This is a genomic window from Celeribacter ethanolicus (assembly GCF_002407265.1).
In the GTDB taxonomy this organism is placed as follows: domain Bacteria; phylum Pseudomonadota; class Alphaproteobacteria; order Rhodobacterales; family Rhodobacteraceae; genus Celeribacter; species Celeribacter ethanolicus.
The window spans coordinates 2,282,545-2,337,207 of record NZ_CP022196.1; the positions used below are offsets into that span (position 1 = coordinate 2,282,545).

Here is a 54,663-nt window from a genome sequence, read left to right on the forward strand (position 1 = left end):
TCAGACCCAGTTGCGCGGACGCATTCCCGACGACCGCAGCAAACAAGCGACCGAAGCGCTCGCGCGGGCCGAGTTCGGGTCTCATTCGGTCTACTCCGCCATGCGCATCGACGACACCCTGCCCTCCGGCTGGGCGATGCGCGCCATGGCGGTGATCGAAGCGCTTGGCGAGGTGACCCGCGGCTCGGCGATCATGAGCGAGGACATGGTTGAGATCCGGGGCGAGACCGGCAACGAAAACGCCAAAGCGGCCATCGCCGGCATCCTGTCCGACAAGCTGGGCGATGGCGCGAAATTCACCATCGACGTGACCTATGTGAAGAAACTCGATCCGGTGCTCGACCTGCCGACGCCCGAGGAATGCGTCGCCGAGGCCAACGCCATTGTCGCCAGTTCCAAGATCGTGTTCGATCCGGGGTCGGTCGAGTTGAATGTCGAAGCCAATGACACGCTCGACCGCATTGCCGAGGCGCTCAAGGATTGCGAGGAGGTCGAGATGGAAATCGGTGGCCATACCGACAGCCAGGGCGGTGAGACGATGAATCTAAACCTCTCGACACAGCGGGCCAATTCCGTGCTCGACGGGCTTTTGATGCGCCGGGTGGCCGGGGTGAGCTTCACCGCGAAAGGCTATGGCGAAAGCGAACCGATTGCCGACAACGGCACCGAGGAGGGCCGTGAGGAAAATCGTCGGATCGAATTCAAACTTCTGAACGCAGAGGCGCCGCAAACGGTACCATCGGAGGAGACGCAGGGGGAAAATGCGGACACCGATGACACGGCGGACACCGGTACGGATGGGACAGAGAACGGGGATACGGAATGAACGGAACCGAATTGATCATCGCCACGGCGATCGTGCTTTTCATCGCCTTTCTGATGGGATGGTTTGCGCATTGGCTTGTGCATCGGTTCGTGCGGGTGGGTCAGGGCGAGATGAACGATCTCGACACCATGGCGCAGCAGTTGCACGAGGCGGAGGAAGAACGCGATCAGGCGATTGCCTATTATCAGCATCGCGAGGCGGAGATGACGACGCAGACCAACCAGACCGAGGCGGAGCTGCGCGCGGCGATGGACGGTCTGCGGGAAGCGCGTCAGGAGGCAGAGGAACTTCGGGCCTATATCGAGCGGATGAACGCGGGCTGACCCCCCGCGTTTTTGCTGTCGGCAAAGCGTCGGATTTGCGTCGGACTTTTGTCGGGCACGTAACGCAGCCGCCAGAACGGCCTACCAGCGCTTGAGCGCGTCTTCGTCGGCCTCTTTCGCCGCGACCCAATCGGCCCCCTCGCGCGTCACTTCCTTTTTCCAGAACGGCGCGCGGGATTTCAGGTAGTCCATCAGGTATTCGGCGGCCTCGAACGCCTCGACCCGATGCCGGGCGGCGGTGGCGACCATCATGATCTGATCGCCGGGGCGCAACTGACCGTAGCGGTGGATGACGAGGCAGTCGGTGAGGGACCAGCGCGTCGCGGCCTCCTCAGCGATCTTGGAAATCGCTGCTTCGCACATGCCGGGGTAATGCTCGATCTCCATGTGATCGAGTGTGCCGGTGTCGTCGCGCACCAGCCCGGTGAAGCTGACCGTCGCGCCAGTGTTCGGGGCTTTGCCGAAGCCCTTGAGGACCTGAGCGAGTTCGAAATCTTCGGACTGGACGGAGATGCGCATGGTTTCGCTCCCACTCACCCGCCGGTCATCGGCGGGAAGAAGGCCACCTCGCGCACGCCTTCGAGAGGAGAGTCGAACTCCATCAGTTCCTGATCGAGAGCGACGCGCAAGGATTTGAGATCGGAGAAGGCAAGATCATAGCGCTCTTCGCGGGATTTCAATTCCTCGACCAAATCCATCACCGTCGCGGCGGAGGTTTCGACCGTCTCGCGCGGTTCGCCGATACGTTCGCGCACCCATGCGAAATAGAGCACCTCAATCTTCATGGTGATCTCGCAGGAAAGGCATGGCCTTGGTCAGGTAATCCCAGCCGGTGATCACGGTCAGAAGGCCCGCGATCCAGAAGATCACGATGCCGAGGGTGAAGAGCGGCGCAATCAGGGTCGCGCCATAGGCGAAGAGCACGGCGATGGCGACCATCTGCGCCGTGGTTTTCCACTTGGCGAGTTTCGTGACTTTCAAGGTCCCGGCAGTATCGCCCAGGAATTCCCGCAGGCCGGACACGAAGGTTTCGCGCAGCAAAATGAAGGCGGCGGGAATGACGATCAGCGCATTCGCCCCATGCAGCATGGTCAGAACGGCAATCGCCGTCACGACCATGGCCTTGTCGGCAATCGGGTCCAACATGGCGCCGAATTTCGACATCTGGTCCCATTTGCGCGCCAGATAGCCGTCGAGAAAATCGGTGATTGAGGCAGAGGCGAACAGGATCAGCGCGGCCCAATCGGCGACGGGGCGCGGCAGGATCAGAAAAACAAGCGCCACCCCCGGCGCGCAGAGCAGCCGGAAGACGGTGAGGATATTGGGCAGGTTCCATGTCATGGTTTTCTCCTTACTCTCTCACCCGTGCTCATGGAAGAAGTCGTAGACGGTCTGGGCCACTTTCTCGGAAATTCCGTCGACGGCCATCAGATCGTCGAGATGCGCGCCCTCCACCGCCTTGGCAGAGCCAAAATGCGCCAGAAGCGCACGTTTGCGGGTGGCGCCGATGCCGGGAATGTCGTCGAGCTTGGTCAAACCCATCGCTTTGGAGCGCTTCGCCCGGTGGGTGCCGATGACGAAGCGGTGGGCCTCGTCGCGCATGCGCTGGATGAAATACAGGACCGGATCGTTGCGCCGAAGCGCCATGACGCGGTGGCCGATGCGGTGGAATTCTTCCTTGCCCTGATCCCGGTCGATGCCCTTGGCGACGCCGATCATCGGAATGTCTGTGACCCCCTCTTTGACCATGATCTCATGCACGGCAGAGACCTGCCCCGCGCCGCCGTCGATCAACAGAAGATCGGGCCAGAGGCCTTTTGAGCGGTCGGGATCGTCTTTGAACAGACGCTTGAAACGACGGGTCAGCACCTCTTTCATCATGCCGAAATCGTCGCCGGGCGTGATGTCATCGCCGCGAATGTCGTATTTGCGGTAGTGGTTCTTCATGAAACCTTCCGGCCCCGCGACGATCATCGCGCCGACGGCATGGGCGCCCTGAATATGGGAGTTGTCGTAGACTTCGACCCGTTGCGGCACGCGCGGCAGATCGAAAGCCTCTTTGAGCCCTTCGAGAAGCTTTTCCTGCGCGGCGCCTTCGGACATTTTACGTCCAAGGCTCTCGCGCGCGTTGCGCAGGGCCGAGGCGACAAGCTCCTGTTTCTCACCGCGCTGCGGGACGAGGATTTCGATCTTCTTGCCCGCTTTTTCCGACAGCGCTTCGGCCATCAGATCCCGCTCTTCGATGTCATGTGACAGGATCAACTGACGCGGCGGATCGCGTTTCTCATAGAACTGGCCAATGAAGCTGGCGAGCACTTCCTCCGCCTCCGCGCCATTGGTTTTCGGGTAGAAATCCTTGTTGCCCCAGTTCTGATGCGCACGGATGAAGAAGACCTGCACACAGGCCTGCCCGCCCTCCATATGAAGCCCGATCACATCGCCCTCGCCCACGGTGCGCGGGTTGATCCCCTGCGCGGTCTGAACCTGTGTCAGGGCGCGGATGCGGTCGCGGAAGGCGGCGGCGCGTTCGAATTCCATCGCGTCGGAGGCCGTTTGCATCTCATGGGCAAGCTTTTCCTGAAGACCGGAGTGACGGCCCTGAAGGAAGCGTTCGGCCTCGTTCACCAGCTCGGCATAGTCCTCTTTCGAGATCTTGCCGACGCAGGGCGCGGTGCACCGTTTGATCTGATACTGAAGACAGGGGCGCGTACGGGACTCGAAATCCGGGTCGGAACAGGTGCGCAGCAGAAAGACCTTCTGCAACTGGTTCAGCGTGCGGTTCACAGCGGAGGCGGAAGCGAAGGGGCCAAAATAGGCGGCCTTGCGCTTGCGCGCACCGCGGTGCTTGGACAACTGCGGGAAATCGCTGTCCTTCGTCAACATGATGTTCGGGAAGCTCTTGTCGTCGCGCAGCAATACGTTGTAGCGCGGCTTGAGCTGTTTGATCAGGTTCTGTTCGAGCAGAAGCGCCTCGGTCTCTGTCCGGGTCGTGAGGAACATCATCTGCGAGGTCTCGGAGATCATCCGGGCGATGCGGGCGGAATGACCCGAGGGGCGGGCATAGTTCGACACACGGTTCTTGAGGTTCTTCGCCTTGCCGACGTAGAGCACGTTATGTTCGGGATCGAGCATGCGATACACGCCGGGCGAACCGTCGAGTTTCCTGACGTAATCGGCGATCACCTCATGGCCGCGCGGCACGTCCTTGTGGGACATGTCGGACGTCTGGTCGGTTTTTTCAGCGCCTGTCGCGTCACTCATCTGCCTGCCTCCGATTCCCCCTCTGGCTGCAATCTTATCGCGCCAAGGGCAAGAGCAAACTCATCCACCGTTTCTGTGGATAACCTTGCTTATAAGTTTTCGTGAACACGGATTTCCCCTTGGATTCATGCGCGTTCACCCGTTTGCACAAAAAATGACCTCGTTTTTAGCGCTTTGATTTCAAAGGATATTTTTCGACACACCCCGCAAACCCTTGATATTATTTACATTTTAGTAACGAAAATGAAACAAATCTGCGAGCCGTGCAAAACTTTTGCCTGGAAAGGCTAACGGGACTTACTCCCGCCCCCGGACATCCGCCGTTTCCCAAGCCAGATGCTGACCGCTGTCGGGACAAATGAGCTGCCCCGTCACCGCAGGAGCGGCGATCAGATAGGCCAGTGCGGCAGTGACGTCGGACGGGGCGACACCACGCGCCAAAAGGGTCGATTTCTGCTGCTCCGCAAAGTCCTCCGGGCTCTGGCGCGCGCCCTGAAGCGTCGGGCCGGGACCGATGCCATTGACGCGCACACGGGGCGCGAGAGCCTGAGCCGCGGTTTGCGTGAGCGTCCAGAGCGCGGATTTGGCGAGCGTGTAGGTCATGAACTGCGGCGTGAGCTTGCGGACCCTCTGGTCGATCATGTTGACCACAAGCGCCTGCGCGTGCGGGCGACCGTCGGGATCGCACACCGGATCGGGAGCCTGCGCGGCGAACTGTTGCGTTAACACGAAGGGCGCCCGCAGGTTGCTCCCGAAATGCCGGTCCCAGCTTTGCCGGGTGGCGGTCTCAACCGTGTCGTCTTCGAAAATCGAGGCGTTGTTGACGAGAAGCGTCAAAGGCCCGCCGAGCGCGTCCACGGCACGCGGCACGAGGGTCTCCACCTGCGCCTCATCGAGCAGATCGGCCTGCAACACGGAGGCCTTGCGCCCCATGGCGCGCAAGGTTTCAACCAGATCGGCGGCCTCGGCACGCGAGCGATGACAATGCACGGCCACGTCAAAGCCCATCTCCCCCAGATACAGGGCCATGGCACGGCCCAGCCGTTTCCCGGCCCCGGTCACAAGCGCCTTGCGCGACATCATAGGTCTTCCTCAGCCCAGAACAGCCAATACATAGAGCACATATAGGACGGAAAGGACGATCCCCCAAACCCGGGTGATGTCGATGCGTTTGAGCACGAACAGGCCGAGCAGGAGGGAAACTCCGAGCATCACCCAGATGTCGAAATCCATAAGGTCCTTGTCGACCGGAAGCTGGCCGACGAGGCTCGATACACCGATGATGCCGAGAAGGTTGAACATGTTGGAACCGATGACATTGCCGAAGGCGACATCGGCCTGTTTCCTGAGCGCGGCCATGACGGTGGTGGCGAGTTCCGGCAGGGAGGTGCCGAGGGCCACGAGGGTCAGGCCGATCACCTCGTCGGACACATTGAAAGCGCGGGCAATATTGGTGGAGGCATCGACGAGAATATCCGCCCCCAGAGGCAGACCGATGAGACCGACGAGCAGGAAACCGACGATCTTGATCCAGGGCATGTCGGGATCGGCGCCCTCGACCTCTTCGGCTGCAACTTCACGCTGGGCAACGCGGTGACAGCGGGCCTTGTAGATCGCATGGCCGATCATCGAGAACAGCGCCATGAGCAAAATCACCCCGGCGATCCAATCGAAACGTCCACGCAGAGCCAGAAGGATGAACAACACGGTCGCACCGATCATCTGGAGGTAAGAGGCGCGGGTGGAATTGTCGATCACATGCAGCGTCGAGATCAGTGCCGGAATCCCCAGCACCAACAACACGTTGGCGGTGTTCGACCCGATGACATTGCCGAGCGCCAGCCCCGGCGCGCCGTCGTAAATCGCCGACACGGACACCAACAACTCCGGCGCGGAGGTGCCGAAGGCCACGACGGTGAGCGAGACGATCAGCGCCGGAATACCCAGTCGCAGGGACAGGTTCACGGCGCCACGCACCAACATGTCGCCCGCAATCAGCAGGATGATCAGACCGGCAACCGCATAAATGAAATCCATCAGGATCTATCCTTTTCACAGGCGCACGGGCCTTTACCAATTCTGTAACGCCCGCATTTCGGACATTTCATATCGTTCAGCTTTTGCTGACCCGGAAAGCGCAGGCGGCCGAAAAGGGCGAGCACCATCATGAAGATCAGAAAGACGCTGATGATCTTGAAAACCATCTGTTCAGAGTCCGAATCTGGCCCAGAGGGCCTGTTCCTCGACCTGCGCGGTGAGACCGGAGGCGAGTTCGGTGCCGAAGCGGCGGAACAGTGGGCGTTTCGGGCCGAAAACCGCAAGTCTGACCTTGTCGCCATAGATCTTCTTCATGGTCGGCACGAGATGTCCGATGCCATCGGCAAGCCCGAGGTCGACGCCTTTCGCCCCGGTCCAAAAGGAGCCGTCGAAGAGTTCCGCCTCTTTCGACAGTCGCTCGGCACGGGATTCGGTGACATGAGCGATGAAGGCCTGATGGATCTCTTCCTGAAGCGACTTGATCCGGGCGACGTCCTCGGGATTTTCCGGACGGAACGGGTCCATCTGGCTCTTGGATTTCCCCGAGGTATAGACCCGCCGTTCGATACCGTATTTGCCAATAAGCTGATCAAAGCCGAAACCGGCGGAGATCACCCCGATGGACCCGACGATGGAGCTTGGATCGACGAAAATCTTGTCGGCGGCACAGGCCAGCCAATAGCCGCCCGAGGCCGCGACATCCTCGACAAACGCATAGACCGGAAGCTCTTTTTCCGCCGCCAGACGCATGATCCGCGCCGCGATCAGCGAGGATTGCACCGGCGAACCGCCCGGCGAATTGATCGACAGCGCGACGGCGGCGGGTTTGCCCTTGCGAAAGGCGCGCTCAATCGCGGGGGCGAGGCTTTGGTCGTTCAAACCGCCCTGACGGGTCATGATCGCGCCGTTCAGGCGGATGACATTGACCTTCGGCGGCGAGGCGAGGAAGGGGATGCTGAGGCTCATGCCTTGGGATGTAAAGTCAGCCCCCCGCACAAACAAGGGCGCGAGGCCTTGCCACGCGCCCTTTTTTTATCGGTCGGTCATTTGAAACCGGATTATTCGCCAGCGCAGGTTTTGAATGCCTCTGCCGCAGCGTCGATCAGATCGCCGTAAAATCCGACACCCGGCGTCAAGTCTACGCCCAGCGGGTCGATCACGGTCGTCTTTGCCTCGGTTCCGTCAAGCACGGTGGCCACGAGACCGGCGTTGAACTGCGGTTCAGAGAAGACGCAGGTGACGCCTTCGGATTTGATCTTGTCCTGAATTTCCTTGACGCGGGCCGGGCTCGGCGCGGTGGCGTCCGAAAGCGAGATGGAGCCGGTCGCCTGAAGACCGAAGCGGTTTTCAAAATACTGGAAGGAGTCGTGGAAGACGATGAAACGCAGATCGGAGAGCGGTGCCAGTTCGGCCTCAACGCGGGCGATCTGTGCGTCCAGCGCGGCCTGACCGGCGGCGGCATTGGCGGCATAGGTGCCGGCGTTTTCCGGGTCGAGTTCCGACAGCTCCTCGGCGATGACACCGAGCCAGAGGCGGGCGTTCATCGGGTCGAGCCAGGCATGGCCGTCGGAGCCGGAAAGATCGGCCTCGTCATGGTCGTGATCATGGACCTCTTCGTGGTCGTGTTCATAATCGTCGTGGTCATGCGCGTCATGTGTCTCTTCGGCGTGATCGTCGTGATCATCGTGGCCCGCCTCGTCATGATCGTGATCATGCTCGTCGTCGCCATGGACGTGGCGCTCAAAAGTCGCGCCTTCGCGCAGCGGCAGGATCGTGCTGCCTTCGGCAAGCGTCAGCGGCACGGAATGGGCGTCTTGCCCCACCTCGTCGATCATCTCATCGAGCCACGGTTCGATGCGCGGACCGGTCCAGAACACGATATCGGCGGCTTGCAGCGCCTTGGCCTCCGACGGGCGCAGGGAATAGCCGTGCGGCGAGCTGCCCTGAGGCATCAACTGGGTCGAGGAGCCGAGATCTCCCATGACCTGGGCCACGAGCGAATCGATCGGCGCCATGTCGGTGACGACATTCGGCACCTCGGCAAAGGCGGCCTGTGCGGCGGCGAAGTGTGCCCCGGCAAGGAGCGTGGCGGAGAGAAGGGAGGGACGAAGGGTCATTCTGGCCTCTGGTACATGTTATGTTATTACGTCTCGGGCTTGATATAACAGAGGTGATAACATATCAAGAGCCTCTGTCGCGAAACCAATCGCGCGACTCGTCATACCGGAGCGATGCCATGGACCCGAACCCGATCGGATTTCAGCACCACGATCACAGCCATTGCGTCGCGGACGCCGTCGCCGCGGCGGACCGGTCCTGTCGCGAGGCGGGGCTGCAACTGACGCCGGTGCGCAAACGGGCGCTGGAAATCCTGCTTGAGGAACACCGCGCGCTCGGGGCTTATGACGTGCTCGCCCGTCTGGCCGAGGACGGGTTCGGCAGCCAGCCGCCGGTGGCTTACCGCGCGCTCGATTTCCTCACGAAACACGGCTTCGTGCACAAGATCGAGAAGCTCAACGCCTTCATCGCCTGTGCCCACCCCGGCGAGTTGCACACGCCCGCCTTCCTGATCTGCACCACCTGTCAGGCAGTGGCGGAGGCCGAGACAGATCCGTCGCACAGCCTGCTGGCAAACATCGCCGAAACCACCGGCTTTCGCATTTCGCGGGCGGTTCTCGAAGCCGAGGGCACCTGCCCCAATTGTCTGGCGAGTGAAAAGCGATGAGCCTCATTGAGATCGACAATGTGACCCTGCATCTCGGCGGGCGTCTGGTACTGGACGACGTGTCGATGACGGTCGAACCGGGCGAGATCGTGACCATCGTGGGACCGAACGGCTCCGGCAAATCGACGCTGATGAAAGTGGTGATCGGTGCCTTGCAGCCGGACAGCGGTGCCGTCATCCGCAAACCCGGACTGCGCATCGGCTACGTGCCGCAAAAGCTGCATATCGACCCGACCCTGCCGCTCACCGTGCGGCGCTTCCTGTCGCTGCCGAAACGGGTGAGCAACGAAGCCGCCCATGCCGCGCTCGACGATGCCGGTGCGGGCCATCTTTGCATGCGGCAGATGACCGACCTGTCGGGCGGGCAGTTCCAGCGCGTGCTGCTGGCCCGTGCGCTTCTGTCCGAGCCGGATCTCCTGATCCTCGACGAGGCGACACAGGGGTTGGACCAGACCGGCTCCGCCGATTTCTACAGCCAGATCGAGCGGCTACGTCAGAACAAGGGCGTTGCGGTGCTGATGGTCAGCCACGAGTTGCATGTGGTGATGTCCACCTCGGATCGGGTGATCTGTCTCAATGGCCATGTCTGTTGCCATGGCGCGCCGGAGCATGTTGCCTCCGCGCCGGAATACCGCGCGCTGTTCGGCACCGGCACGCATGGCGCACTGGCGCTCTACCGGCACGACCACAGCCTTGATCATTGCGATCACGACCATGCGCAGGACCATGCGCATGCGCACACGCATGACCACGGTCAGAACCACAGCCAGAACCAACCGCAGGACAAGGTAACTTCCGCATGAGCCTTCTCGATGACTTTCTGGTCCGGGCGATCCTCGCCGGGATCGGACTTGTGCTGGCCGCAGCTCCCCTCGGCTGTTTTGTCGTCTGGCGGCGGATGGCCTATTTCGGCGATGCCACGGCGCATGCCGCTCTGTTGGGGGTGGCGCTGGCGCTGACGTTCAACGTGTCGATCTTCGCGGGCGTCCTTGTGATTGCTCTGTTGATGGCGTTCACCGTCTCGACCCTCTCGGGGCGCGGCTTTGCCATGGACACAATGCTGGGCGTGATGGCGCATAGCGCACTGGCTTTCGGGCTTGTCGCGGTCAGTTTCGTGCCCAATGTGCGCGTCGATCTCAACGCCTATCTGTTCGGCGACATTCTCGCCGTCGGGCGCAGCGATCTTGCGGTGATCTGGGGCGGCGCGGTGCTGGTCTCCGTTCTGCTGTACTGGCGCTGGTCGGCACTTTTGACCACGACGCTCAACCCCGATCTCGCCATGGCCTCGGGACTTTCGCCCCGGCGCGAACAGTTGATCCTGTCGCTGGCGCTGGCGATGGTCGTCGCGGTGGCGATCAAGGTGGTCGGCACGCTGCTGATTGCCGCGATGCTGTTGATTCCAGCGGCGAGTGCGCGGCCGTTTTCCCGCACGCCGGAGCGGATGGCGCTGATCGCCACGCTCATTGGTATGCTGGCGGTGTTGGGCGGCATTCAGGGCGCGTTCACCTTTGACACGCCGACCGGCCCGACCATCGTGACGGTTGCCGCACTGATCTTCGTGCTGGCCAATCTGGTGCGACTGCTGCGCTCTCAGGTCAAATAAGACCTGAGCGCCGCCTCGACACCCTCGCGACAGATCGTCGTCAGCCAGCGCTCGAAGGCCGCCGCGAACCGCACATCTTCGCCCAGATCGCCATAGATATGGCGCATGGACAGCCAGACCTTCGGCTCGTCTTTGGCCTGTGCGGCCAGAGCCCTCAGATCGGACCAGAACGGATCGTTGGGCGCAATCTCGGACCCGTCTTCGCGTGTTCCAAGGCAATAACGCGCCCAAAGCGCAGAGGTCAGCGCAAGCCCCTCCGGCGCGATCCCGCGCGCAAGACAGGCACGGATCGACGGCACGATGAACCCCGGCTGACGCGAGGAACCGTCAAAGGCGACGCGCCGTGTGGTATCGACGATCTTCGGATTGGAGAACCGCTTTTTGATCAGCGCGACATAGGTCTGCGGCGTGAACTCGGGCACAGGCGCGACATGGGGCATAATCTCTTCGCGCTCGACTTTTTCGAACAACTGGCCGATCAGAGGATGCTCCATACAGCCGGAAATCGTCACCACGGAGAGCAACTCCCCGACCGGGGCGATCACCTGATGCCCACCGTTGAGGATGCGAATTTTCATCGTCTCGTAAGAGTGCACATCCTTGGAAAACACCGCCCCCGCCTTGTCCCAGTCGGGACGACCTGCGCAGAACGCATCCTCGATCACCCATTGCCGAAAATTCTCATGCGTGACGGGCACAGCATCCTCGATGCCAAAGCTCTTCGCCAGTTCCAGCTCCTGCGGCCCCGTGGCCGGCACGATGCAATCGACCATGGCGTTGGGAAAACTACACTTGGCATTGATCCAATCCGCCAGATCGGGATCGGAAAGCCGCGCAAGCGACACAACGGTCTGGCGCAGCACCGCGCCATTGCCTTGCAAGTTGTCGCAAGACTGCCCCGTGAAAGGCCCCACCCCGCGATCCCGGCGCAGCTTCAACGCCGCGACCATGGCGCCAAAGGCCGTGCGCGGGCGCCAGGGGTTTTCGGCGTCATGGACAATATCCGGGTGCGTGGCGTCAAACCCTTTGGTCGCCGGGTCGATATAGTAGCCGCCCTCCGTGACGGTGAGCGCGACGATGCGAATGTCGGGCTGCGCCATGCGTTCGATCAGCGCGCCGTTGCCGTCTTCGACCGGAACATAGTCGATCATCGCGCCCACGACCTCCGCCGAAGACCCCGCGGGGTCCAGCTCGATCAGTGTGGTCAGATAATCCTGCGCCACAAATTTCTGACGCATCTCCTCATCATAGGGCCGCACACCCGCGCCGACGATGGCCCAATCCTGCGCCAATCCCATCTGCATCAACCGGTGCAGATACCAGGATTGATGCGCGCGGTGGAAATTGCCGAGACCGATATGAACGATGCCGGGCGTGAGCACGCTCCGGTCATACTCCGGGCGCTTGATCGTTTCGGGTAAGTCCCTGAGGGTTATGTTGGATAGTTTCATGATATGCCTCACCTCAGCTCATCCATTGCCCACCGTCGACGTTATCGGTCTGGTCTGCGATGTAATCGGCCTCACCGTTATGAGTGCCGTTTCCCCCGCAAGCCGTGTCATGCGATCCGCAGCCCCTCGGCGTCGAAACGATGAAGATTGGCCTCATTCGGCGTCAGCCAAACGGTGTCGCCATAGGACAGAGACACCTCGCCAGAGGCGCGCACTGTCAGAGGCGCCTCAAAACCGTTGACCGTGACGTGAAAGAAGGTGTCGGAGCCCAGATGTTCGGACACGCCAATCTCACCCTTCCACGCGCCGCCTTCGGTCGAAATCACAAGGTGTTCGGGACGGATGCCGATGGTGGTCGCGCCATGTTTGGCCGCCTCTGCCCCGGTGATCAGGTTCATTTTTGGCGAACCGATGAAGCCCGCGACGAAGACATTTCGGGGGCGATTATAGAGTTCAAGCGGAGAGCCGACCTGTTCGATATTGCCGGCACGCAGGACGACGATCTTGTCGGCCATGGTCATGGCTTCGACCTGATCGTGGGTGACGTAGACCATCGTGGTGGCGAGGCGTTTGTGCAGCTCGGAGATTTCCAATCGCATCCCCACCCGCAGCGCGGCGTCGAGGTTGGAAAGCGGTTCATCGAACAGAAACGCCGCCGGTTCACGCACGATGGCGCGGCCGATGGCGACGCGCTGACGCTGACCGCCCGAGAGTTGTCCCGGCTTGCGATCGAGGTAATCGGTGAGGTTGAGCGCCTTGGCCGCTCCCTCGATCCGGCGCTCCTGCTCGTCTTGCGGCAGACCCGCCATTTTCATCGGAAAAGCGATGTTCTTGCGCACGGACATATGGGGATAGAGCGCGTAAGACTGGAACACCATCGCCAGACCGCGTTTCGCGGGCGGCAGGTTGGTGGCGTCTTCGCGGTCGATGCGGATCTGACCGCCAGAGACATCTTCGAGCCCTGCGATCAGGCGCAACAATGTGGATTTCCCGCAGCCCGACGGGCCGACGAAGACCACGAATTCACCATCCTCGATGGTTAGGTCCAGGGGCGGAATGACTTCGATGTCGCCGAAGGCCTTGCGCACTTTATCAAGTGTGATGCGTCCCATGTCGAAGGTCCTTTTCTTATTTCACAGCATTATTTAACTGCGCCGAAGGTCAGGCCCCGGACGAGTTGTTTCTGGCTGAACCAGCCCATGATCAGGATCGGCGCGATGGCCATGGTGGAAGCGGCGGACAGTTTTGCGTAGAACAGGCCCTCGGGGCTTGAATAGCTGGCGATGAAGGCCGTCAGGGGAGCGGCTTTTGCAGCCGTCAGGTTGAGGGTCCAAAAGGCCTCATTCCACGCGAGAATGATGTTCAACAACACCGTCGAAGCCATGCCAGGGATCGCCATCGGCGTCAGCACATGGATGATTTCAGAGCGCAAACTGGCGCCATCCATCCGCGCGGCTTCGAGGATTTCACCGGGGATTTCCTTGAAATAGGTGTAAAGCATCCAGACGATGATCGGCAGGTTGATGAGCGTCAGAACGATCACCAGACCGATGCGCGTGTCCAAAAGACCAAGATCGCGGAACAACAGGTAGATCGGGACCAACACACCGACAGGCGGCAGCATCTTGGTCGAGAGCATCCACATCAAAACATCTTTAGTACGTTTGGCGGGGACGAAGGCCATCGACCATGCGGCGGGCACCGCGATGATCAGACCCAAAAGCGTCGAGCCGCCGGAGATGATCACCGAGTTCATGAAGTGCCGGAAATAATTCGAGCGCTCCTGCACCGTGGCGTAATTGTCCAGCGTCCAATGGAAATTGAACCAGACGGGCGGGTCGGCAATGGCGGCGGCCTCGGTCTTGAATGAGGTCAGTATGGTCCAGAGGATCGGGAAAAAGATCGCGATGCCGATGGCCCATGCGAAGACGGTGGTGATGAGTTTGCGCCGGGTCGAAACGGAACGTGCCATGAGTTCGTCTCCTTACGCGTCGAGGTTCTTGCCGATCATCCGCATCAGGAAGATCGCAACGATATTGGCGAGGATGATGGCGACGACGCCACCGGCGGAGCCACCGCCCACATCGAATTGCAGCAGAGATTGCATGTAGATGAGGTAGGTGAGGTTCGTGGACGCCGTGCCCGGACCGCCATTGGTGGTCACAAGGATCTCGGCAAAAACAGACAAGAGGAAAATCGTCTGGATCAGGATCACCACGGTGATCGCGCGGGCCAGATGCGGCAGCATGATGTACCAGAACCGCTTGATCCACGGCGCGCCGTCCATCTCTGCGGCCTCGAGTTGCTCCTGATCGAGCGACTGCAAAGCGGTCAGCAGGATCAGCGTCGCGAAGGGCAGCCATTGCCAGCTTACAATGCCGATGATCGAGGCCAGAGGCGCCGAGGACAGAAAGTCAAAGGGCTGCAATCCAAGCGCCTTGGCGGCATGGGCAAAGAGACCGTTCACCGGGTTCATGAACATGTTCTTCCACACCAGCGCCGAGACGGTCGGCATGACAAAGAACGGCGCGATGACCAGAATGTGCACGATGCCTTGACCGAAAAACGGCTGATCGAGCAAAAGCGCCAAAAGGATACCGCCGATCACGGTGACCACCAGAACACCGACCACCAGCGCGATCGTGTTCCAGAGCGCGGCGAAGAAGGCCGGATCACTTAGGAAAAACCTGTAATTCGTAAGCCCGGTGAATTCCTCCATCCCCGGCATCAACAGGTTGTAGCGCAGGAAAGAGAAATAGAGCGTCATCGACAGCGGGATCAGCATCCAGCCCAAGAGCAAAAGAACAGCGGGCGAGATCATGAGCCGCGCGCTCATGCGGGAATGTTTCGTGGCCATGTGATGTGCCTCGGCGATCAGAGGGAAAAATGCGGGCCGGGAACTGGGAACCGGCCCGCGAGGAGGACGGCTTATTTGATGTATCCGGCCTTCATCATCTCACGCTCGGTGAGTTTCTGGGCGTTGTCCAAAGCCTGTTCGGCGCTCATCTGACCGGCCAGAGCCGCAGAGAATTGCTGGCCGACAGCGGTGCCAATGCCCTGAAATTCCGGGATCGCGACGAATTGCACGCCCACATAAGGCACCTCATCCACGGTCGGATGTTTCGGGTCCGCCGAGAGGATGGATTCGAGCGTCATCTTGGCGAACGGCACGGCCTGATACTCCGGGTTTTCATAAAGCGACTGACGCGTGCCCGGCGGCACATTGGCCCAGCCTTCTTTCGAGGCGACGAGCGCGGTGTAGTCTTTCGAGGTGGCCCATTCGACAAAGGCTTTCGCGGCATCGACTTTCTGCGTGCCCGCCGGAATGCCGAGGTTCCACGCCCAAAGCCAGTTGCCACGCGGGCCAAGACCATTGTCCGGCGCCTGCGCGAAGCCGACGCTGTCGGCCACCTGGCTGTCGTTCGGATTGGTCACGAAAGAGGCCGCGACGGTGGCGTCGATCCACATGCCGCATTTACCGGTCTGGAACAGTGCAAGGTTCTCGTTGAACCCGTTGCCCGACGCGCCCGGAGGACCGTAGTTGGTCATCAGCTCAAGATAGTCGTTGAGCGTGTTGGCCCAGGCCTCGGTGTTGAACTGCGGCTGCCAGTCCATATCGAACCAGCGCGCACCGTAGGAGTTGGCCATCGCCGAGAGGAACGCCATGTTCTCGCCCCAGCCCGCCTTGCCGCGCAGGCAGATGCCGTAGACTTCGTTGTCCTTGTCGGTCATCGCAGCGGCGGCTTCTTTGATGAAAGCCCAGGTCGGGGCGTCGGGCATCTCAAGACCAGCCTTTTCCATCAGGTCGGTGCGATACATCACCATCGAGCTTTCGCCATAGAACGGGGCCGCGTAAAGCTCGCCATCGACGGTCAACCCGTCGCGGATCGCAGGCAACAGATCGTCGACATCATAGCTTTCCGGCAGATCGTTCAGCGACACAAGCCAGCCACGTTCGCCCCAGATCGGCACCTCATAGGTCCCGATGGTCATCACGTCGAACTGCCCGCCTTTGGTGGCCACATCCTGCGTCACCCGTTGGCGCAACACGTTCTCCTCCAACGTGACCCACTCCACCTCAATGTCGGGATGTTTGGCATAAAAATCGTCCATCAGACCCTGCATGCGGATCATGTCGCCGTTGTTGACGGTGGCAACCGTGATGGTCTCGGAAGTGGCCCCTGTCGCCAATGCAGCAAGAGCACACGCCCCCATGAGGGCGCGGAAAGTCGTGTTCATGATATCCTCCCATTAGATTTGAGCATTTGCCCACATCATGAACTAATGCTCATATATGTGCGTGGGTCTGTCAAGGTGCTTTCCACCCACACGATTTTGCCGAAGAATATTACTTGGAAATCAATTCTCTGGCCGTTTCCTCATCGGTGAACAGCCCGGCCAGGAGCCTCCCCTGAAGCGCCGCGCGCAGGGCGGGAACCTTGCTTGCCCCCGCACCGACGCAATAGACCGGCATGCGGCCCTCGGGCACCTGCACCCCAACCATGCGGTGGTTCACCGGGTGGTCGAGATAGCGCCCGTCGCGGTCGAAAATATGTCCGCAGATCTCCCCCACCCCACCGGCGGTGCGCAGATCGGTGAGCTCTCCGGCGGTCAGGAAGCCGTCGACGTAGAGCGGTGCGTCATCCCCGAGTTGGCCGATGCCGACAATGGCGAGATCGGCGGATTTCGCCAGCGCCCGCGAGGCCTTCACATGTGGCAGGGACCGATAGAGCGCCAGCTCCACATCGTCGCGCGCCGAGACCGGAGCGGACATCGGATAATGCCGCGCGCGGGTCTTTTCGGCGAAGCGCATGATCACCTCGTAAAACGAGGCGGAACCGTCCGGGGCGACATTGCCGATCAGGGAGACCAGCTTGTGATGCGCGCCCTCGACCGTGCGCAGATGCTCGACCACGGTCTTGAGCGTCCGCCCGGTGCCAAGCGCAAAGACCTTGGGCCCCTCCGCCTCGAAGATCCGTTCAAGCTCCGGCGCGACGAAAGGCGCAAGGCCCAGAAGCGGGTCGCTCCCCGCGGCAAGCGCCGGAGAGACGCGGGCCTGCTCCAGCTCGAACCGTGCCTTCAGCGCGCGTTCGAGATCGAGACAGGCCGCGATCGGATGTTCGATGCGCACCCGGATCAACCCCTCCGCCGAAGCCCGCGCCACGAGGCGCTGTGCGCGTTGACGCGAGATGCCGAGTTGTTGCGCGATCTGGTCCTGGGTCAGGCCGCCGACAAAGGACAACCATGCCGCCCGAGCCGCCATGTCACGGGGGGACACTTCGCTCTCCTCGGACAGACCTTGTGGCTTAAGCTGCATGCTTGGGATCCTTGTTCAGAAGCTGCGGGGCAGCATGGAAGAATTCCCCGAAACTTGCAAACACGCGATGCGGGGTGGCCTCGGCAGGCAGGGCGAGATCGAGCCCGGCGAGATGGCTCCCGCCGGTGAAGCGCCAGACGGTCATGCCCGCGGCGAGCCCGGCCTGCACCCCGGCGAGCGAATCCTCGATCACGAGGCAACGGCTTGGTTCGACAGAGAATTTCTCCGCCACACGGAGAAAGAGATCGGGCGCCGGTTTGCCATGAACCACCTCGGAAGCGGTGGTCGCACAGCCCTCGAACAGGTCGTTCAGCCCCGCGATTTCAAGGGATTCGCGCAGGCGCGGCGGACTCGAACTGGTGGCCAGCGCATAGGGCACGGCAAGCCTTTCGACAACCTCGCGCACACCGGGGACCGGCACGAGGGCGGCCCGGAACCCGTCGATCAGCCGGGCGCGATACCCGGTTTCGAAGCCGTCGGGGAGGGCAACCTGGAAGGCGTCGCGGATGGTCCTGAGCACGGTCGGATAGCTGCGGCCCAGAAAATGCTCCGCGACATAGGCCGTGTCGATCTCGACACCATATGCGGCCAGTTCCGCGATCAACATGCGGGCGGAAATCACCTCGCTGTCGATCAGGACCCCGTCGCAATCGAAAATCACCAGATCGAACATCGCCGCCTCCCCTTCGGGCCGACTATGCCAGAGCGGTCTGGATCATCCAAGTTCCAGAGTGGCGACGCCGAACAGGGTTTCGGGATGGCCCGGCGCGGGCGGCTCTCCGCGATACATGCGCGCGGTCTCGAAAGTGATCTGCCAATCGCTCTCGACCAGCGTGTTGCGAAAGCCGGACTGCATCTCCGGTACATCAAGGATGGCCGTGCCCTGACCGAGCGCGGCACAGGCGGCGGCGATCAGGCGCAGGGCACTGTCCTCATCGGGAGCAACGAGCGGGCCGATCTTGCACCCTTCCCGACACAGCCGCGCGGTGGCGAAACCGAGCGGGCCGTCGTGGCCATCGAGCACCATAGTGCGACGGGTTTCGGTATCGCCGAACCAGCCGGAGAGAAACCGCGGGCGCAGAAAACCGTTGGCCAGAAGGTCGAGCCCGCCGAGATCGGCAAGGTCCGTATGGGAGACGGGGCGGATATTGGCATCCCCCTGCGCCGTCACAGCGCCTTCAAACCGCGCCGTCGCGCCGGTTTTGACGAACCCCGAGCGGGCGTAATTGTCCTGTTGCGCGGCGACGCCATCGAGACCGACGGTGCGGTCGCCCGCGTGGTCGAGCGCGTGCTGCCAGAGTTTCAGTCCGATGCCCCGCCCGCGATATTTCGGGCGACAGATGAAGAGCCCAAGGAAAGCAAACCCCGGACAATGATTGACCACGGAGATCGCGGCGGCGAGGCCGCTTTTCTTTTCGGCGACGAAAAACCCGTTCTGGTCGGCATTGGCGAAAGGGTCCGCGTCGTCAAGCCCGGGGTTCCAGCCCTCTTCCGCCGCCCAGTCGAGCAGGGTGGCGACTTCTGCGGGGCTGGCGGTGCGCAGGATCAAATCAACGCCTCCTTGAGGGATTTCGGCACCGAGGGCTGATCGCGCAGATCGAGCGAGGTCAGAAGGTCGAGCAGGTGGTGTTTCATCATTTCCTCAGCCGCCGCGCCATCATGACGGGCGAGCGCCTTGATCAGTGCGTCATGGGCATGGCTTTCACAAAGTGCTGTGCGCCGCTGCCAATAGAGCGCGATGATCAGCGAGGAGCGGGAGACGAGCTGGGCAATGAAATCGGCAACCGTGGTCTGATCGGCAATGCGGGCGATCTCGACATGGAATTTGCCGGAAAGATGCAGCGCACGGCCCGTGTCGCCCGCGTGCAGCGCCGCGTGTTCCTCGTCGATGTGCCGTTGCAGAATTTCGATGTCTTCGGGCGTGGCGCGTTCGGCGGCGGAGCGGGCGGTGCGCGGCTCCAGCAAGGCGCGGGCCTCGAACACCTCGCGCGCCTCCTTGACGGAAGGCTGTGCGACAAACGCGCCGCGGTTGCGTTTCAATTCGACGAGATGGTCATGGGCGAGCTGTTGCAGCGCCGCGCGCACCACGGTGCGGCTGACACCGTAGATCTCGCCGACCTCGTCCTCGCTGAGCTTCATGCCGGGGGAGAGCCGGTGTTCGTGGATCGCCATGGCGAGACTTTCCGCAACCCGCGCGCTTCCGCTTTCTTTCTGCTCAACCGGCTCCACCATGACATCGTCCTTCGTCTTCTGATCGGTCTACTTTCCGCCCCGGGCACTGATTCTCAAGTCCGGGGGTGGAAAAATATCGTCCACATTATTGTATACAATAATAGCGCATAATTAATGCACTCTTATGTACGACGCGCCCAATCGACAGGCATTTCGCGTTCCGCAGGGTCAGGAGGACGAAAAAATCTTCGGGCTTGCAGGAAACCGGCTCAGCGTCGGCACATCGAAACGCAGACAAGGCGGACAGACATGCGCTCTGGACAAGATCTCGAACTCGTACATCTGACCAAACGCTATGGCGACACGGTCGCCGTGAGGGATGTGAATTACGTGTTTCACAACGGCACCTATGTGTGCCTGCTGGGGCCGTCCGGCTGTGGCAAGTCGACGACATTGCGGATGATCGCAGGGCATGAAAGCGTCTCCGACGGCTCGATCGTGCTCGACGGGCTGGACATTGCCCATCTGCCCCCCGCGAAACGCGGTACGGCGATGATGTTCCAGTCTTACGCATTGTTCCCGCATCTCTCGGTGCGCGACAACGTGGCGTTTTCGCTTCGGATGAAGGGCGTCGACAAGGCGAGCCGCCATAAGGCCGCCGACGAAATGCTGGAGCTGGTGCATATGACGAGCTTTGCCCAGCGCCTTCCCGCGCAATTGTCCGGCGGTCAGCAACAGCGCGTGGCGCTGGCGCGCGCTTTGGTGACGAAACCGCGCGTGTTGCTGCTCGACGAGCCTCTGTCGGCGCTCGATCCCTTTCTGCGGATCAAGGTGCGTGCCGAGTTGAAACGGTTGCAACGCGAACTTGGCATCACCTTCATCCACGTCACCCACGGGCAGGACGAAGCACTGGCGCTCGCCGACGAGATCGTCGTGATGAACAATGCGGTGATCGAACAGGCAGGGGCTGCGCGCGATGTCTGGACCGCACCGAAGACCGAATTCGTGGCGCGATTCATGGGCGGGCATAATGTCATTTCGCTGGATGGGGCCAAGGTGGCGCTTCGGGCCGATGAGGTCGTTCTGGGCGATCACGGCCTGTCGGCCACGGTGACCTCCGTCGAATATCAGGGCGCGCATGTGGCGATGACCTCGATGACCGAAGCGGGCGAAGAGGTTCTGGCGCTCGTGCCCGAGGGCACCTTCTATGCGAATCCGAAAAATCCGGGCGATGCGGTCAGCCTCGCCTGGGACGAGGGGCGGGCCCACCGCCTCCAGGCTTAACTCTACGATCCATCCAACAAGGGAAGACTTCACATGTCTAAAATGCGTTACTCGCGCCGCGCGGTGCTCAAGGGCGGTGCCGCCGCCGTCGCTGCCTCGGCCCTTCCGGCGCCCATGGTCTGGGCTCAGGAGATCAAGGACATCACGCTGCGCCAGTTCGGCACCGGCGTGTCGAACCTCAACGATGTGGCCAACAAGGTGAAAGAAGACCTTGGCTTCACGCTTGAGATGACCGCGCTCGACTCTGACTCGGTGACCCAGCGCGCCGCCACTCAGCCCGACAGCTTCGACATCGCTGACATCGAATATTGGATCTGTAAAAAGGTTTGGCCGACCGGCAACCTTCAGGCGATGGATGTGTCGAAGATCGCGAATTACGACAAGATCGTCGGCATTTTCAAAGACGGCAAACTGACCCCTGAAAGCGTGATCGCACAGGGCACCGCGCCGCACACCGTCGGCTTTGTCGAGGGCGAAGGATCAAAGACCTTTGCCAAAGAACAGACCAACTGGATGACTCTCATCCCGACGATCTACAACGCCGACACGCTGGGCATCCGCCCGGACCTGATCGGGCGTCCGATCGAGAGCTGGACCGAACTCCTGAACCCGGAGTTCAAAGGCAAGGCCTCGATCCTCGACATTTCCTCCATCGGCATCATGGATATGGCGATGGTCTGCGAAGCCATGGGTGAAATCCAGTATGGCGACAAGGGCAACATGACCCGCGAAGAGATCGACAAGACCATGGCGATCTTTACCGAGGCGAAAAAGAACGGCCAATTCCGCGCCTTCTGGAAAACCTTCGATGAGAGCGTCAACCTGATGGCCTCGGGCGAGGTGGTGATCCAGTCGATGTGGTCGCCGGCGATCACCGCTGTGAAATCGCGCGGCATCGAATGCGTCTACCAGCCGCTGAAAGAGGGCTATCGGAGCTGGGGCGGCGGTATCGGTCTGTCCGCGAATCTGTCCGGCATGGCTCTGGATGCGGCCTATGAATACATCAACTGGTATCTCTCCGGCTGGGTCGGTGGTTATCTGATGCGCCAAGGCTATTACTCCGCCGTGCCGGAAACCTCGAAAGACTTCATGACCGAGAACGAATGGGGCTACTGGTTCGAAGGCAAGCCCGCGACCGATGTCATCACCTCGCCCACTGGCGATGTTCTGGCGCAGGCGGGCGAGACGCGCGATGGCGGGGCCTTCTATGATCGCATGGGGCATGTGGCCTGCTGGAACTCCGTCATGGACGAGAACCAGTACATGGTTCGCAAATGGAACGAGTTCATCGCGTCCTAAGCCAAAGAGAGGGCGCTGCCCCCTCCACCGTGCAGGCGTAACGCCTGCACGTCTCCTCCCCCGGGATATTTTGAGACGAAAGAAACCAAGCGATGCTCAAAAACCGTCATATCCAGGGCTGGCTTCAGGCCTCGCCCCTGACCCTGATCCTGATCGGATTTCTGATCCTGCCGATCATCACCATCGTCGTGGTGAGCTTCTGGCAGGCCACCGAGTTTTCGATCATCCCGGGGTTTTCCTTTGAGAATTACGAATTTCTGTTCGGCTCTCCGGTGACCTACAAAGTCTTCTTCGCGACGTTCAAATACGCCGCGATCACATGGGCGATGACGCTCGCGATCGGGTTTACGGTCGCCTATTATCTCGCCTTTCACATCCAGAACCAGACGACACAGATCGCGCTGTTTCTCCTTTGCACCATCCCGTTCTGGACCTCGAACATCATTCGGATGATTTCGTGGATTCCGTTCCTCGGGCGCAACGGCATCGCCAACTCGATGCTGCAAAGCTGGGGCATCACGGATCAGCCATTGGAGTGGCTCTTGTATTCCGATTTCTCGGTGATCCTGGCCTTTGTGCATCTTTACACGCTCTTCATGGTGGTGCCGATCTTCAACACGATGACGCGGATTGATCATTCCCTGATCGAAGCGGCGCGCGACAATGGCGCCAGCGGATTTCAGACCCTAACCCACGTGATTTTGCCGCTCACGAAGCCGGGGATCATGATCGGGACCATTTTTGTCCTGACGCTTGTGATGGGCGATTTCATCACCGTGCGGTTCATGTCCGGGTCGCAAAAGGCCAACGTCGGACGGCTGATTTCGAACGACATCGCGCTGTTGCAATACCCGTCCGCCGCCGCCACCGCCGTGATCCTTTTGATCACCGTCCTGATCGTGATCGGCATCCTGTTGCGCTTCGTCGATATTCGGAAGGAACTCTGAGCCATGGAAAAGAAATCGAAATCCTTCTACGTGCTGACCGCCTTCTTCGCGCTGTTCATCCTGTTCCTGTACGGCCCCACCCTGACCATCGGCATTCTGTCGTTCCAAGGCCCCGGCGGAGGTCTGACCTTCCCGATGCAGGGCACTTCGCTCAACTGGTTCCGCGAGTTGTTTCAGGAACAGGCCGTAGGTGACATCTGGGGCAGTTTCCGCCGCTCCTTCGCGCTCGGCCTGATGGTCATGGTGACGACCGTCGTGGTCTCCGTCATGGGCGGCTTTGCCTTCCGCAAACGCTTCTATGGTTCCGGCATATTGTTCTATCTGATCATCGCCTCGCTGGTGATCCCCTCGATCCTGATCTCTTTGGGCGTCGGCCTCATCTTCAACCAGTTAGGGTTGAAAATTCACTGGGCCACCTCGGGGTTCGGGTCGCAGCTCACCTGGACCCTGCCCTTTGGCCTGTTGATCATGTTCGCCGTGTTCAACCGCTTTGACAAATCCTTCGAGGAAGCCGCCCGCGACCAAGGTGCCTCCCCTTGGCAAACCGTGCGCTATGTGGTTCTTCCGATCATCACGCCCTCGCTGATCGGGGTGGGACTGTTTGGCTTTACGCTCTCTTATGATGAGTTCGCGCGCACGCTGTTGACCGCCGGGTCCTACAACACCCTGCCTCTGGAGATTTTCGGCATGACGACCAATGTGACCACGCCGGTGATCTATGCGCTCGGCACAATGACGACGCTGTTTTCCCTGCTGATCATCGGGGCGTTTCTCTTGACCGTCTGGGTCCTTGGCAAACGCCGGGCGCGGTTCGGGTCGGACGCGGGACAAGGGGTCTGAGGTGAAGCTCCTCTTTCTCAATCCGAATTCGACCGTGGCAATGACCGAGAGCGTCGTGACAACCGCACGGGCGGTCCTCCCGGAGGCGGAGATCCTCGGCTGGACCAATAGCGACGGCCCGCCCGCCATTCAGGGGCCAGAGGACGGCGACGCCGCCCTGCTAGGGCTTCTGGCGCTTTTGCCAAAGGCGCAGGAGGCAGGTGTCGAGGTCATCGTGATCGCCTGTTTCGACGATACCGGACTTGAGGAGCTGCGCGCCAAGGCGCATTGCCCGGTGATCGGCATCGGACAGGCGGCGTATCACATGGCGCTCCTGATGGGGCAAAGCTATGGTGTGGTGACCACCATGGCCGGATCGGTGCCGGTGATCGAGGGCAACATCGAGCGGCTTGGGTTTGAGGGCGCCTGTCTCGGGGTCGTGCCGTCAAACATTCCGGTTCTCGACGTGGAAGAAGGCCGCCCGGACGTGCTTGAAAAGCTCTCCGACGAGATCAGGACCATGGGTGCACGCGGCGCGGGCAGTGTCATTCTCGGATGTGCGGGCATGACGACGCATCATGCGGCGCTGAGCCTGTCGACCGGGGTGACGCTGATCGACGGGGTGCGGGCCGCGACGGTGCTGGCCGAGGCTCTGGTGCGGATGGGCCGCAGCTCACTGTGATGCGCTCCAGGTCGCGTTGGCGCGCAGCAGAAGACTGTCCTCGGCAGGTTGCGGCGCCTCGACCGGAAGCGCGGCAATCGCCACGGAGGCCTCGTAACTCAACCCAAGCACCCGCAACATCGCCGCCACAAAGGCCGCGACATCGACCGCTTCGCCGTTCATCAGACGCCGCAGCACGGAAATCGCGCCGCTTTCCATCAGATCGAAGATCAACCCCTCCGGGATCGGGCGGAACTCCCCGGCCTCAATGGCGCTCGACACGAAACCCGGCGCGGTTTCCTTCAACAGATTCGAGAAACTGTAGCTCTGATGCCCGAGGCGGGCAGAGAATTCGAGGAACAGCTTGTTCTGGCGCGCCACTTCGATGAAGGCGCGCAGGCCAAAGGCGACACGTTCGGCGGGCGGGCGATCGAAATCGACCGAATCCTTGACCAGCAAGACCAGCTCACGCTTGAGCACCACCCGCGCGGCATCGAGCACATCCTCGATCGTGTCGAAATAATTGTAGAACGTGCCGCGCGACACCCCGGCCTGACGCACCACATGGTCGATCACCGTGCCGTTCAGCCCACGTTCCGCAAACACCATGATCGCCGCCTCGCACAGCCGCTCGCGGGTCTTTTCGCGGCGCGTCTGACCGATGCGGGTGCGGTGATCGAGAGAGTTGGGACAACCTTTGGTCATGCGCCTGTCTCCTTCTCCGGCCTCACGCTGAAGACGAGGCAATAGAGCGCGGGGGCGAAAAGAAGCGTGATCAGCGTGCCCGCGATGATGCCGCCCATCATGGCATAGGCCATCGGCCCCCAGAACACCTGACGCGAGATCGGGATCAGCGCCAGAGATGCGGCTGCGGCAGTCAGGAGAATCGGACGCGCGCGGCTGTCGGAGGCTTCGAACACCGCCTGCCAACGCGATTTGCCCTCGGCACGCAGGTCCTCGATGGCCTGAACGAGGATGATCGAGTTGCGCATCAGGATACCGATCAGGGCGAGGACGCCCAGAAGCGCGACAAAACCCATCGGCGCATGGGCCGACAGCAGGGAGGCCACCACACCGATCAGGCCCAGAGGCGCGACGGCGAGCACGACGAACATCAGGCGGAAGCTCTGCACCTGCATCATCGTCAGCGTCAGCATGATCAGGATCATGATCGGCATCACCGCCATGATCGGCGCCTGACTTTCCGAACTGCTCTCGACCGTGCCCCCCACCTCGACCGAATAGCCACGCGGCAGGGTCTCGGCAAAGGCCGCCACGCGCGGCGCGAGATCGGTGACGATGGTGGCGGGCAGGGCGTCGGTGGCAATCGCCGCCTTGACGGTGATCACCGGTTCGCGGTCCTCCTGACGGATCAGCGGCTGTTCGGTCACCCAATCCAGCGTCGCAATGGAGGACAGCGGGATGGACACGCCCTGGGTGTTGGCGAATTGCAGACTTTCGAGCGCGGAAAGCGTCTGGCGATCCTCATCGGCACCGCGGATTTCCACGTTGATCAGATCGCGCCCCTGACGGATCTGGGTCACGGTGGTGCCCTCGAACAGCGAGGCCAGAACCCCCGCCACATCGGATTGCGTCAGTCCAAGCTGGCGCATCCGGGCCTGATCGAGATCGACACGCACCACGCGGCTCGGCTCATTCCAGTCGGGCGCGATGGACATCAGCCGCTCGTCACCGGCCATCACCGCGGCGAAATCGCGGGCGTGATCGCGCAGCTCGGCATAATCCGGCCCGGAAATCCGGTATTGCACCGGCTTGCCCACCGGCGGGCCAAGCTCGAAGGTCTTGGGATAGAATTCCGTGCCGGGCTGAGCGTCGGAATAGGCGCGCACCTTGGCGATCAGACGGTCGCGCGCCTCCAGGTCAGACGTCACGATCAGAAGCTGCCCGATGTTGGGACCAGGTGTCAGCGCTTCCAGCGTCAGGATCACACGCGGCGCACCGGTGCCGACATAGCTGGTCCAGTAGCTCACTTCGTCCTGCTGGCCGAGCCAGGTTTCGAACCCGGCGATGGCGCTGTCAGTGGCGTAAATGCTGGCATTCTGGCGCAGGGTCACATCGACCAGAACCTCGGGGCGGTCCGAGCTTGGGAAGAACTGTTGTTCGACCTTGCTCATGCCGACGACAGAGACCGCGAAGGCCAGAAAGGTGATCAGCACGGTGAGGATCCTGAACCGCATCGACAGGCGCAGCAGGTGATGGAAACGACGACGCAGCCAGCCGGGCTCGCCATGTTCGTGTTTCCACTTCTTCGGCAACAGGGTCGCGCCGAGTACCGGGGCAAACAGCACCGCGACGATCCAGCTCAACACCAGAGAAATCGCGATCACATAGAACAGCGTGCGGGTGTATTCCCCGGCGTTCGAGTTGTTGAGCCCGATCGGGATGAAGCCCGCCGTGGTGATCAGCGTGCCGGTCAGCATCGGCCAGGCGATGGTGGTCCAGGCGTAGGACGCCGCCTTGCGCCGCCCCTCGCCGCGTTCCAGCCGGGAGATCATGGTCTCGATGGCGATCATCGCATCGTCGACCAGAAGGCCCAGCGCGATGATCAGCGCGCCGAGGGAAATCCGCTGAAGCGTAATACCCATGACCTCCATGAACACGAAGGTGAGCGCCAGCACGAGCGGGATCGTCAGGCTGACGACAAAGCCCGCGCGCATGCCCAGAGAGACGAAACTCACGGCCAGAACGATCACCACCGCTTCGATCAGCGCCTGCACGAAATGGCCAACCGACTCCTCGACCACCTTCGGCTGATCGGCGACGTGATGCACGTCGATGCCGATCGGCAGGGCGGCGGTCAGTTCGGTCATCAGCGCATCCACGGCGGTGCCGAAATCGAGGATATTGCCACCATCGCGCATGCCGATCTTGAGCCCGATGGCGGGCTGGCCGTTGTAACGGAACAATGCCGAGGGCGGATCCTCGTAGCCTTCGGTCACCTCGCCCACATCGGCGAGGGTGAAGAAGATGTCGCCCGAGCGCAGCGGCGCCTGCGCCAGCGCCTCGGCACTGTCGAACTGGCCGGAGACGCGCAGCAGAATGTTTTCACCGGCAGTCGAAATCATACCGGAAGAGACGATCTCGTTCTGGGCCGAGAGCGAGGCGAGCACGCTTTGCACCTCAAGTCCGAACGCGGCGAGACGACGAGAGGAGAATTCGATGCGGATCACCTGATCGCGGGTGCCAAACAGCTCGACCTTGCCCGCGTTGTCGATTTTCTCGACCTCGTCGCGGATGTCCTCGACATAATCCTTCAACTCCTCGGGCGCGAAGCCGTCGGAGGTAAAGGCATAGACCGTGCCGAACACGTCGCCGAAATCGTCATTGAAGGCAAACCCTTGGAATTCCTGCGGGAAATCAACCTGAATGTCCGACATCATCTGCCGCACGCGGATCCAGGACGGGGTGATCTGATCGGAGGGAATGTCATCGCGCAGGTCGACATAGACCATAGCGATGCCGGGATAGGTCACGGAACGCGTGCCATCGAGCGCGGGCAGTTCCTGCAACTTGCGCTCGATGCGGTCCGTCACCTGGGTGACGGTTTCCTCGGCGGTCGCGCCCGGAAGGCTGGCGGTCACCACCATGGTGCGGATGGTGAAGGCCGGATCTTCCTCGCGGCCGAGTTTCATGTAGCTGAGCGTGCCCGCGACCACCGCCACGATCATCATGAACCAGATGAAGGAGCGATGCCCCAGCGCCCAATCGGACAGGTTGAACCCTTTCATTGCAGCCGCTCCCCAACCTTCTGGCCCTCTGCGAGCGCATGTACGCCCCGCACCACGATCTCATCTCCCTCGGTCAGCCCCGAGGCAATCACCACACGCGTCCCGATGCTCCGCCCGACAGTCACCGGCACGAAATGGACAGTCCGTCCGGCATCGTCCCCCGCCTCCTCGACCCGCCAGACGCCCGGAGCCTCGTCGGTCCCCGCGATCGCGGTCTGCGGCAGGGTCATCACGGGGGCCGCGTTGCTGTCGTAGGTCGCGGTGATCAGCGTCCCGATGCGGTAATCCTCCGGCGGGTTGTCGAGCGTCAGACGAAGCCTGCGGGTCTCCAGACTGGTTTCCGCGACCGGTTCGATCACGCTCAAGGTGGCGGCCACCGGATCGACGCCCGCGGAGCGGTGCCGCACGATGAAACCGGCGTGATCCGGGATCACCATGGCAAAGCTTTCGGGCACGTCGATGATCGCTTCGCGGCCCAGAGGATCGGCCATCTCGACGACGCTCACCCCGGAACTCACCAAGGTGCCGGGTTCGACCTCCGTGCTCAGGATGATACCATCGCGCGGCGCGCTCAGATGGCCGTAACGCGCGGCTTCCTCGGTCTGTGCCAGATCGGCACGGGCGCTGTCGGCCTTGGCGGTTGCGGCATCGCGGGCCGCACGGGCCGCTTCGATCTGTGCCGTGGAGGCGACATTCCGGACGAGCAAAGCCTCGATCCGTTCATATTGCGACTGGGCGAATTCCGCCTGCGCCTCGGCGGCGGAGAGCGCGGCCTGAGCCACGGCGACATCCTGCGCCAGCGTGATCTGGTCGAGCGTGGCGATGACCTGCCCTTCGGTCACCCGATCCCCGGCATCGACATCGAGTGTCGCCAGACGACCGCTGGTCTGGAACGCCAGAGCGGTGACATCCTGGCCGCGGATCACGCCGGAGAACTGACGCTCCGCCGCCGGATCGGCGGACAGGAATTCGGTGATCACCGGACGCGGCGCCTCCGGCACGGTTGCCTCTTCGGCGATGCCCGCGCTGACCGACAAGCAAAGCACGGTCGTCAGCATGGCTCTTTGCAAAAGGCTCATCATTCTCCGCCCTCCAGCGCTTCGACCTGTCGTCCCGCATACAGAAGATGCGAGCCCGCTCCGACCACGACATCGCCTTCTTCCAACCCTCCGGCGATGGAAATCATGTCATCCTCATAGCTGTCGATGCGCACCTGTTTCGGCGTCACCGTGCCCGTTTTCGGGTCGCGCACCCAGACGGCGGGGCCCTCGACACTGGCGCTCAAAACGGTCCAGGGCAGGAGAATACGCGGCGTCATGCGCAACGCGACACGCCCGGTGATCGAGGTGCCGATGGGAATATCCGCTACCTTGTCGGCGGGAATATCGGCATGGATTTCCACGGTCCCGGTGGCGTTGAGCACCGGCAGAACCTCTGTCACAGTAGCCTCGAAAGCCGCGACGGGGCCTGCCGGATCGAGTTCGATCACATGACCGCGCAGCGAGGACAGCCCCGCCGTGTCGGGGGCGAGAAACACCGCCTGGCGCTGGTCTTCCGGGGCGAGCTGGACAACGGCAGTCCCGGCGGAGACCACCTCACCAAGATCGGCGTAGCGTTCGATCACCGTCACGTCGCGATCGGCCTTCAACTCCGTATCCTCATAGGCCTGCTCTGCGGTTTCCAGCAGCGCTCCGGCCTGATCGCGCTGTGCCTTGGCTTCCAGATAATCCTGTTGCGCGGCGTCGTTTTGCGCCTGCGTGCCGACGCCACGGTCCAGCATGGATTGTGTCCGGTCGCGGGTCTGCACCGCCTGCACGAGCGCGGCCTCCGCTGCGTCCAGATTGGCTTGGGCGGCATCAAGCTGAGCGACGACATTGGTCGGGTCGATGCGGGCGATCACCTCGCCTGCGGAAAAGCGCTGACCGACTTCGGCACTGAGCATGTCGATCTGGCCTCCGCGCCGGAAGGAGGCGGGGAAGCTGTCGGTCGCCTCGACCGAACCGATCACCCGCAATTCCTGCACCACCGGCTCGGTTTTCGCGGTGATCAGCTCGACGGCCAAAGGCGGCTCCGCCCGCCCCGCCAGCGGCAACACCGCCAGAAAAAGCGCCACAAGCATGTTCCGGTCCGCCATCATCGCGTTGCTCCGACTGTCATGAGGTTCTCTCGTGACATATGAGAATTGACACATTTGTCAACTTTGAATTGGTCCCGCCCTCCTCGTGCCACGCGGGAGAACAGCGGACCTCGGCCTTTTGCGGCAAAATTCGCACAGTTTCAGGCGTTGCAAGACGACGATAAAAATATCGCCACGAAAAAGTTGACAGAAAAACTCAGACTTAATATCCAAAGTGAAGAGAACGGGAAAGTCCCGTGAGTCGCGCAGCCCGCGCGGCCCCATGGCAAGCAGAGGCGGCAAACGCCCAGCCAGTCTTGGTGATCCTCAACAACGTGAAGCAATTCACCGCCAACCGAAAGGCAGGCGGATTGAGATGACTGATAAAGACACAAGCCCAAAGGCACCTGAAATGAACGCACATGTCACATCCCTGACCGCAGAGACCGGTCAACTCCCCCCGCTCGACGCCCGCAACCTGATTGCCGAAGGCAGCACCCGGCAGATCAATCTGGACGGTCAGATTTACACTCTGCGCATCACCCGCGCGGGCAAACTGATTCTGACCAAATGACCGGTCGGCGCATCCAACGTCCTGTTTCGACGGGCTTCCGTGAACTCAGAGCCGCCCTGCGGTTCATCGCGACGCTTCACAACTGCGGCTGAAACCGCCCGGAAGTATCACCCGAGACCGGTAAGGTAATAGACCGATCCGTCGCGCTGCTTCATGCTGGTGACAAATCAGACATGAAAGCCAAGACCTTGACCCGGATCGAACAGATTGAAGCGAAAATTATCGACGTGCCCACCATTCGCGGGCACGTTCTGGCGATGACCACGATGCTGGCCCAGTCCTTCGTACTGGTCCGCATCCGGTTCTCGGACGGTTCCGAGGGCATCGGCGAAGGCACCTCCATCGGGGGCCTGAGCTATGGTGTCGAAAGCCCGGAAAGCATTCGCTCCGCAATTCTCACCTATATCGCGCCGGTTCTGGCCGATCAGCCGGCGGACAATGTGAACGCCGCAATCCAGCGCATGGACATGGCCGTGAAGGGCAACAACATCGCCAAGGCCGCCGTGGAAATGGCGCTTTGGGACGGGTTGGCCCGACGTCAGGGCGTGCCGCTGGCGGATCTCTTCGGCGGTGCGGTGCGGACGTCCATCCCCTGTGCCTGGACTTTGGCCAGCGGCGTCTCGGCGAAAGACATCGACGAAGCCCATGAGATGCTCGACACCAAGCGGCACAACATCTTCAAACTGAAGATCGGCAAACGCCCGGTGCGCGAGGACATCGCCCATGTCGAAGCCATCGCCAAAGCCGTCGGGGATCGCGGTCAGATCCGGGTCGACGTGAACCAGGCCTGGTCGCTGCACGATGCGCGCTGGGGGCTTTCGGGGCTTGAGGACATCGGCTGTACGCTGGCCGAGCAACCTGTTGTCGGCAGCGACCGGGCAGGCATGGCGGAACTCACCGCCGCGCATCGCATCGCGGTGATGGCCGACGAGGGGCTGAGCGGGCCGGTGTCGGCGATGGCCTATGCCTGTGACCGCGCAGCCGATGTGTTTGCCGTCAAGGTGGCGCAATCCGGCGGGCTGAAACGCGCGCGCGAGGTCTGCGCCATGGGCGAAGCGGCGGGGATCGGGCTTTATGGCGGCACCATGCTGGAAAGCGGCGTCGGCACGGCGGCGGCGCTGCATCTCTTTGCCACGGCGGACCGGATGACATTTGGCTGCGAATTGTTCGGGCCGCTGCTCTTTGCCGAGGAAATCCTCGCCACACCGCTCCGCTACAGCGATTTCGAAGTGCATCTGCCGGAAGGTCCGGGCATCGGCGTGACGCTGGACGAGGACAAGATCGCGCGGTTCGATCGCGACGGCATCCAGGGCGGGCTTCGGGCGGTCGGGGCATAAGCCCCGCCCCCGCTCCGCTCAGAGCATCTTGCGCGCGACGGTTTGCGCGATCTGGATGAAATTCTTCACATGCACACCTTGTTCGTCGAGACGGTGGCTCACCGAGAGCGCCGTCTTGTCGAGTTCGGGCTCGATCGTGAGAAAACGAATTCCGTTACGCTTGCCGGTCGCGACCGAGGCCGGGACGATGCAGACGCCCTCCCCGATGGCCACAAGGCTCAGCGCCGTTTGCAGATCCATGGTGAACACCCGCTTGAACCCGGTGAACCCCTTACTTTCGAGATTGGATATCACGAAATCGGCGTAGCTCGGTCGCGGGAATTCCGGATAGAGGATGATGTTCTGCCCCTCAGCACTGGCGGGATCGAAACGATCCCCCGGCCCCGGCTGGAACATGTCGGGCACGGCGGCGAGCAAGGCCTCTTCGGTCAGAAACCGGGTCTGGAACTCCGAATCGGCCAGCGCCGGGCGGGCAAAGGCCACGTCGATCTCACGACGCACCAGAGCGCGGTGCAGGCGGGCGTTGTTCATCGGGAAAAGACCGAGATTCACCTCCGGGTAATGAGCCCGGTAGGATTTCACGATGGTCGGCAAAAGCCCGTAGGTCGAGGAGCCGACAAAGCCCAGACGCAGCCGCCCCTCGGCGCCTTGCCCGATGCGACGCGCCTCAAGGATGGCATCGTCGATCTGGGCCAGAATGGCGATCACACGCTTGTAGAGCTGCTCGCCGGCCTGTGTGAGCGTGATCGCATTGCGCCCCCGGTTGAACAGCAGAACGCCGATCTCCGTCTCGATCTGTTTGATCTGACGGCTGAGCGGCGGCTGCGCCATGTCGAGCCGTTCGGCGGCACGTCCGAAATGCAACTCCTCGGCGACCGCCACGAAATATTTCATCTGCCGGATATCCACGCCCGTTCCTCCCCTTAGGCCCCGGGTATGAAACCCGGTTTTGCGGATAAGCGAAAGCCCCCGCGCATCGGCGGGGGCTTGTCATTCTGTCACAGTCTCTTTGCGGATTTACGCGAATTATTCCGCAGCCAGAGCCGCTGCTTCCGCCGCTTTCATAACGAAATCGAAACGGACATAGAGATCGGTGTCGTATTCGTCACCGGCCGGACGGAACTCAGCCACGAGGCTTTCCTTGACGGCGAAGACGCTGTCTTTTTCGAGGAAGTCACTGGAGCTGTCGAAAATCTGGCTGACGAGGCTGCGATAACCGTCTTTCGAGATCATGAAGTGCATATGACCCGGACGGTTCGGGTGGTGGCCCATGGCGCGGATCAGTTCGCCTGCGGTTTCATCCGACGGGATCGGATAGGGCACCGGACGCACGGCGCGGAAGGCATAGTGGCCCTCGGCATCGGTCAGGAAACGACCCCGCAGATTGTAATCCGGCTGATCCGGGTCGTGGTTCTCATAGAGGCCGTTCGGCGCATCTTCCCAGACGTCCATCATCACGCCTTCGATGCCCTTGCCATTGGCGTCGCGGATATAGCCTTCGAAATAAACGGTTTCCTCGTCGTCGAAATGTTTCTGAACGGTGGAGGCGCCTTTCGGCAGAACCGGCGGGTTTTCGCGGTAGAACGGGCCGAGCACGGTGGATTCGCTCTCATCCCCTTCGATCGGGTGGGTCAGCATGTCGACCAGCACCTCGACACCAAGGATGTCCCCCAGAAGGATGAATTCCTGACGTTTGTCATCGGTGATCTGACCAGCGCGGGCGAGGAAATCACAGGCATAGAGGAACTCGTGATGCTGGATCTTCGCTTCGCGGCAGAAGTCGTGCAGGTGACGGATCAGGCAGGTCATGATCTCGTGGTTGCGGGGCGTGATCGGCCCGTTTTTCCCCAGCGAGCCCAGAACGATCTCGGTTACATTCTCAATGGTCACATTGCGCATCTTGGTCCTCCTCAAAGCCTGGCGCGGCATTTCATGTTGCGGGTGAAGACACCCGTCTTCAACGCTGGGGTCGATGATTTCAGAGCGAACGCCCCGTTCCAATACGCATCCCGGTATCGGTCAATACCCGAACGTCTCGACAGCGCCTCATGCGCGCGCGGCGGCCTCCGGGTATCGGGAGATACCCCTTTCGACATTGCTGAATGCCGCCCGCGAAAGCATGGTCTCTCCGAATGACACAGACACGGGATGATGCAGGAATGCTCGACAAATGGACCGCCATGGGAGCCGCCCTCGAGGCGCGCGCCCATCTTCTCAGATTGGGACGGCTGTTTTCCGAAACGGTTCTGATTCAACTTGGCGAAGACGAATATTACCTCACCTTCGAGAAAGGCCATCTGGTCGATGTGACCCCCGGGCCGAGCCGCAAGACGCCGTGGCGGTTTGCGCTGCGCACCGATGCGGAGGCGCTCGAGGCGTTCTGGCAACCGATCCCCGAGGCCGGCTTTCACGATGTGTTCGGCCTTGTGAAGATCGGGCGGGCACGGGTCGATGGCGACATCCTCGTCCTCGTCAAAAATCTGCGCTTTTTCAAAGAATTCCTTGCCCTTGGCCGGGATATGGAGGTGTCGGCATGAGCATGATCGATCCCATCGTCGGCCGGTATGTGACCGTCACCCTGAGCGGTCGTACGCACCGCATCTATTTCGAGGAGGCCGGTCAGGGCCGCCCGGTTCTCTGCCTGCACACCGCGGGCGCAGACACCCGCCAGTGGCGTCACCTGATGAACGATGCCGAGGTGACTGCGAACAATCGTCTGATCGCCTTCGATCTGCCGTGGCACGGCAAATCCCTGCCGCCGGAAGGGTTCGAGACCGAAGAATACCTGCTGACCACCGAAGCCTATATCGAAACGGTTCTGGCCATCGTCGAGGCACTCGAACTGGAGACGCCGGTTCTGGCGGGCTGTTCCATGGGCGGGCGCATTGCGCTTCAACTTGCCGCACTTCACGGAGACAAATTCTCGGGCTTCATCGCCATCGAGGCCTCCGATTTCCAACCGGCCTGGTACGACATCGACTGGTTCCACCGTCCCGACGCCCATGGCGGCGAGATGGGCGCAGCGCTGGTGTCGGCGAACATCTCGCCCTACGCGCCGAATGCCGAGCGGTGGAACACGCTCTGGATGTTCATGCAGTCCGGGCCGGGGGTGTTCCGGGGCGATCTGTCTTTCTACACGAAAGACGAAAGCCTGATCCCGCGCCTGCCGCAAATCGACACGGGCAAAACCCCGGTGCATATTCTGGTCGGCTCTTACGACCTGACCTGTACGCCTGAGGATGCCCAGCGCACGGCGGATGCCATTCCCGGCGCGACCTGCACGGTGATGGAAGAGCTCGGCCACTTCCCGATGAGCGAACACCCGGACGGCTTCCGTCCGTTCTTCATCGACGCGCTGGCGAAGATGCCTGTTTAATCCCCCCAAATACATCCACGCACAAAAGCACGCGCGTCCGGCCCTCCGGGCGCGCGTTTCCGTTTTGCACGTCTTTCCGGTTTTCCGATCCCCTTCCCGTTCCCGACAAGGGTCGATACACTGTCCGCATGAGTGTTGTGCCCGTGCTTCCCCTGCCCGACGATGTGATCGCCTGCCCGTCCTGCGACGCGCTGATGCATGACCGGGACGTGGCGCTTGGTGAAACGCTGCGCTGCCCGCGCTGTCATGCGGTGATCGAGGCGCCACGGGCATTGGCGATGACGCGGATCATCATGCTGGCTCTGGCGGCGCTGATCCTGATGATCGCGGCGATCTTCTTTCCCTTTCTGGAGCTGGGCGCCGCCGGTATGGTGCGGCGCAGTTCGCTTCTGGATACGGTGATGGCGTTTTCGACCGGGCTGACCGCGCCTTTGACGCTCGCCATGGCGGCGCTGATCGTGGTTTTGCCGGTGACGCGGTTTCTCGCACTCTTGTATGTGCTCGGGCCGATGGCCTTCGGATGGCGCCCCGCAAGATATGCCGCCCCGGTGTTCCGCCTCGCCGAAGCGCTCAGGCCCTGGGCCATGGCGGAGGTGTTCGTCGTCGGCGTCGCGGTCGCCCTGGTCAAGGTGGCGGGGCTTGCGCATATTTCCATCGGCCCGGCGTTCTGGGCCTTCGTCGCGCTGGTGATCGTGACGGTGCTGAAAGACAATTTCATGAGCAGAGTGACGGTTTGGAAAACGCTGGACGCCCGACGCAAATCGTAACCGCGCGCGAGGCGGGGCTGATCGGCTGTACCCATTGCGGGCGCGTGCACCCGCTTGGCACGCGGGTCTGTACCCGGTGCGGTGCGCATCTGTCGCCACGCAGCGAAGCCTCTCTGCAACGGGTCTGGGCGTGGTGGATCGCCGGGCTCGTTGTTTATATTCCTGCCAATCTCTATCCGATGCTGCGCACCGCCTCACTGGGCAAGACGCTGGAAAACACCATCCTCGGCGGGGTGATCGAACTGATGCGCCATGGCGATGTCGCGGTGGCGCTGATCGTCTTCGTCGCCTCCATCGTCATTCCGGTCGCCAAGTTCATCGCCATCGCCTATCTCGCGCTCAGCGTCAGCCACCGCGTGCGACTTTCGGCACACCGGCGGCATATCCTCTTCGAGGTGGTTGAATTCATTGGCCGCTGGTCCATGATCGACGTATTCGTGGTGGCGATCCTGTCGTCTCTGGTGCGGCTGGATTTTGCTGCCACGATCTCGCCGGGGATCGCGGCAGTAAGCTTTGCGCTGTCGGTGGCCTTCACCATGCTGGCGGCCCTGAGTTTTGATTCAAGGCTGATCTGGGATGCGGGGAAAGAGGCCGAACAAATGGAAAAGGAGCGCTCCCTTGGATGAGCCACAGATCGCAGAGCCTCTGATCGAAGGTCCGAAACAGTCGTTTTGGCGCAATCTGTCCGTTGTCTGGCTGGTGCCTCTCGCGGCGCTGGCCGTCACGCTGTTCATCGCGTGGCAAAGCTGGGCCGCGCGCGGACAGCCGATCGAGATCCTGTTCGAGAATGCCGCAGGCGTGACCGCCGACGAGACCATGATCCGTTACCGCGATGTCGATGTCGGCGTGGTCGAGAGCGTGTCGTTTTCCGCCGATCTCACCTCCGTTCTGGTGCGCGCCCGGATCGACCGGGCCGTAGCCAAGGCGCTGCCTGCGGATGCGGAATTCTGGGTCGTGCGCCCGGAGGTCTCCGCCAGTGGCATTTCCGGCCTCTCGACCGTCCTCTCGGGCGTCTATATCCAGGCGGCCTTCGACCCGAATGCGGCGGAAAGCGGCGTCACGCAGTTCACCGGTCTCGACACGCCGCCGCTGGTGCTTCCGGGTATGAAGGGCACGAAAGTCACCCTGCGCACCGCCGATGGCGGCCAGCTTACCGCCGGGGCGCCGATCTATTATCAGGGCATCGAAGTCGGCAAGATCGAGGCCCCGCGCCTGCTGGAAAGCGGCACGGGCGTGGTCGTCGACGCCTTCATCAACGCGCCGCATGACAAGCGCCTGACCTCGGCGACACGATTCTGGCAGACCTCCGGGTTTTCGGTGAACATCGGACCTGGCGGGCTGAACCTATCGGTCGGGTCGGTTGCCGGTCTTCTGCGGGGCGGGCTGTCTTTTGACACCGTGTTCTCTGGCGGCCAGCCCATCGGCCAAGGGCAGATTTTCGATCTCTACGAGAACGAGGAAGAGGCGCGTTCCAGCGTTTTCAAGGAGGCGATCGAGAACCCGGTCGATCTGACGGTCGAGTTCGAGCAATCCGTCGCCGGGCTGACCGTCGGCTCCCCCGTCGTCTATAAGGGGGTGAAGATCGGTGCGGTGTCGACCCTTGGCGCTTTCATCGAGGACGGACCTGAGGGCCAGATCGTCGTGCTGCGCGCCACGATTTCCATCGACCCGAGCCGTCTCGGCCTCGCCCCCGACACACCGCCGGCCCAGACCATCGCGTTTTTCGCAGGCGCCGTGAAGGATGGGCTGCGCGCACGGCTGATTTCGCAAAGCATCTTCAGCCGGTCTCTGGCGGTGGAGCTTGCGGAGCTGCCCGATGCCGATCCCGCAACGCTCGGCGTCTTCGCGATCACCGCGCCGCTTTTGCCCTCCGTCGCCTCCGACCTGCCCGATCCCGGCGCGACCGCCGAGGGGCTGATGAAACGGGTCAACGACCTGCCGGTCGAGGAGCTGATGGAACAGGCCATTGCCACGCTCGCCTCGGTCGAGAGCCTTGCGGGTGACGAAAACCTGCGCGCGGCGCCCGACGCTTTTGTCGGGCTGATGGACGATGCCCGCGCCGTGATCGGCGGCCCGGATGCGCAGGCCCTGCCCGGCGAACTGCGTCAGGCGGTGGCAGAACTGCGCGGCATCGCCGAGGATCTGCGCACGGCCGAAGCCGTGGCCAAACTGGTCACCGCACTGGAAGACGCCTCCGAGGCCGCCACCTCCGTGACCGAGGTGGCCGAGGCCTTCGATGAGAAAATCGCCGGTGTCCCCGATCTGATCGACGGGCTCAACCAGTTGACGGAAAAGGCCAATACGCTTGAACTTGAGCAATTCTTGACCATGGCGACGCAGCTTCTGGACGGGGCCGACAAGCTCATAGATCAGGACAGCACGCGCAAACTGCCCGAAAGCCTGACCGGCGCACTCGATGAGGCACGCACGGCCCTGGCCGAGTTGCGCGAAGGCGGTGCGGTGGAAAACACCAACGCCACACTGGCCTCCGCCCGCAGCGCCGCCGAGGCGGTCGAGGCCGCCGTCGCCGATCTGCCCCAGATCGCGGAGCGGATCGACGGGCTGGTGAGCGAGGCCGAAGGAGTTCTGGCAGGCTACGGTCAGAATTCCCGCTTCAACCGCGATACGCTTGATACTCTGCGCGAGCTGCGCTCGGCGGCAGAGGCACTTTCGAGCCTTGCGCGGACGCTTGAGCGCAATCCCAATTCCCTCTTGTTTGGACGGTAAGCCATGACACGTCTTTTGCCCCTTCTGCTTCTGAGCCTCGCCGCCTGTGGCGACACCGATCCGCGTTACCTGATGGCCAGCGCACCCGCGACGGAGGTCTCGCGCGTGTCGCTTCGGGTGACGACGCTGGAAATCCGTCAGGTCACGCTTCCTGCCTATGCCAATGACGAACTGCTCCTGCGCGAAGGCGCGGACGGGGCGCTGACCCCGATCGAAGGTGCGCTTTGGGCCGACACGCCGGCCCGCGCCATGACCCAGCAGATCGCCGACCGGCTCAGCGCAACCACGACCGCACAGGTCGCCGCCGAGCCCTGGCCACTGGCGCGTCCGGCGCAGGTCGAGGTCGATGTGCGCGTCTCGCAAATGGCCAGCCGTGCCGATGGCAAGCTGCATCTCGCGGGGCAGTTCGCTGTATCCTCCTTCGATCAGGTGGTGCGCGAACGCATCGTGCCCTTTGCCATCGCCGTGCCTCTGGCCTCCGACACGCCTGCGGGGATCGCGGCGGCTTCAGGGCGCGCGGTGGATCAGCTCGCCGGGCAGATTGCCGCCAGCCTCGCGCGATAAGTGCGCAGGCAGGCGCGCAAGCTGCGCAACAAATTCACAGTTGCAAATGTTCAGACTTCCGAACATACGAATGTCATGGGGGACGGTTTCTTGAATATGCGGGTTTTGCGTGGCTTCTGGGCCATGTGTCTCGCTGCGCTTCTGGCGGTTCAGGTTTCCATCGCCTTCGGCCCCGATGCCCGAAGCGACGTCACCCTGTCAGAAACCGAGGTCTTGCTCCAGCTTTGCGGCACGCCCGGCGACAACACGACCCTCGTTTTCGACACCGCCACCGGGACGGTCCGCGAAGTTCCCAGCGGCGACGGATCGCAGGGGGCCGACTGCCCCTATTGTGTGGTCGGCGCGGCTTTTCTGGTTGCCGAAATTCTTTTGCCCGAAGCGGCAGGTCGGCTCCACAAGGCCGAGATTGCGCCCACGGACACGCATCAAATCTACATCGCCCAGCGCGATTTCAGCCGCTCGACGCGCGCGCCCCCTCGGATTGTCTGAGCTTTCACATGGCCCGAAACGGCCTTGGGACCGGGATCGGAACATCCCGTCCCGGAACGATCTGACACATTCATAAATCCCAGAGGGACACAGATATGACCACCTTTCACACGGTGCGCCTTGGCGCGACCGCACTTTTGCTGAGCACCATTTCCACGCTGGCCTATGCCCAGGACGCGGACCTCGTGCTCGATCCGATCTCCGTCGAGGATCAGCAGCCCGTCACCCAGGGTGCGCAAAGCTACGCTTTCGACCCCGCTCTTTTGCCGGTGCCTGCCGGTCTCGATGGCGGGGCGCTTCTGTCCTCCGTGCCGGGCGTTTCCGGCAGCCGCATGGGCGGCCACGGCATCGACATCATCATCCGCGGCATGCAGAAGAACCAGCTCAACGTCATCGACGCGGGCAGCTTCACCTATGGCGGTTGTCCGAACCGTATGGACCCGCCGAGCGCTATGGCATCGTTTTATCGCGCCGACGAGGTCATCGTCGAACGCGGCTATGCCAGCGTGACGAGCGGCCCGGGCGGCTCCGGCGGCACGGTGCGGCTCGAACGCAACGCGCCCGAATTCGAAGAGGGCAAGCCGCTCTCCGGCGATCTGATCCTGGGCGCTAACAGCAATGGCAACGGGCGCTCGATTGCCGGAACGGTCTCGGCCGATCTGGGCCACGGGTTCTATGCGGAGCTTTCGGGCGAACGCAAAGAGGCCGACAATTACGACGACGGCAATGGCGATGAGGTGCGCAGCGCCTTCACTCAGAAAAGCGCCGGACTGACCCTTGGCTATGCCGTCGATGGCACCGAGCTTGCGCTCGACATCGAAAAGGACGAGGCGCTCGACACGCTGTTCGGCGGTGCGGGCATGGACAGCCCGAGCTCCGAGACCATGACCTACCGGCTGCGCGGCGGCACGGATGTCGACATGGGCGTTTTGACCCGCATCGAAGGCGTGCTCTACAGCAGCAATGTCGATCACGTCATGGACAACTATTCGCTGCGTCCCAACATGATGCCGATGGGCATGCGCGTGCCGACCACCTCGGACACGATGGGCGGCAAGATCGAAGGCCAGTTCGATTTCGGGGCGACCACGGTGAAAATCGGTGTCGATTACCAGTCGAACAACCGTGTCGCCTATGCCTATCGCGGCATGATCCCGGCTATCGAGGCGGAAAACCCGAGCACGGTTGTCGCCCTGATGTGGCCGGATGTGACCATCGCCCAGACCGGGCTTTATGCAGAGACCGAGACCAAGCTTTCCGAGGTCAACACGCTGAAATTCGGGCTGCGCTACGATCATGTGCGCTCGACCATCGGTGACGCGGATGGCAATGCCACCTATCCCGGTGCCGCCACCCCGAACGACGTTTACAACACCGTCTACGGCGTGACCTATGACGGCGCGGTGACGGAGGACAATTTCGGCGGGCTGGTGCGGTTCGAACATCGGCTCGATGCGGAGACCATACTGTTTACCGGACTGTCGCGTTCGGTGCGCACGGCGGATGCCAACGAGCGTGCCATGGCGCGTCAGGTCGGCACCTCGATCTGGGCCGGGAACCCGGAAATCGCACCTGAGAAACACACCCAGTTCGATCTCGGCGTCGAGATCGCCAAGACCGACTGGAGTTTCAACGCCACGGCCTATGTCGACAAGGTGGACGATTACATCCTGCGCCAGACCGTCGGCACGGTGACCTCCTATGACAATGTCTCGGCGCTGATCGCAGGGGTCGAACTGGGCGGGCATGTCACCTCGGGCGCCTGGACCTTCGCGGGCGACATGACCTACACCTATGGCGAGAACGAGAGCGACGACAAACCGCTGGGCCAGATCCCGCCGCTGATGGGATCGCTGAGCGCCACTTACGGTGCCGATCTCTGGCAGGCGGGGGCGCGGGTGAACTGGGCTCTGGGGCAGGACCGGATCGACCCGGTGCTCGATTCCGGCGAGACGCCCGGCTATGCCACGCTCGACCTGTTCGGCAGCTATGAGATCGCCGAGAATGTCCGGTTGATGGGCGGCATCGATAACGTCTTCGACAAGGCCTACGCCAATCACCTGAACCGGGAAACCGTATTGGGCGAGTCGACCGGGACGATGAACGAGCCGGGCCGGAACATCTACCTGACGATGCAGGTGCAATTCTGATCCTGTCGGGCGCGCCTCTTCGGGGTGCGCCCGTTTTCTCATGCGAAGGGAGGCTTCGATGCCCTCTGACACTCTCGATTTCCTGATTTCCGGCGGCCCCGCGATCTGGGCCATTGCCGCCCTGTCGGTGGCCACTCTGGCGCTGATTCTATGGAAGGCCTGGGACCTCTTGCGCTCCGGCATCTGGTCGGGCGGGCGCCACACCGAAGAAGCCGTCACGCTTTGGCAGCGGGGCGAGACCGGGACCGCCCGCAGCCGTCTGGCGGGGCGCCGCAGCCTGCGGGCGCGGCTCGCGCATCGTGCCATGGAGGTGCAGGGCGCCGAACATCTGCCGGACGAGTTGGCACGCGAAGAGGTCGAACGCCTCGCCCGCGGGCTTTTGAAACGGGCCGCGACCGGGCTGCGCGGACTGGAACTCGCGGCCACGATCGGGCCGCTTCTGGGTCTTCTCGGCACGGTTCTCGGCATGATCGCCGCGTTCCAGGCACTTCAGGCCGCAGGCGCGCGCGCCGATCCCGCGCAATTGGCGGGTGGCATCTGGGAGGCGCTGCTGACCACGGCAGCGGGCATGGCCGTCGCGATCCCGGCGCAGGTTGCGCTGACATGGTTCGAAACGGTAATCGACGGGCTGCGCCATGACATGGAAGACATCGCCACCCGCATCTTCGTCCCGTTGAGCGACCCGCGACCGGAGCGCTGATCATGTTCACCTTCGAGCACCCGCGCAAACCCCGCCGTCCCGATCTCACGCCGATGATCGACGTGGTGTTCCTTTTGCTGGTGTTCTTCATGCTGGTGTCGCGGTTCGGGGCGCAAAACGTGTTGCCGCTCTACCCGGCGGGCGGAGACGGCACCGCAAGCTGGGACGGGCCGCCGCGCGTCGTCGATCTCTATGCCAATGGCGAGATCGGCCTGAACGGCGAACCGGTCTTTGCCGAGCACCTGTCGGGCTGGCTGCGGCCCTTGATGCCAGCGCCCGATTCCCCCGTGATCCTGCGCACGCATGACGCCGATTTGCAGCAATTGGCCGACGTGGTGGATCGCCTGTCTGGCGCGGGGATCACCCGGCTGATCGTGATGGAGTAGCGCCATGAAATTCGCCGCTCCCCCCAAAAGCCGCGTTTCGGTCGGTCTTCTGCCGATGATCAACGTCGTGTTTCTCTTGCTGATCTTCTTTCTGATCGCAGGCGAGATGCAACAGCCGGAGCCGATCGACGTAAACCTGCCCGATGTCGCCCATGCGCAGGAGGCCGAGGGCGATCTTTCGCTGTATCTCGGCCCGGACGGTCGTCTGGCTTTTCGCGATCTCGATGTGGCCTTCGAGGACCGGCAAAGTCTTATGGCGGCGCTTTCTGAGAGCCTGACGGACTGTGGCGGCGACACTTGCGCGCCTGTGCTCCTGCTCCATGCCGACCGGGGCGCGCCCGCGCGACTGATCGCAGAGCTTTTGCCGGAGCTTGGCGCCGCAGGGTTTGAGCAGGTCAATCTGGTGGCCGTGGGCCGTGGCACAGCGGAGGGCGGACAGCCATGAGCCGGGCGTTGGAAATCCTCGGCTTTCTGACCCTGTCGCTCGCGGCGCATGCGGCACTTCTCGGCTGGGCGCCCGACCCCGGCGGGCAACAGTCGCAAGGCGAAGACGGCAGCCAGCTTGTCAGCCTGAGCGCCTCTTCGGCGTCGCTCGAAAGCCTTGTCGAAACATGGGACGATTTTGCGCCCCCGGAGGTGCAAGCCACGGCCCCGGCGCAAGAGACGCCCGTACCGACGGAGAGCGCCCCAACGCTTGCGGCGATGACGCCCCTGCCGCTCGAAGCGCCGAAAATGGCGGTGAACCTCAGCCCCCCGACCGTGGCGACAGAGCCGTTCGACGCGCCTGAGGCCCCGGAACAGCCGCCGCGCCCCGAGCCGCCCAAAGCGTCCGCGCCCCCGAAAAGCCGGCAATCCGTCGAGTCCGCCGGTCAGAAGGCTGCGGGGACAGGTGGAATGGGCGCGCAGGGTGTGGCAGGCACAGCACAAACCGCGACGGTCGATCCGGGGCGGGCCCAGCGCGACCTGAGCCAATGGGGCAGCTCTCTGCGCGCCGCCATCGAACGCAAGAAACGCTACCCTTCGGAGGCGCGGGGCACACAGGGCAGCGTCCTGTTGCGAATCTCCGTTGCGCGTAACGGTGCGCTGTCGGGCGTTTCGGTGCTGCGCTCCTCCGGCAATGGTCTGCTCGATCAGGCGGCGCTGCGCGCGGTGCAAAGCGTCGGGCAGTTCAAGCCCGCTCCCGCAAGCTTGACCCGCCCGAGCTACACGTTCGATCTGAAGATCAGCTTTTCGCCGCGCTGAGGAGACCGCACGTCAGAGGGGCGTCCCCCCCCCTGACCCGAAATCACCCTTGCCCGCGTTCCGGGAATTTCATCGTGTTGTCGATGGCCCGCACCAGATTGGTCGCGTCGGGCCAGAGGCTGGGACCGCTTTGAACCGTAGAGAGACCGATGGTGCCATCCGCCTTGACCCAGACCTGAGCCGGTTCGATGTGAATCGGCGGCGCCCCCTCTTCGGAGCTGTTGCGGGTGATATGGAGACCCCAGTCCCGTGCGAGGCTTTTCGGATCGAGACCATAGCCAAGCGGCAGGCGGATCAGCTGCATCTTTTCCTGAAGCGCGGTGGTTTCCGCCTGGGTTTCACAGCCGATGGCAAAGACCCGCACCCCCCGGATGGCGAAATCGCCGATCCGGTCATCGAGCTCCTTGAGTTGCAGCCGGGACCATTTGCAATGCGACCCGCGGTGAAACGCCACAAGCGTTCCGCCCGGAGGCGCACCCTCTGCGATGTCGCAAATACCGTGCCGGAATGTATCGAACCGCAGCGCGGGCGCCGGGGTGCCCGGAATCAGACGGCCAGCAGATTGTGTCATTGGCCACCTCCGATGTGCTGTGAAAGACCCTGAGACAAAGGCCGTGAAAGCCCTGCGTCAATTTGGCCGCCCCCGTGAGCGCACAGCCTGCGCCAGGGGCCGCAACAGATCGGACGCCCCTGACGCTTTTCGTTGTAATTCAAAGAAAAATCCATGGTTCTCCTCCTCCTCCAGGCCAGATCGCAAGGGCTTTCCCGTGGTCACATTCCGCCTGAGTGATGTGGTGATATCCCGGGTTCGCTTGTCAATCGAGAAAAAAATATCGTTTTTATTTGACAGCAACGATTAATTCTCACCATGATCCAGACCACGAAGCGTGTGGAGGACGCGCCGAGGAGGAGACATCAATGCCAGACGGAAGCCCGCTTTCGGCCCTGCACAGCATCCGGATCAAAGGATGCGAGACCGATATCCTGTGCGCCGAGGACCAGAAGGTCCTGATGGCCATGGAACAAACAATCCATTTCCCCAACCCGCGCCCGGTGCGGGTCGGGTGTCGCAAAGGTGGCTGTGGCGCCTGCCGCGTGAAGGTCACCAAGGGGAGTTACACGGCCGAGAAATCGAGCCGCACCCATGTCACGGAGGAGGAGGCCGCCGAAGGCTATGCGCTGGCCTGCCGGATCTCGCCGCGCAGCGACCTTGAACTCGAACCCGCCTGTCTCGGCCCCCGCCGCCCGGTCGAAAACGGCGACTGATCGTCAAATTTATAGGTGTCAGAGGAGGAAAACCTATGTCTCAAGAAGGACTTTTGCGTCCAGGGATCATCCAGCTCCGAGTGCTGGATATGGACGAAGCCATCACCCATTATCGCGACCGGATCGGTCTCGATTTCGTCTCTCAGGAAGCCGATGGCCGCGTCTACCTGAAGGCCTTTGACGAATTCCATCGCCACTCGGTCGTGCTGCGCGAGGCCGACAGCGCCGGTATCGACTTCTTCGCTTTCAAGGCCGACGGGCAGGAGGCCGTCGACGGGTTCCGCAAGCGGATTGAGGAGTACGGCGTCGACGTGACCGATGTGGCAGAAGGCGAAATGCCGGGCACCGGCAAACGGATCTCCTTCATGATCCCCTCGGGCCATCGCATTGACATCTATGCCGATATGGATCTCTCCGAGACCGCGCCCGAGACCCACAATCCCTATGTCTGGAAAGACGAGCCGCGCGGCATGCGCGCCCAGCGGCTGGACCATTGCCTGCTTTACGGGCCGAACCTGCCGGAGGTGGAAAAGTTCTTCACCGAGGTGCTCGATTTCCACATCCCGGAGCGCGTCGACCTGCCGGATGGCACGCTGGCGATCTGGATGACCGTGTCGAACAAGGCGCATGACATCGCCTTTGTGAACCACCCGGAGCCGGGCAAGCTGCACCATGTCGCCTTCTTCCTCGAAGACTGGAACGACATCGGCCACGCCGCCGACGTGATGACGCGCTACGACATTTCCCGCGACATCGGCCCGACCCGCCACGGCATCACCCGCGGCCAGACGATCTATTTCTTCGATCCGTCGGGCAACCGCAACGAGGTCTTCTGTGGCGGCTACACCGCCTACAAGGATCACCCGACGCGGGTCTGGGACGGCAATCACGTGGGCCGCGGGATTTTCTACTACGAGCGCCAGATGAACGACGCCTTCCTGTCGGTGGTGACCTGACATGGAGGCGACCCGTCCCAGCCGCAGATTGACCGCCATGGCCGCATTCGAGGCGGTGCGCGCGGCCGTGACCCGCGCCGAAGAGTTGGCCGTGGCGGTCAACGCCAGTGTCGTGGATGCAGGCGGGCGCGAAATTGCGTTTTTGCGCGGGGACGGGGCCTTTCTGCCCTCGGGTCAGATTGCCCGGGACAAGGCCTATACGGCTGCGGGGTTCGGCCTGCCGTCCGGTGAGCTTTACCAAGCACTGTCCGGGGAACCGGCCGTGCTTTCGGGGATCACCGGACAGCCGAATATCGCGGCCTTTCCGGGCGGGGTGCCGATCCGCGTGGAAGACGAGCTGATCGGCGGCATTGGCGTGTCCGGTGCCTCGGCCGAACAAGATGACATCTGTGCAAGGGCCGGGCTGGCCGCCATCGGGCTTGGGCACAGGGAAGGATGAGACAATGAGAGACGGGCTAATGACCTTCACACAAGAAGCGATGCATTTCATCAACGGGGAATTCACCCCCGGCACGTCGGGGAGAACCTTCGACAATATTTCGCCGGTGACCGGCAGGAAGATCGGCATCGTGCATGAGGGTCTCCAGCCGGAGGTGGACGCCGCTGTGAAAGCCGCGCGCGCCGCACTTCACGGCGAATGGGGCTATCTGCCCATGGCCCATCGCGCCGAGATGCTCCATGCCGTGGCCGACGAGATCAACCGCCGGTTTGACGATTTTCTGGAGGCGGAAATCCTCGACACCGGCAAGCCAAAAGGGCTGGCGTCGCATGTCGACATCCCGCGCGGCGCGGCGAATTTCAAAATCTTCGCGGATCTGGTGAAGAATGTCCCCACTGAAAGCTTCATGCTCGACACGCCCGACGGGTTCGGTGCGGTGAACTATGGCGTGCGCAAACCCAAGGGGGTGATCGCTGTGATCAGCCCATGGAACCTGCCGCTGTTGCTGATGACGTGGAAAGTCGGTCCTGCACTGGCCTCCGGCAACACGGTGATCGTGAAACCCTCGGAGGAAACGCCGCTCACGACCACGCTTTTGGGCGAGGTGATGAACACCGTGGGCATCCCGAAAGGCGTGTTCAACGTGGTGCATGGGTTCGGCCCGGACAGCGCGGGCGCTTATCTCACCGCGCATCCGGATGTCGATGCGATCACCTTCACCGGTGAAACCCGCACCGGCGAGATCATCATGCAGTCCGCCGCCAAGGGCCTGCGTCAGGTGTCGATGGAATGCGGCGGCAAGAACGCCGGGATCGTCTTTGCCGATTGCGATATGGACAAGGCGATCGAGGGCACGCTGCGCTCGGCTTTTGCGAACTGCGGTCAGGTCTGCCTCGGCACGGAGCGGGTCTATGTCGAACGTCCGATTTTTGACGAGTTCGTTTCCCGCCTCAAGCAAGGCGTCGAGATGATGAAGCTCGGGCCATCCGAGGACCCGGAAACCTCCATGGGTCCGCTGATTTCGCAGGAACATAAATCCAAGGTGATGTCCTATTACAAACTCGCCGTGGAAGAAGGCGCGACGGTCGTGATCGGCGGTGGTGAACCCGAGATGCCCGACGAGTTGAAAGGCGGCGCATGGGTCGAACCGACGATCTTTACCGGCCTCTCGGAAGATGCGCGCTGTATCAAGGAAGAGATTTTCGGACCGGTGTGTCACATCGCGCCTTTCGACACCGAAGAAGAGGTGATCAAACTGGCCAACGATACGAAATACGGTCTCGCGACCGCGATCTGGACCGAGAACCTGACCAAGGCGCATCGCGTGGCGCGTCAGATCGACGTGGGTCTGGCTTGGGTCAACTCGTGGTTCCTGCGCGATCTGCGCACGGCATTCGGCGGCTCGAAACATTCGGGCATCGGGCGCGAAGGCGGAGTGCATGGTCTGGAGTTCTATTCTGAACTGACCAACGTCTGCGTGAAACTCTGAAGGATAGGTAAATGACAAGCGAAGCGAATATCCAAAAGGCGGCAGATCAGCTTTGGCAGGCCTGGCAAAGCGGCACGCCGGGCGCGCCGATCCGCGATTTGCTCGACGAAGGCGACGTCGCCGCCGCCTATGCCGTCCAGGAGATCAACACCAAGCGTTGGCTGGGCGGCGAAGAGCGCGTGCTCTCCGGTCGCAAGATCGGGCTGACCTCGGTCGCAGTGCAGAAACAGCTCGGCGTGGATCAGCCGGATTACGGCATGCTCTTTGCCGACATGGAATACATGGACGGCGAAGAGATTCCGATGTCCGCGGTGCAACAGCCGAAGGTCGAAGCGGAGATCGCCTATGTCGTCGCCGCTCCGCTGACCGGCGGGCATATCACCATGGTCGATCTGATGGCTTCCATCGGCTACGTGGTTCCAGCGCTCGAAATCGTCGGATCGCGGGTCAAGGACTGGGACATCCGCATCACCGACACCATTGCCGACAATGCCTCGTCTGGGATCTATGTCCTCGGCCAAACCCCGAAACGCCCCGGCGATTTCGATCCGCGTCTCTGCGGCATGGTGATGACCCGCAACAACGAGCCGGTGTCCGTCGGTGCGGGTGCTGCCTGCATGGGCTCGCCGCTCAACGCGTCGCTGTGGCTGGCGCGGACCATGGCCAAGGCCGGACGTCCGCTCGGACCGGGCGACGTCATTCTCTCCGGGGCGCTTGGCCCCTTTGTCAGCGCCGAACCCGGCGATGTCTTCGAGGCCCGGATCAACGGTCTGGGTTCCGTTCGTGCTGCTTTCGCAAAGGAATAAGACAATGGAAAAGATCAAATGTGCGATCATCGGGTCGGGCAATATCGGCACCGATCTCATGATCAAGATCATGCGCAACTCCAAAGTGCTGGAAATGGCGGCCATGGTCGGGATCGACCCCAACTCTGACGGTCTGGCCCGTGCCGCGCGTCTGAAAGTGGCGACCACCCATGAAGGCATCGACGGCTTGGTGAAACTGCCCTGCTACAAGGACATCCGCATCGTGTTCGACGCCACCTCGGCGGGGGCGCATAAGCATCACAACGAAGTGCTGCAAAAAGACGGCAAACAGGTGATCGACCTGACGCCTGCCGCCATCGGCCCGTTCACCATTCCCCCGGTGAACCTCGACGCCAACCTCGACCAGATGAACGTCAACATGGTTACCTGCGGTGGCCAAGCGACGATCCCGATGGTCGCGGCGGTCAATCGCGTTTCTCCTGTGATCTACGGGGAAATCGTGGCCTCTGTGTCTTCGAAATCAGCAGGCCCCGGCACGCGCGCCAACATTGACGAATTCACCGAAACCACCGCGCATGCCATTGAGGCCGTGGGCGGCGCGAAACGCGGCAAGGCGATCATCATCCTGAATCCGGCCGAGCCGCCGGTGATCATGCGCGATACGGTCTATTGCCTCTGCGAAGAAGCAGATCAGGACGCGATCCGCAAATCCATCCTCGACATGGTCGAAGAGGTGAAAACCTATGTGCCGGGGTATCGCCTGAAACAGGAGATTCAGTTCGAGCATTTCGGTGACAACAACCCGCTGAACATCCCGGAAAGCGGCGGCAAATTCACTGGTCTGAAGGTGTCGATCTTCCTCGAAGTCGAAGGTGCGGCGCACTACCTGCCGGCCTATGCAGGCAACCTCGACATCATGACGTCTGCGGCGATGAAAACCGCCGAAGCCCTTGTCCACAAACGCAATTGGGTCCAGGAGGCCGCATAAGATGACCAAGCTGTACATTCAGGACGTGACGCTCCGCGACGGCATGCATGCGATGCGCCACCAATACGATCTGGGCCATGTGCGCGCGATTGCGCAGGCTCTCGACGAGGCCGGTGTGGATGCGATTGAAGTGACCCATGGCGACGGGGTTGCAGGCTCGACCTTTAACTACGGCTTTGGCCGCCATACCGATGTGGAATGGATTTCTGAGGCCGCGAAAGTGGTGAAGAACGCCAAGCTCACCTGCCTTCTGGTGCCAGGCATCGGCACGCTTGAGGATCTGAAAAAGGCGTTTGACGCCGGTGTGACCTCTGTCCGCGTGGCGACCCATTGCACCGAGGCCGATGTCGCCGCCCAGCATATTCGCGCTGCGAAAGAGATGGGTATGGATGTCTCCGGCTTCCTGATGATGGCGCATATGAACCCGCCGGAAAAGCTCGCCGAACAGGCCAAGCTGATGGAAAGCTATGGCGCGGATTGCGTCTATTGCACCGACTCCGGTGGTCGCCTGACGATGAAAGACGTCTCCGCCCGGATGGAGGCCTATAAGGCCGCGCTCAAACCGGAAACCCAGATCGGCGCGCATATGCACGAGAACCTGTCGCTGTCCGTGGCAAACTCCGTCACCGCCGTCGAGCATGGCGCGTATCGTGTCGATGCCTCACTTGCCGGCATGGGGGCGGGCGCGGGCAACACGCCGATCGAAGCTTTCGCCGCCGTCGCCGATCTTTACGGCTGGGAGCATGGATGCGATGTGTTCAAATTGCAGGACGCCGCCGAAGATCTCGTCCGTCCGTTGCAGGACCGTCCGGTGCGCGTGGACCGCGAAACCATGACGCTGGGTTATGCCGGGGTCTATTCGTCCTTCCTGCGTCACGCCGAACGCGCTGCGGATATGTACGGGCTCGACACGCGGGACATTTTGGTGGAACTGGGCAAACGCCATATGGTCGGCGGGCAGGAAGACATGATCGTCGATGTCGCCCTCGATATGGTCAAAGCGAAAGAGGCCGCAGCATGAAGACGCTTGCAGAACTGGCGGAATACGTGGACGAGGCAGCCCGCACGGCCACGGAAATTCCGCAAATCTCCGACACGCATCCGCTGAGCGTCGAGGACGCCTACGCCGTGCAGGCGCTCTCGATGCAGCGCCGCTATGCGCGGGGCGAAAAGCGGATCGGCATTAAAATGGGCCTGACCTCGCGGGCCAAGATGATCCAGGTGGGCGTCTCCGACGTCACCTGGGGCCGTCTGACCGATGCGATGCGCGAAGAGGAGGGCGGCGTGGTCTCCATGTCGCGCTTCGTCCACCCGCGCGTCGAGCCGGAGATCGCATTCCTCATGAAGAAACCGCTCTCGGGCAAGGTTTCTGCCCTTGAGGCCATGTCGGCGGTGGAGGCCGTGGCCCCCGCGCTCGAGATCATCGACAGCCGCTACAAGGCGTTCAAATTCGATGTGGGCGACGTGATCGCGGACAATTCGTCCTCGTCCGGTTTCGTGGTCGGCACATGGCACAGCCCGGAGATCGACATTTCAAACCTTGGCATGGTGCTGTCGATCAATGGCCGTCCGCAGGAAATCGGCTCGTCGGCCGCGATCCTCGGCAATCCGGTGCGCTCGCTCGTCTCGGCGGCGCGCATGGTGGCCTCGGCGGGGGAGGAACTCAAACCCGGCGACATCGTTCTGGCGGGCGGCGCGACGGCGGCGATCCCGATGGAAGCGGGACAATCCGTGCTGCTCGAAGTCGAAAACCTCGGCCAGATCGGGTTCAACATCGGAGATTAGACCATGCCGTTCATCGAAGTGACACTGGTCGAAGGCCGCACGCAGGAGATGAAAGCCAAACTGATCGAGAAAGTGACGGAGGCGACGGTCGAGGCCATTGGTGCCCCGATAGAGGCCATTCGCGTCTGTATCCGCGAGGTTCCCAAGGAAAACTGGGGTGTCGCGGGGAAACAGAAATTCGTCACCAGAGACTAGAGAGGTCGCCATGACCGAAACACTCGTGGAACCGGGCCAGGAAGGCCCGGTCACCGTCTCGATCTCGCGCCGTGTAAAACCCGGGTTCGAGGCGCATTATGAAGACTGGCTGCACGGGATTGTCGCTGCCGCCTCTGATTTCCCCGGTCATATGGGGGTCAACATCCTCAAACCCTCGGGCGCGACCGACGGGCGCTATGTGTTGATCTACAGGTTCGCCACATGGGCGCAGTGCCAGGCCTGGGAAGACAGCCAGACCCGCGCCGATTGGGTCGGCAAGCTTGGCGACATTGTCGAGGGCGAAGGCGAACGCAAACGCGTCACCGGGCTTGAGGCCTGGTTCGAACTGCCCGAGGTTCCGGCGGCGAAACATGCGCCGCGCTGGAAAATGTCCCTCGTGTTGATCGTCGTGGTCTTTGCGCTGGTCTACCCGCTGCAACTCATCGTGTTACCGCTGGTTCCCGGCTGGCCGCATTGGCTCAAGACGCTGACCATCGCGGTGATCCAGGTGCTGCTGATGACCTATATCTTCATGCCGCGGGTGACCAAGGCACTGAAAGGCTGGCTCTTCGCCTGAGGTCCGGAAAACAGACCGTGAAAGACGCCCCTTTCAGGTCAGATCGTGTTGCCGGATGAGATCCGTGTAGGATTTTTCGATATGTGCCTCGACTGCGGCGACGCAGGTCTCGACCTCGCCCGAGATGGCCGCATCGAAAATCGCCTTGTGCTCCGTGCGCACATCGCGCCGCAGCGTGCGATCACCGATCAGCCGGCGGTGATAGCGGTAGGAATGCTGGTGCAGCGTGCTGCGAAACCGTTTCAGCCAGGCATTGTCGCAATTCTGCACGAGGCAGTCGTGGAAATTGGAATTCCACTCGTCCCAGTCATGGGCATATTCGTTTTTGCCCTCGCCGATGAGACGCGCCTCGATCCGCGACAGGCGGTGATAGGCGGCGACCAGATCGGCCTCCCATTCCTCGGTGCGATTGGCGAGAGAAATCCGCAGGGCCTGCGCCTCGATCATCTTGCGCGCATCGGTGATGTCACGAAAATCCTTGAGCGACAAAGGCGCGACGCGAAAACCGCGCTGCTGTTCCGAGGTCACCAGATTGTCGATCAACAGGCGTGAGATTGCCTCCCGCATGGTCGAGGTGGACACCCCGAATTCCTGACGCAGCCTGTCGACATGCAGACGGGCACCGGGGGCAAGCTCGCCCGATATGACCCGTTCACGGATCAATTCGTGCACCGTCTCGATGGCGGTCTTTTTGCTCGGCGCGTCGGTTTTGTCGTCTTTTGGGCGTTTTTGCGGCTGATTCATCTTGGTTTAGCGTTTCTTGCGGCTGCCGTTAGCAATGTCACCGCTATTCTGAAATGTCGAGGATCAGCTTTATTTTCTTCCATCAAAAAAATTATCGTTTTTATTTTGACTAAACGATTTATGTGCGTAAGCTCCCTGTCATGAGGAGGAGTCGCTTGGGCTGGGAGGCCCTGTCAGCGACCCAAACAGTGGAGGAATAACACCATGAAATACCTGCTTGCGGGCGCGATGAGTGCTGCGCTGATGATCGGCGCGGCCTATGCCGAAGACAAGGTCATCGAAATGAGCTTTTCGCATGACCTGCCGACGCAACACCCGCTCCATTCCCAAGGGTTTCAGGTCTGGGCCGACAGCATTCGCGAGGCCTCGCACGGCACGCTCGACATCAGTTTCTTCCCGGCCGGTCAGCTCGGCAAGGCCGAAGACGAATATGACATCGCCAAATACGGCATCGCGGATTTCGTCTGGGCCAACCCGGGCCACACGCCGGGCCGCTTCCCGATCATGGCACTGGGCGAGCTGCCCTTCTTCATCAGCTCCGGTCTCGGCGGCACG

At 62.0% G+C, this 54,663-nt stretch carries 61 protein-coding genes (2 of these 61 cut by a window edge); 35 read left to right on the forward strand and 26 right to left on the reverse strand.

Annotated elements, in window-relative coordinates:
- On the forward strand, window positions 1-826 hold the final stretch of the coding sequence (locus tag CEW89_RS11180) for an OmpA family protein (RefSeq protein ID WP_066702447.1). Its footprint begins 1,088 nt before the window's first position; only the last 826 of its 1,914 coding nucleotides appear in the window; its start codon lies beyond the left edge, outside the window; the stop codon is at window positions 824-826.
- A complete protein-coding gene (locus tag CEW89_RS11185; RefSeq protein ID WP_066702445.1) occupies window positions 823-1,149 on the forward strand; it encodes a hypothetical protein in 327 nt (108 codons plus the stop codon). Before CEW89_RS11180 ends, CEW89_RS11185 begins: the two co-directional genes overlap by 4 nt.
- An 81-nt stretch (window positions 1,150-1,230) precedes the next feature.
- Here CEW89_RS11185 and CEW89_RS11190 read toward each other — a convergent pair whose 3' ends face one another.
- From CEW89_RS11190 to CEW89_RS11225, 9 genes are all read right to left on the reverse strand, one after another.
- Complete coding sequence (locus tag CEW89_RS11190) at window positions 1,231-1,668, reverse strand: molybdenum cofactor biosynthesis protein MoaE (RefSeq protein ID WP_096805951.1); 438 nt, start codon at window positions 1,666-1,668, stop codon at window positions 1,231-1,233.
- A gap of 14 nt (window positions 1,669-1,682) precedes the next feature.
- Entirely contained in the window at window positions 1,683-1,934 is a 252-nt protein-coding gene (gene moaD / locus CEW89_RS11195) for a molybdopterin converting factor subunit 1 (RefSeq protein ID WP_096805952.1), read from the reverse strand.
- Window positions 1,924-2,490: a CDP-diacylglycerol--glycerol-3-phosphate 3-phosphatidyltransferase gene (pgsA, locus tag CEW89_RS11200; RefSeq protein WP_096805953.1), complete on the reverse strand. Its 567-nt coding sequence runs from the start codon at window positions 2,488-2,490 to the stop codon at window positions 1,924-1,926. Before pgsA ends, moaD begins: the two co-directional genes overlap by 11 nt.
- Before the next feature lie 18 nt (window positions 2,491-2,508).
- Entirely contained in the window at window positions 2,509-4,365 is a 1,857-nt protein-coding gene (uvrC, locus tag CEW89_RS11205; protein WP_244906212.1) for an excinuclease ABC subunit UvrC, read from the reverse strand.
- A gap of 342 nt (window positions 4,366-4,707) precedes the next feature.
- Window positions 4,708-5,493, reverse strand: a complete 786-nt coding sequence (locus CEW89_RS11210; RefSeq protein ID WP_096805955.1) for an SDR family oxidoreductase — start codon at window positions 5,491-5,493, stop codon at window positions 4,708-4,710.
- Window positions 5,494-5,502: 9 nt separating this feature from the next.
- The gene (locus CEW89_RS11215) at window positions 5,503-6,447 is read right to left on the reverse strand and encodes a calcium/sodium antiporter (protein ID WP_096805956.1); all 945 of its coding nucleotides are present in this window, start codon (window positions 6,445-6,447) and stop codon (window positions 5,503-5,505) included.
- Window positions 6,447-6,614: a hypothetical protein gene (locus tag CEW89_RS21040; protein ID WP_198403410.1), complete on the reverse strand. Its 168-nt coding sequence runs from the start codon at window positions 6,612-6,614 to the stop codon at window positions 6,447-6,449. The genes CEW89_RS11215 and CEW89_RS21040 overlap by 1 nt, the downstream gene beginning before the upstream one ends.
- Window positions 6,615-6,618: 4 nt before the next feature.
- On the reverse strand, window positions 6,619-7,413 hold the full coding sequence (locus CEW89_RS11220; RefSeq protein ID WP_066702430.1) for a S49 family peptidase: 795 nt from the start codon (window positions 7,411-7,413) through the stop codon (window positions 6,619-6,621).
- Between the two features lie 92 nt (window positions 7,414-7,505).
- Window positions 7,506-8,564 carry a zinc ABC transporter substrate-binding protein gene (locus CEW89_RS11225; RefSeq protein ID WP_066702427.1) on the reverse strand — a complete coding sequence of 353 codons (1,059 nt, stop codon included), beginning with the start codon at window positions 8,562-8,564 and terminating at the stop codon, window positions 7,506-7,508.
- Window positions 8,565-8,683: 119 nt separating this feature from the next.
- Between CEW89_RS11225 and CEW89_RS11230 the strand changes: the two genes are divergently transcribed.
- The 3 genes from CEW89_RS11230 to CEW89_RS11240 are packed head-to-tail and all read left to right on the forward strand — an operon-like array spanning window position 8,684 to window position 10,775.
- Window positions 8,684-9,172, forward strand: a complete 489-nt coding sequence (locus CEW89_RS11230; protein ID WP_066702424.1) for a Fur family transcriptional regulator — start codon at window positions 8,684-8,686, stop codon at window positions 9,170-9,172.
- On the forward strand, window positions 9,169-9,975 hold the full coding sequence (locus CEW89_RS11235; RefSeq protein ID WP_066702422.1) for a metal ABC transporter ATP-binding protein: 807 nt from the start codon (window positions 9,169-9,171) through the stop codon (window positions 9,973-9,975). The genes CEW89_RS11230 and CEW89_RS11235 overlap by 4 nt, the downstream gene beginning before the upstream one ends.
- Window positions 9,972-10,775, forward strand: a complete 804-nt coding sequence (locus CEW89_RS11240; protein ID WP_096805957.1) for a metal ABC transporter permease — start codon at window positions 9,972-9,974, stop codon at window positions 10,773-10,775. Before CEW89_RS11235 ends, CEW89_RS11240 begins: the two co-directional genes overlap by 4 nt.
- Here the strand turns inward: CEW89_RS11240 and CEW89_RS11245 are convergent.
- From CEW89_RS11245 to CEW89_RS11285, 9 genes are all read right to left on the reverse strand, one after another.
- Window positions 10,763-12,226, reverse strand: coding sequence for a mannitol dehydrogenase family protein (locus tag CEW89_RS11245; protein WP_096805958.1), 1,464 nt, complete (start codon window positions 12,224-12,226; stop codon window positions 10,763-10,765). The two genes, CEW89_RS11240 and CEW89_RS11245, sit on opposite strands and share 13 nt — an antisense overlap.
- 107 nt (window positions 12,227-12,333) lie before the next feature.
- The gene (locus tag CEW89_RS11250; protein WP_096805959.1) at window positions 12,334-13,338 is read right to left on the reverse strand and encodes an ABC transporter ATP-binding protein; all 1,005 of its coding nucleotides are present in this window, start codon (window positions 13,336-13,338) and stop codon (window positions 12,334-12,336) included.
- Between the two features lie 29 nt (window positions 13,339-13,367).
- Window positions 13,368-14,198 carry a carbohydrate ABC transporter permease gene (locus CEW89_RS11255; RefSeq protein WP_096805960.1) on the reverse strand — a complete coding sequence of 277 codons (831 nt, stop codon included), beginning with the start codon at window positions 14,196-14,198 and terminating at the stop codon, window positions 13,368-13,370.
- A 12-nt stretch (window positions 14,199-14,210) separates the two neighbouring features.
- Complete coding sequence (locus CEW89_RS11260; protein WP_096805961.1) at window positions 14,211-15,083, reverse strand: carbohydrate ABC transporter permease; 873 nt, start codon at window positions 15,081-15,083, stop codon at window positions 14,211-14,213.
- Between the two features lie 71 nt (window positions 15,084-15,154).
- On the reverse strand, window positions 15,155-16,465 hold the full coding sequence (locus CEW89_RS11265) for an ABC transporter substrate-binding protein (protein ID WP_096805962.1): 1,311 nt from the start codon (window positions 16,463-16,465) through the stop codon (window positions 15,155-15,157).
- Between the two features lie 109 nt (window positions 16,466-16,574).
- Window positions 16,575-17,543 carry a sugar-binding transcriptional regulator gene (locus CEW89_RS11270; protein ID WP_096805963.1) on the reverse strand — a complete coding sequence of 323 codons (969 nt, stop codon included), beginning with the start codon at window positions 17,541-17,543 and terminating at the stop codon, window positions 16,575-16,577.
- Window positions 17,533-18,216 (reverse strand): HAD family hydrolase, encoded by a 684-nt coding sequence (locus tag CEW89_RS11275; protein ID WP_096805964.1) that lies wholly within the window; start codon window positions 18,214-18,216, stop codon window positions 17,533-17,535. Before CEW89_RS11275 ends, CEW89_RS11270 begins: the two co-directional genes overlap by 11 nt.
- Window positions 18,217-18,258: 42 nt before the next feature.
- Complete coding sequence (locus CEW89_RS11280; RefSeq protein ID WP_096805965.1) at window positions 18,259-19,092, reverse strand: GNAT family N-acetyltransferase; 834 nt, start codon at window positions 19,090-19,092, stop codon at window positions 18,259-18,261.
- The gene (locus tag CEW89_RS11285; protein WP_096805966.1) at window positions 19,089-19,775 is read right to left on the reverse strand and encodes a GntR family transcriptional regulator; all 687 of its coding nucleotides are present in this window, start codon (window positions 19,773-19,775) and stop codon (window positions 19,089-19,091) included. The genes CEW89_RS11280 and CEW89_RS11285 overlap by 4 nt, the downstream gene beginning before the upstream one ends.
- A gap of 249 nt (window positions 19,776-20,024) precedes the next feature.
- Here CEW89_RS11285 and CEW89_RS11290 point away from each other — a divergent pair, with 249 nt between their 5' ends.
- From CEW89_RS11290 to CEW89_RS11310, 5 genes are all read left to right on the forward strand, one after another.
- Window positions 20,025-20,999 (forward strand): ABC transporter ATP-binding protein, encoded by a 975-nt coding sequence (locus tag CEW89_RS11290; RefSeq protein ID WP_096805967.1) that lies wholly within the window; start codon window positions 20,025-20,027, stop codon window positions 20,997-20,999.
- A 33-nt stretch (window positions 21,000-21,032) separates the two neighbouring features.
- Window positions 21,033-22,298: an ABC transporter substrate-binding protein gene (locus tag CEW89_RS11295; RefSeq protein ID WP_096805968.1), complete on the forward strand. Its 1,266-nt coding sequence runs from the start codon at window positions 21,033-21,035 to the stop codon at window positions 22,296-22,298.
- Between the two features lie 92 nt (window positions 22,299-22,390).
- The gene (locus tag CEW89_RS11300) at window positions 22,391-23,245 is read left to right on the forward strand and encodes an ABC transporter permease (protein ID WP_066702386.1); all 855 of its coding nucleotides are present in this window, start codon (window positions 22,391-22,393) and stop codon (window positions 23,243-23,245) included.
- Between the two features lie 3 nt (window positions 23,246-23,248).
- The gene (locus CEW89_RS11305; RefSeq protein ID WP_096805969.1) at window positions 23,249-24,085 is read left to right on the forward strand and encodes an ABC transporter permease; all 837 of its coding nucleotides are present in this window, start codon (window positions 23,249-23,251) and stop codon (window positions 24,083-24,085) included.
- A gap of 1 nt (window position 24,086) precedes the next feature.
- Window positions 24,087-24,746: an aspartate/glutamate racemase family protein gene (locus CEW89_RS11310; protein WP_096805970.1), complete on the forward strand. Its 660-nt coding sequence runs from the start codon at window positions 24,087-24,089 to the stop codon at window positions 24,744-24,746.
- Here the strand turns inward: CEW89_RS11310 and CEW89_RS11315 are convergent.
- From CEW89_RS11315 to CEW89_RS11330, 4 genes are read right to left on the reverse strand one after another with little or no spacing between them, the layout of a single operon-like run.
- Complete coding sequence (locus CEW89_RS11315) at window positions 24,738-25,430, reverse strand: TetR/AcrR family transcriptional regulator (RefSeq protein WP_096805971.1); 693 nt, start codon at window positions 25,428-25,430, stop codon at window positions 24,738-24,740. The two genes, CEW89_RS11310 and CEW89_RS11315, sit on opposite strands and share 9 nt — an antisense overlap.
- Window positions 25,427-28,474, reverse strand: coding sequence for an efflux RND transporter permease subunit (locus tag CEW89_RS11320; RefSeq protein WP_066702376.1), 3,048 nt, complete (start codon window positions 28,472-28,474; stop codon window positions 25,427-25,429). Before CEW89_RS11320 ends, CEW89_RS11315 begins: the two co-directional genes overlap by 4 nt.
- On the reverse strand, window positions 28,471-29,556 hold the full coding sequence (locus CEW89_RS11325) for an efflux RND transporter periplasmic adaptor subunit (RefSeq protein WP_096805972.1): 1,086 nt from the start codon (window positions 29,554-29,556) through the stop codon (window positions 28,471-28,473). Before CEW89_RS11325 ends, CEW89_RS11320 begins: the two co-directional genes overlap by 4 nt.
- Window positions 29,553-30,611 (reverse strand): efflux RND transporter periplasmic adaptor subunit, encoded by a 1,059-nt coding sequence (locus CEW89_RS11330; RefSeq protein WP_066702371.1) that lies wholly within the window; start codon window positions 30,609-30,611, stop codon window positions 29,553-29,555. The genes CEW89_RS11325 and CEW89_RS11330 overlap by 4 nt, the downstream gene beginning before the upstream one ends.
- A gap of 391 nt (window positions 30,612-31,002) precedes the next feature.
- Between CEW89_RS11330 and hemP the strand changes: the two genes are divergently transcribed.
- Window positions 31,003-31,164: a hemin uptake protein HemP gene (gene hemP / locus CEW89_RS11335; RefSeq protein ID WP_081423747.1), complete on the forward strand. Its 162-nt coding sequence runs from the start codon at window positions 31,003-31,005 to the stop codon at window positions 31,162-31,164.
- Window positions 31,165-31,337: 173 nt separating this feature from the next.
- A complete protein-coding gene (locus tag CEW89_RS11340; RefSeq protein WP_096805973.1) occupies window positions 31,338-32,501 on the forward strand; it encodes a muconate cycloisomerase family protein in 1,164 nt (387 codons plus the stop codon).
- Between the two features lie 18 nt (window positions 32,502-32,519).
- Here CEW89_RS11340 and CEW89_RS11345 read toward each other — a convergent pair whose 3' ends face one another.
- Together CEW89_RS11345 and CEW89_RS11350 are read right to left on the reverse strand one after the other, a co-directional pair.
- Window positions 32,520-33,410 (reverse strand): LysR family transcriptional regulator, encoded by an 891-nt coding sequence (locus tag CEW89_RS11345; RefSeq protein WP_096805974.1) that lies wholly within the window; start codon window positions 33,408-33,410, stop codon window positions 32,520-32,522.
- 117 nt (window positions 33,411-33,527) lie between these two features.
- Window positions 33,528-34,400 (reverse strand): dioxygenase family protein, encoded by an 873-nt coding sequence (locus CEW89_RS11350; protein WP_096805975.1) that lies wholly within the window; start codon window positions 34,398-34,400, stop codon window positions 33,528-33,530.
- Window positions 34,401-34,633: 233 nt separating this feature from the next.
- Here CEW89_RS11350 and CEW89_RS11355 point away from each other — a divergent pair, with 233 nt between their 5' ends.
- From CEW89_RS11355 to CEW89_RS11410, 12 genes are all read left to right on the forward strand, one after another.
- Window positions 34,634-35,038 (forward strand): hypothetical protein, encoded by a 405-nt coding sequence (locus CEW89_RS11355; protein WP_244906049.1) that lies wholly within the window; start codon window positions 34,634-34,636, stop codon window positions 35,036-35,038.
- Between the two features lie 2 nt (window positions 35,039-35,040).
- Complete coding sequence (locus CEW89_RS11360) at window positions 35,041-35,877, forward strand: alpha/beta fold hydrolase (RefSeq protein WP_217565031.1); 837 nt, start codon at window positions 35,041-35,043, stop codon at window positions 35,875-35,877.
- A 128-nt stretch (window positions 35,878-36,005) separates the two neighbouring features.
- Window positions 36,006-36,644 (forward strand): paraquat-inducible protein A, encoded by a 639-nt coding sequence (locus CEW89_RS11365; RefSeq protein WP_066702353.1) that lies wholly within the window; start codon window positions 36,006-36,008, stop codon window positions 36,642-36,644.
- On the forward strand, window positions 36,611-37,270 hold the full coding sequence (locus CEW89_RS11370; RefSeq protein WP_066702351.1) for a paraquat-inducible protein A: 660 nt from the start codon (window positions 36,611-36,613) through the stop codon (window positions 37,268-37,270). The genes CEW89_RS11365 and CEW89_RS11370 overlap by 34 nt, the downstream gene beginning before the upstream one ends.
- Complete coding sequence (locus tag CEW89_RS11375; RefSeq protein WP_066702349.1) at window positions 37,263-39,371, forward strand: MlaD family protein; 2,109 nt, start codon at window positions 37,263-37,265, stop codon at window positions 39,369-39,371. Before CEW89_RS11370 ends, CEW89_RS11375 begins: the two co-directional genes overlap by 8 nt.
- A 3-nt stretch (window positions 39,372-39,374) precedes the next feature.
- On the forward strand, window positions 39,375-39,935 hold the full coding sequence (locus tag CEW89_RS11380; RefSeq protein WP_096805978.1) for a PqiC family protein: 561 nt from the start codon (window positions 39,375-39,377) through the stop codon (window positions 39,933-39,935).
- A gap of 90 nt (window positions 39,936-40,025) precedes the next feature.
- Window positions 40,026-40,424 carry a DUF2946 family protein gene (locus CEW89_RS11385; RefSeq protein WP_157779826.1) on the forward strand — a complete coding sequence of 133 codons (399 nt, stop codon included), beginning with the start codon at window positions 40,026-40,028 and terminating at the stop codon, window positions 40,422-40,424.
- Between the two features lie 95 nt (window positions 40,425-40,519).
- Window positions 40,520-42,574: a TonB-dependent receptor domain-containing protein gene (locus CEW89_RS11390; RefSeq protein ID WP_096805980.1), complete on the forward strand. Its 2,055-nt coding sequence runs from the start codon at window positions 40,520-40,522 to the stop codon at window positions 42,572-42,574.
- Between the two features lie 58 nt (window positions 42,575-42,632).
- Window positions 42,633-43,274 (forward strand): MotA/TolQ/ExbB proton channel family protein, encoded by a 642-nt coding sequence (locus CEW89_RS11395; RefSeq protein WP_096805981.1) that lies wholly within the window; start codon window positions 42,633-42,635, stop codon window positions 43,272-43,274.
- Window positions 43,275-43,276: 2 nt separating this feature from the next.
- Window positions 43,277-43,660 carry an ExbD/TolR family protein gene (locus CEW89_RS11400; RefSeq protein ID WP_198403411.1) on the forward strand — a complete coding sequence of 128 codons (384 nt, stop codon included), beginning with the start codon at window positions 43,277-43,279 and terminating at the stop codon, window positions 43,658-43,660.
- Window positions 43,661-43,664: 4 nt separating this feature from the next.
- Window positions 43,665-44,105, forward strand: coding sequence for an ExbD/TolR family protein (locus tag CEW89_RS11405; protein ID WP_096805983.1), 441 nt, complete (start codon window positions 43,665-43,667; stop codon window positions 44,103-44,105).
- The gene (locus CEW89_RS11410) at window positions 44,102-44,902 is read left to right on the forward strand and encodes an energy transducer TonB (RefSeq protein WP_096805984.1); all 801 of its coding nucleotides are present in this window, start codon (window positions 44,102-44,104) and stop codon (window positions 44,900-44,902) included. Before CEW89_RS11405 ends, CEW89_RS11410 begins: the two co-directional genes overlap by 4 nt.
- A gap of 43 nt (window positions 44,903-44,945) precedes the next feature.
- Here CEW89_RS11410 and CEW89_RS11415 read toward each other — a convergent pair whose 3' ends face one another.
- Complete coding sequence (locus CEW89_RS11415; RefSeq protein ID WP_096805985.1) at window positions 44,946-45,473, reverse strand: redoxin domain-containing protein; 528 nt, start codon at window positions 45,471-45,473, stop codon at window positions 44,946-44,948.
- A 347-nt stretch (window positions 45,474-45,820) separates the two neighbouring features.
- On the opposite strand from CEW89_RS11415, the gene CEW89_RS11420 reads away from it, so the two are divergent.
- From CEW89_RS11420 to CEW89_RS11465, 10 genes are read left to right on the forward strand one after another with little or no spacing between them, the layout of a single operon-like run.
- Complete coding sequence (locus CEW89_RS11420; RefSeq protein WP_096805986.1) at window positions 45,821-46,168, forward strand: 2Fe-2S iron-sulfur cluster-binding protein; 348 nt, start codon at window positions 45,821-45,823, stop codon at window positions 46,166-46,168.
- Between the two features lie 35 nt (window positions 46,169-46,203).
- Window positions 46,204-47,124 (forward strand): catechol 2,3-dioxygenase, encoded by a 921-nt coding sequence (locus tag CEW89_RS11425; RefSeq protein WP_096805987.1) that lies wholly within the window; start codon window positions 46,204-46,206, stop codon window positions 47,122-47,124.
- 1 nt (window position 47,125) lies between these two features.
- Window positions 47,126-47,563, forward strand: coding sequence for a GlcG/HbpS family heme-binding protein (locus tag CEW89_RS11430; protein ID WP_066702316.1), 438 nt, complete (start codon window positions 47,126-47,128; stop codon window positions 47,561-47,563).
- A 19-nt stretch (window positions 47,564-47,582) separates the two neighbouring features.
- A complete protein-coding gene (locus tag CEW89_RS11435) occupies window positions 47,583-49,052 on the forward strand; it encodes a 2-hydroxymuconic semialdehyde dehydrogenase (RefSeq protein ID WP_096805988.1) in 1,470 nt (489 codons plus the stop codon).
- An 11-nt stretch (window positions 49,053-49,063) separates the two neighbouring features.
- The gene (locus CEW89_RS11440) at window positions 49,064-49,858 is read left to right on the forward strand and encodes a 2-keto-4-pentenoate hydratase (protein ID WP_096805989.1); all 795 of its coding nucleotides are present in this window, start codon (window positions 49,064-49,066) and stop codon (window positions 49,856-49,858) included.
- Window positions 49,859-49,862: 4 nt separating this feature from the next.
- Entirely contained in the window at window positions 49,863-50,807 is a 945-nt protein-coding gene (locus tag CEW89_RS11445; RefSeq protein WP_096805990.1) for an acetaldehyde dehydrogenase (acetylating), read from the forward strand.
- 1 nt (window position 50,808) lies between these two features.
- Complete coding sequence (dmpG, locus tag CEW89_RS11450) at window positions 50,809-51,828, forward strand: 4-hydroxy-2-oxovalerate aldolase (protein WP_096805991.1); 1,020 nt, start codon at window positions 50,809-50,811, stop codon at window positions 51,826-51,828.
- On the forward strand, window positions 51,825-52,592 hold the full coding sequence (locus CEW89_RS11455) for a 2-keto-4-pentenoate hydratase (protein WP_066702302.1): 768 nt from the start codon (window positions 51,825-51,827) through the stop codon (window positions 52,590-52,592). The genes dmpG and CEW89_RS11455 overlap by 4 nt, the downstream gene beginning before the upstream one ends.
- 3 nt (window positions 52,593-52,595) lie before the next feature.
- Window positions 52,596-52,787 carry a 2-hydroxymuconate tautomerase gene (locus CEW89_RS11460; RefSeq protein WP_096805992.1) on the forward strand — a complete coding sequence of 64 codons (192 nt, stop codon included), beginning with the start codon at window positions 52,596-52,598 and terminating at the stop codon, window positions 52,785-52,787.
- Window positions 52,788-52,797: 10 nt separating this feature from the next.
- Window positions 52,798-53,364: an antibiotic biosynthesis monooxygenase gene (locus CEW89_RS11465; protein WP_096805993.1), complete on the forward strand. Its 567-nt coding sequence runs from the start codon at window positions 52,798-52,800 to the stop codon at window positions 53,362-53,364.
- Between the two features lie 33 nt (window positions 53,365-53,397).
- Here the strand turns inward: CEW89_RS11465 and CEW89_RS11470 are convergent, their stop codons facing one another.
- Window positions 53,398-54,108, reverse strand: a complete 711-nt coding sequence (locus tag CEW89_RS11470; RefSeq protein ID WP_066702295.1) for a GntR family transcriptional regulator — start codon at window positions 54,106-54,108, stop codon at window positions 53,398-53,400.
- A 204-nt stretch (window positions 54,109-54,312) separates the two neighbouring features.
- Between CEW89_RS11470 and CEW89_RS11475 the strand changes: the two genes are divergently transcribed.
- Window positions 54,313-54,663 carry the beginning of a TRAP transporter substrate-binding protein gene (locus CEW89_RS11475; RefSeq protein ID WP_066702292.1) on the forward strand. 666 nt of this gene lie beyond the right edge of the window, so 351 of the gene's 1,017 nt are visible here — the first part of the coding sequence; the start codon lies at window positions 54,313-54,315; its stop codon lies off the right edge, out of view.

Bases quoted from the DNA above. Each gene is read 5' to 3' on its own strand.
- dmpG (WP_096805991.1), top strand. From the start codon at position 50,809: ATGACCAAGCTGTACATTCAGGACGTGACGCTCCGCGACGGCATGCAT.
- CEW89_RS11250 (WP_096805959.1), bottom strand. From the start codon at position 13,338: ATGGGACGCATCACACTTGATAAAGTGCGCAAGGCCTTCGGCGACATC.
- CEW89_RS11420 (WP_096805986.1), top strand. From the start codon at position 45,821: ATGCCAGACGGAAGCCCGCTTTCGGCCCTGCACAGCATCCGGATCAAA.
- CEW89_RS11325 (WP_096805972.1), bottom strand. From the start codon at position 29,556: ATGATGAGCCTTTTGCAAAGAGCCATGCTGACGACCGTGCTTTGCTTG.
- CEW89_RS11295 (WP_096805968.1), top strand. From the start codon at position 21,033: ATGTCTAAAATGCGTTACTCGCGCCGCGCGGTGCTCAAGGGCGGTGCC.
- CEW89_RS11425 (WP_096805987.1), top strand. From the start codon at position 46,204: ATGTCTCAAGAAGGACTTTTGCGTCCAGGGATCATCCAGCTCCGAGTG.
- CEW89_RS21040 (WP_198403410.1), bottom strand. From the start codon at position 6,614: ATGGTTTTCAAGATCATCAGCGTCTTTCTGATCTTCATGATGGTGCTC.
- CEW89_RS11405 (WP_096805983.1), top strand. From the start codon at position 43,665: ATGAAATTCGCCGCTCCCCCCAAAAGCCGCGTTTCGGTCGGTCTTCTG.
- CEW89_RS11290 (WP_096805967.1), top strand. From the start codon at position 20,025: ATGCGCTCTGGACAAGATCTCGAACTCGTACATCTGACCAAACGCTAT.
- CEW89_RS11210 (WP_096805955.1), bottom strand. From the start codon at position 5,493: ATGATGTCGCGCAAGGCGCTTGTGACCGGGGCCGGGAAACGGCTGGGC.
- CEW89_RS11400 (WP_198403411.1), top strand. From the start codon at position 43,277: ATGTTCACCTTCGAGCACCCGCGCAAACCCCGCCGTCCCGATCTCACG.
- CEW89_RS11460 (WP_096805992.1), top strand. From the start codon at position 52,596: ATGCCGTTCATCGAAGTGACACTGGTCGAAGGCCGCACGCAGGAGATG.
- CEW89_RS11285 (WP_096805966.1), bottom strand. From the start codon at position 19,775: ATGGTGGAGCCGGTTGAGCAGAAAGAAAGCGGAAGCGCGCGGGTTGCG.
- CEW89_RS11245 (WP_096805958.1), bottom strand. From the start codon at position 12,226: ATGAAACTATCCAACATAACCCTCAGGGACTTACCCGAAACGATCAAG.
- CEW89_RS11465 (WP_096805993.1), top strand. From the start codon at position 52,798: ATGACCGAAACACTCGTGGAACCGGGCCAGGAAGGCCCGGTCACCGTC.
- CEW89_RS11300 (WP_066702386.1), top strand. From the start codon at position 22,391: ATGCTCAAAAACCGTCATATCCAGGGCTGGCTTCAGGCCTCGCCCCTG.
- CEW89_RS11255 (WP_096805960.1), bottom strand. From the start codon at position 14,198: ATGGCACGTTCCGTTTCGACCCGGCGCAAACTCATCACCACCGTCTTC.
- CEW89_RS11410 (WP_096805984.1), top strand. From the start codon at position 44,102: ATGAGCCGGGCGTTGGAAATCCTCGGCTTTCTGACCCTGTCGCTCGCG.
- pgsA (WP_096805953.1), bottom strand. From the start codon at position 2,490: ATGACATGGAACCTGCCCAATATCCTCACCGTCTTCCGGCTGCTCTGC.
- CEW89_RS11185 (WP_066702445.1), top strand. From the start codon at position 823: ATGAACGGAACCGAATTGATCATCGCCACGGCGATCGTGCTTTTCATC.
- CEW89_RS11440 (WP_096805989.1), top strand. From the start codon at position 49,064: ATGACAAGCGAAGCGAATATCCAAAAGGCGGCAGATCAGCTTTGGCAG.
- CEW89_RS11360 (WP_217565031.1), top strand. From the start codon at position 35,041: ATGATCGATCCCATCGTCGGCCGGTATGTGACCGTCACCCTGAGCGGT.
- CEW89_RS11435 (WP_096805988.1), top strand. From the start codon at position 47,583: ATGACCTTCACACAAGAAGCGATGCATTTCATCAACGGGGAATTCACC.
- CEW89_RS11365 (WP_066702353.1), top strand. From the start codon at position 36,006: ATGAGTGTTGTGCCCGTGCTTCCCCTGCCCGACGATGTGATCGCCTGC.
- CEW89_RS11340 (WP_096805973.1), top strand. From the start codon at position 31,338: ATGAAAGCCAAGACCTTGACCCGGATCGAACAGATTGAAGCGAAAATT.
- CEW89_RS11380 (WP_096805978.1), top strand. From the start codon at position 39,375: ATGACACGTCTTTTGCCCCTTCTGCTTCTGAGCCTCGCCGCCTGTGGC.
- CEW89_RS11395 (WP_096805981.1), top strand. From the start codon at position 42,633: ATGCCCTCTGACACTCTCGATTTCCTGATTTCCGGCGGCCCCGCGATC.
- CEW89_RS11350 (WP_096805975.1), bottom strand. From the start codon at position 34,400: ATGCGCAATGTGACCATTGAGAATGTAACCGAGATCGTTCTGGGCTCG.
- CEW89_RS11240 (WP_096805957.1), top strand. From the start codon at position 9,972: ATGAGCCTTCTCGATGACTTTCTGGTCCGGGCGATCCTCGCCGGGATC.
- CEW89_RS11445 (WP_096805990.1), top strand. From the start codon at position 49,863: ATGGAAAAGATCAAATGTGCGATCATCGGGTCGGGCAATATCGGCACC.
- CEW89_RS11305 (WP_096805969.1), top strand. From the start codon at position 23,249: ATGGAAAAGAAATCGAAATCCTTCTACGTGCTGACCGCCTTCTTCGCG.
- CEW89_RS11470 (WP_066702295.1), bottom strand. From the start codon at position 54,108: ATGAATCAGCCGCAAAAACGCCCAAAAGACGACAAAACCGACGCGCCG.
- moaD (WP_096805952.1), bottom strand. From the start codon at position 1,934: ATGAAGATTGAGGTGCTCTATTTCGCATGGGTGCGCGAACGTATCGGC.
- CEW89_RS11275 (WP_096805964.1), bottom strand. From the start codon at position 18,216: ATGTTCGATCTGGTGATTTTCGATTGCGACGGGGTCCTGATCGACAGC.
- CEW89_RS11430 (WP_066702316.1), top strand. From the start codon at position 47,126: ATGGAGGCGACCCGTCCCAGCCGCAGATTGACCGCCATGGCCGCATTC.
- CEW89_RS11320 (WP_066702376.1), bottom strand. From the start codon at position 28,474: ATGAAAGGGTTCAACCTGTCCGATTGGGCGCTGGGGCATCGCTCCTTC.
- CEW89_RS11415 (WP_096805985.1), bottom strand. From the start codon at position 45,473: ATGACACAATCTGCTGGCCGTCTGATTCCGGGCACCCCGGCGCCCGCG.
- CEW89_RS11190 (WP_096805951.1), bottom strand. From the start codon at position 1,668: ATGCGCATCTCCGTCCAGTCCGAAGATTTCGAACTCGCTCAGGTCCTC.
- CEW89_RS11455 (WP_066702302.1), top strand. From the start codon at position 51,825: ATGAAGACGCTTGCAGAACTGGCGGAATACGTGGACGAGGCAGCCCGC.
- CEW89_RS11215 (WP_096805956.1), bottom strand. From the start codon at position 6,447: ATGGATTTCATTTATGCGGTTGCCGGTCTGATCATCCTGCTGATTGCG.
- CEW89_RS11235 (WP_066702422.1), top strand. From the start codon at position 9,169: ATGAGCCTCATTGAGATCGACAATGTGACCCTGCATCTCGGCGGGCGT.
- CEW89_RS11225 (WP_066702427.1), bottom strand. From the start codon at position 8,564: ATGACCCTTCGTCCCTCCCTTCTCTCCGCCACGCTCCTTGCCGGGGCA.
- CEW89_RS11390 (WP_096805980.1), top strand. From the start codon at position 40,520: ATGACCACCTTTCACACGGTGCGCCTTGGCGCGACCGCACTTTTGCTG.
- CEW89_RS11260 (WP_096805961.1), bottom strand. From the start codon at position 15,083: ATGGCCACGAAACATTCCCGCATGAGCGCGCGGCTCATGATCTCGCCC.
- CEW89_RS11330 (WP_066702371.1), bottom strand. From the start codon at position 30,611: ATGATGGCGGACCGGAACATGCTTGTGGCGCTTTTTCTGGCGGTGTTG.
- CEW89_RS11220 (WP_066702430.1), bottom strand. From the start codon at position 7,413: ATGAGCCTCAGCATCCCCTTCCTCGCCTCGCCGCCGAAGGTCAATGTC.
- CEW89_RS11265 (WP_096805962.1), bottom strand. From the start codon at position 16,465: ATGAACACGACTTTCCGCGCCCTCATGGGGGCGTGTGCTCTTGCTGCA.
- CEW89_RS11270 (WP_096805963.1), bottom strand. From the start codon at position 17,543: ATGCAGCTTAAGCCACAAGGTCTGTCCGAGGAGAGCGAAGTGTCCCCC.
- CEW89_RS11315 (WP_096805971.1), bottom strand. From the start codon at position 25,430: ATGACCAAAGGTTGTCCCAACTCTCTCGATCACCGCACCCGCATCGGT.
- CEW89_RS11355 (WP_244906049.1), top strand. From the start codon at position 34,634: ATGACACAGACACGGGATGATGCAGGAATGCTCGACAAATGGACCGCC.
- CEW89_RS11230 (WP_066702424.1), top strand. From the start codon at position 8,684: ATGGACCCGAACCCGATCGGATTTCAGCACCACGATCACAGCCATTGC.
- hemP (WP_081423747.1), top strand. From the start codon at position 31,003: ATGAACGCACATGTCACATCCCTGACCGCAGAGACCGGTCAACTCCCC.
- uvrC (WP_244906212.1), bottom strand. From the start codon at position 4,365: ATGTCCCACAAGGACGTGCCGCGCGGCCATGAGGTGATCGCCGATTAC.